General features: G+C 56.9%; 51 protein-coding genes, 1 tRNA gene and 4 pseudogenes (1 of these 56 cut by a window edge). 33 read left to right on the top strand and 23 right to left on the bottom strand.

Going from position 1 to position 57,544, the window contains the following annotated elements; genetic code table 11:
- Positions 1-867 carry the 3' portion of a bifunctional helix-turn-helix transcriptional regulator/GNAT family N-acetyltransferase gene (locus JCM25354_RS09720; protein ID WP_025885870.1) on the top strand. Its footprint begins 87 nt before the window's first position, so only the last 867 of its 954 coding nucleotides appear in the window; its start codon lies off the left edge, out of view; its stop codon occupies positions 865-867.
- Positions 868-874: 7 nt separating this feature from the next.
- On the opposite strand, the gene JCM25354_RS09715 is transcribed toward JCM25354_RS09720, so the two are convergent.
- From JCM25354_RS09715 to JCM25354_RS09690, 7 genes and pseudogenes are all read right to left on the bottom strand, one after another.
- Positions 875-1,672: an N-acetylmuramoyl-L-alanine amidase-like domain-containing protein gene (locus JCM25354_RS09715; RefSeq protein ID WP_025885869.1), complete on the bottom strand. Its 798-nt coding sequence runs from the start codon at positions 1,670-1,672 to the stop codon at positions 875-877.
- 118 nt (positions 1,673-1,790) lie between these two features.
- Positions 1,791-2,573 carry an L-iditol 2-dehydrogenase gene (locus tag JCM25354_RS09710; protein WP_035447338.1) on the bottom strand — a complete coding sequence of 261 codons (783 nt, stop codon included), beginning with the start codon at positions 2,571-2,573 and terminating at the stop codon, positions 1,791-1,793.
- Positions 2,574-2,599: 26 nt separating this feature from the next.
- Positions 2,600-3,847, bottom strand: a pseudogene (locus tag JCM25354_RS18045) (class II D-tagatose-bisphosphate aldolase non-catalytic subunit).
- Complete coding sequence (locus JCM25354_RS23435) at positions 3,844-4,149, bottom strand: PfkB family carbohydrate kinase (RefSeq protein WP_408734991.1); 306 nt, start codon at positions 4,147-4,149, stop codon at positions 3,844-3,846. Before JCM25354_RS23435 ends, JCM25354_RS18045 begins: the two are co-directional and overlap by 4 nt.
- Positions 4,125-4,838, bottom strand: a complete 714-nt coding sequence (locus JCM25354_RS23430) for a sugar kinase (protein WP_369345757.1) — start codon at positions 4,836-4,838, stop codon at positions 4,125-4,127. Before JCM25354_RS23430 ends, JCM25354_RS23435 begins: the two co-directional genes overlap by 25 nt.
- A gap of 13 nt (positions 4,839-4,851) precedes the next feature.
- Positions 4,852-5,661 (bottom strand): DeoR/GlpR family DNA-binding transcription regulator, encoded by an 810-nt coding sequence (locus JCM25354_RS09695; RefSeq protein WP_084294716.1) that lies wholly within the window; start codon positions 5,659-5,661, stop codon positions 4,852-4,854.
- Between the two features lie 144 nt (positions 5,662-5,805).
- Positions 5,806-6,423 (bottom strand): NUDIX domain-containing protein, encoded by a 618-nt coding sequence (locus JCM25354_RS09690; protein ID WP_025885866.1) that lies wholly within the window; start codon positions 6,421-6,423, stop codon positions 5,806-5,808.
- Positions 6,424-6,568: 145 nt separating this feature from the next.
- Here JCM25354_RS09690 and JCM25354_RS18035 point away from each other — a divergent pair, with 145 nt between their 5' ends.
- The 4 genes from JCM25354_RS18035 to JCM25354_RS09675 all read left to right on the top strand — a co-directional run bounded on the left by JCM25354_RS18035 (position 6,569) and on the right by JCM25354_RS09675 (position 9,965).
- Complete coding sequence (locus JCM25354_RS18035; RefSeq protein WP_035447335.1) at positions 6,569-7,531, top strand: bile acid:sodium symporter family protein; 963 nt, start codon at positions 6,569-6,571, stop codon at positions 7,529-7,531.
- Between the two features lie 132 nt (positions 7,532-7,663).
- Entirely contained in the window at positions 7,664-7,855 is a 192-nt protein-coding gene (locus JCM25354_RS22565; protein WP_243444012.1) for a hypothetical protein, read from the top strand.
- A 32-nt stretch (positions 7,856-7,887) separates the two neighbouring features.
- Entirely contained in the window at positions 7,888-8,868 is a 981-nt protein-coding gene (locus JCM25354_RS18030) for a mechanosensitive ion channel family protein (protein WP_243444011.1), read from the top strand.
- 170 nt (positions 8,869-9,038) lie between these two features.
- A complete protein-coding gene (locus JCM25354_RS09675) occupies positions 9,039-9,965 on the top strand; it encodes a sugar phosphate isomerase/epimerase family protein (RefSeq protein WP_199899938.1) in 927 nt (308 codons plus the stop codon).
- A gap of 26 nt (positions 9,966-9,991) precedes the next feature.
- Here the strand turns inward: JCM25354_RS09675 and JCM25354_RS09670 are convergent, their stop codons facing one another.
- Entirely contained in the window at positions 9,992-11,674 is a 1,683-nt protein-coding gene (locus tag JCM25354_RS09670) for a Na+/H+ antiporter (RefSeq protein WP_025885864.1), read from the bottom strand.
- Between the two features lie 95 nt (positions 11,675-11,769).
- Here JCM25354_RS09670 and JCM25354_RS09665 point away from each other — a divergent pair, with 95 nt between their 5' ends.
- The 10 genes and pseudogenes from JCM25354_RS09665 to JCM25354_RS23835 all read left to right on the top strand — a co-directional run bounded on the left by JCM25354_RS09665 (position 11,770) and on the right by JCM25354_RS23835 (position 25,652).
- Positions 11,770-13,038 carry a metallophosphoesterase family protein gene (locus JCM25354_RS09665; RefSeq protein ID WP_025885863.1) on the top strand — a complete coding sequence of 423 codons (1,269 nt, stop codon included), beginning with the start codon at positions 11,770-11,772 and terminating at the stop codon, positions 13,036-13,038.
- A complete protein-coding gene (locus JCM25354_RS09660; RefSeq protein WP_025885862.1) occupies positions 13,035-15,632 on the top strand; it encodes an AAA family ATPase in 2,598 nt (865 codons plus the stop codon). The genes JCM25354_RS09665 and JCM25354_RS09660 overlap by 4 nt, the downstream gene beginning before the upstream one ends.
- Positions 15,590-16,423: an ATP-binding protein gene (locus JCM25354_RS09655; protein WP_025885861.1), complete on the top strand. Its 834-nt coding sequence runs from the start codon at positions 15,590-15,592 to the stop codon at positions 16,421-16,423. Before JCM25354_RS09660 ends, JCM25354_RS09655 begins: the two co-directional genes overlap by 43 nt.
- A gap of 10 nt (positions 16,424-16,433) precedes the next feature.
- On the top strand, positions 16,434-17,264 hold the full coding sequence (locus tag JCM25354_RS09650; protein WP_025885860.1) for an SDR family NAD(P)-dependent oxidoreductase: 831 nt from the start codon (positions 16,434-16,436) through the stop codon (positions 17,262-17,264).
- A gap of 80 nt (positions 17,265-17,344) precedes the next feature.
- A pseudogene (locus JCM25354_RS18025) lies at positions 17,345-20,652 on the top strand (efflux RND transporter permease subunit).
- Positions 20,653-20,661: 9 nt separating this feature from the next.
- The gene (locus JCM25354_RS09640) at positions 20,662-22,647 is read left to right on the top strand and encodes a S9 family peptidase (protein ID WP_025885859.1); all 1,986 of its coding nucleotides are present in this window, start codon (positions 20,662-20,664) and stop codon (positions 22,645-22,647) included.
- A 42-nt stretch (positions 22,648-22,689) separates the two neighbouring features.
- Positions 22,690-22,827: a hypothetical protein gene (locus tag JCM25354_RS22560; protein WP_243444009.1), complete on the top strand. Its 138-nt coding sequence runs from the start codon at positions 22,690-22,692 to the stop codon at positions 22,825-22,827.
- A 74-nt stretch (positions 22,828-22,901) separates the two neighbouring features.
- On the top strand, positions 22,902-23,678 hold the full coding sequence (locus JCM25354_RS22555; protein WP_408734990.1) for a L,D-transpeptidase: 777 nt from the start codon (positions 22,902-22,904) through the stop codon (positions 23,676-23,678).
- A gap of 565 nt (positions 23,679-24,243) precedes the next feature.
- Positions 24,244-25,211: pseudogene (locus JCM25354_RS18015) on the top strand (aspartate ammonia-lyase); the annotation flags it as partial.
- Positions 25,185-25,652 (top strand): lyase family protein, encoded by a 468-nt coding sequence (locus tag JCM25354_RS23835; protein ID WP_456303685.1) that lies wholly within the window; start codon positions 25,185-25,187, stop codon positions 25,650-25,652. The pseudogene JCM25354_RS18015 and the gene JCM25354_RS23835, both read left to right, overlap by 27 nt.
- Before the next feature lie 90 nt (positions 25,653-25,742).
- On the opposite strand, the gene JCM25354_RS09620 is transcribed toward JCM25354_RS23835, so the two are convergent.
- Entirely contained in the window at positions 25,743-26,462 is a 720-nt protein-coding gene (locus tag JCM25354_RS09620; RefSeq protein ID WP_025885857.1) for an MgtC/SapB family protein, read from the bottom strand.
- Between the two features lie 124 nt (positions 26,463-26,586).
- Between JCM25354_RS09620 and JCM25354_RS09615 the strand changes: the two genes are divergently transcribed.
- Entirely contained in the window at positions 26,587-28,086 is a 1,500-nt protein-coding gene (locus JCM25354_RS09615) for a replicative DNA helicase (protein WP_035447331.1), read from the top strand.
- 9 nt (positions 28,087-28,095) lie between these two features.
- On the opposite strand, the gene JCM25354_RS22550 is transcribed toward JCM25354_RS09615, so the two are convergent.
- Together JCM25354_RS22550 and JCM25354_RS09605 are read right to left on the bottom strand one after the other, a co-directional pair.
- Positions 28,096-28,569, bottom strand: a complete 474-nt coding sequence (locus JCM25354_RS22550) for a hypothetical protein (protein ID WP_148301467.1) — start codon at positions 28,567-28,569, stop codon at positions 28,096-28,098.
- 63 nt (positions 28,570-28,632) lie between these two features.
- Positions 28,633-29,502, bottom strand: coding sequence for an aldo/keto reductase (locus tag JCM25354_RS09605; RefSeq protein WP_025885854.1), 870 nt, complete (start codon positions 29,500-29,502; stop codon positions 28,633-28,635).
- 194 nt (positions 29,503-29,696) lie between these two features.
- Here JCM25354_RS09605 and hisG point away from each other — a divergent pair, with 194 nt between their 5' ends.
- The 9 genes and pseudogenes from hisG (at position 29,697) to JCM25354_RS09570 (ending at position 34,045) form a co-directional block, all read left to right on the top strand.
- Positions 29,697-30,404 carry an ATP phosphoribosyltransferase gene (hisG, locus tag JCM25354_RS18010; RefSeq protein WP_035447328.1) on the top strand — a complete coding sequence of 236 codons (708 nt, stop codon included), beginning with the start codon at positions 29,697-29,699 and terminating at the stop codon, positions 30,402-30,404.
- Positions 30,401-31,707, top strand: a pseudogene (gene hisD / locus JCM25354_RS18005) (histidinol dehydrogenase). The gene hisG and the pseudogene hisD overlap by 4 nt, the downstream one beginning before the upstream one ends.
- Positions 31,708-31,850: 143 nt before the next feature.
- Positions 31,851-32,069 (top strand): translation initiation factor IF-1, encoded by a 219-nt coding sequence (gene infA / locus JCM25354_RS09590; RefSeq protein ID WP_023979930.1) that lies wholly within the window; start codon positions 31,851-31,853, stop codon positions 32,067-32,069.
- Positions 32,070-32,079: 10 nt separating this feature from the next.
- Positions 32,080-32,688, top strand: a complete 609-nt coding sequence (locus JCM25354_RS09585; protein ID WP_025885853.1) for a Maf family protein — start codon at positions 32,080-32,082, stop codon at positions 32,686-32,688.
- Positions 32,685-33,113, top strand: a complete 429-nt coding sequence (locus JCM25354_RS22545) for a S1 domain-containing protein (protein ID WP_243444008.1) — start codon at positions 32,685-32,687, stop codon at positions 33,111-33,113. The genes JCM25354_RS09585 and JCM25354_RS22545 overlap by 4 nt, the downstream gene beginning before the upstream one ends.
- Complete coding sequence (locus JCM25354_RS22540) at positions 33,089-33,568, top strand: ribonuclease E/G (protein WP_243444007.1); 480 nt, start codon at positions 33,089-33,091, stop codon at positions 33,566-33,568. The genes JCM25354_RS22545 and JCM25354_RS22540 overlap by 25 nt, the downstream gene beginning before the upstream one ends.
- Positions 33,569-33,597: 29 nt before the next feature.
- On the top strand, positions 33,598-33,759 hold the full coding sequence (locus JCM25354_RS22535; RefSeq protein ID WP_243444006.1) for a hypothetical protein: 162 nt from the start codon (positions 33,598-33,600) through the stop codon (positions 33,757-33,759).
- Entirely contained in the window at positions 33,756-33,941 is a 186-nt protein-coding gene (locus JCM25354_RS09575) for a DNA gyrase inhibitor YacG (protein WP_025885852.1), read from the top strand. Before JCM25354_RS22535 ends, JCM25354_RS09575 begins: the two co-directional genes overlap by 4 nt.
- A 28-nt stretch (positions 33,942-33,969) precedes the next feature.
- A tRNA-Phe gene (locus JCM25354_RS09570) sits at positions 33,970-34,045 on the top strand.
- Between the two features lie 125 nt (positions 34,046-34,170).
- Here JCM25354_RS09570 and JCM25354_RS09565 read toward each other — a convergent pair.
- Positions 34,171-34,902 (bottom strand): SDR family NAD(P)-dependent oxidoreductase, encoded by a 732-nt coding sequence (locus JCM25354_RS09565; protein ID WP_025885851.1) that lies wholly within the window; start codon positions 34,900-34,902, stop codon positions 34,171-34,173.
- Between the two features lie 455 nt (positions 34,903-35,357).
- Here JCM25354_RS09565 and JCM25354_RS09550 point away from each other — a divergent pair, with 455 nt between their 5' ends.
- On the top strand, positions 35,358-36,281 hold the full coding sequence (locus tag JCM25354_RS09550) for an AraC family transcriptional regulator (protein ID WP_025885849.1): 924 nt from the start codon (positions 35,358-35,360) through the stop codon (positions 36,279-36,281).
- A gap of 108 nt (positions 36,282-36,389) precedes the next feature.
- Complete coding sequence (locus JCM25354_RS09545) at positions 36,390-36,593, top strand: hypothetical protein (RefSeq protein ID WP_148301466.1); 204 nt, start codon at positions 36,390-36,392, stop codon at positions 36,591-36,593.
- Between the two features lie 108 nt (positions 36,594-36,701).
- Here JCM25354_RS09545 and JCM25354_RS22530 read toward each other — a convergent pair whose 3' ends face one another.
- The 3 genes from JCM25354_RS22530 to JCM25354_RS22520 are packed head-to-tail and all read right to left on the bottom strand — an operon-like array spanning position 36,702 to position 38,856.
- Positions 36,702-37,754 carry a protein-disulfide reductase DsbD family protein gene (locus JCM25354_RS22530; protein ID WP_243444020.1) on the bottom strand — a complete coding sequence of 351 codons (1,053 nt, stop codon included), beginning with the start codon at positions 37,752-37,754 and terminating at the stop codon, positions 36,702-36,704.
- Positions 37,754-38,158 carry a hypothetical protein gene (locus JCM25354_RS22525; RefSeq protein ID WP_243444005.1) on the bottom strand — a complete coding sequence of 135 codons (405 nt, stop codon included), beginning with the start codon at positions 38,156-38,158 and terminating at the stop codon, positions 37,754-37,756. Before JCM25354_RS22525 ends, JCM25354_RS22530 begins: the two co-directional genes overlap by 1 nt.
- 44 nt (positions 38,159-38,202) lie before the next feature.
- The gene (locus tag JCM25354_RS22520) at positions 38,203-38,856 is read right to left on the bottom strand and encodes a protein-disulfide reductase DsbD domain-containing protein (RefSeq protein WP_243444004.1); all 654 of its coding nucleotides are present in this window, start codon (positions 38,854-38,856) and stop codon (positions 38,203-38,205) included.
- A 1-nt stretch (position 38,857) separates the two neighbouring features.
- Between JCM25354_RS22520 and hrpB the strand changes: the two genes are divergently transcribed.
- Positions 38,858-41,386 (top strand): ATP-dependent helicase HrpB, encoded by a 2,529-nt coding sequence (gene hrpB / locus JCM25354_RS09535; protein WP_025885847.1) that lies wholly within the window; start codon positions 38,858-38,860, stop codon positions 41,384-41,386.
- A gap of 210 nt (positions 41,387-41,596) precedes the next feature.
- Positions 41,597-43,030, top strand: a complete 1,434-nt coding sequence (locus JCM25354_RS09525; RefSeq protein ID WP_084294714.1) for a sugar porter family MFS transporter — start codon at positions 41,597-41,599, stop codon at positions 43,028-43,030.
- 30 nt (positions 43,031-43,060) lie between these two features.
- Here JCM25354_RS09525 and JCM25354_RS09520 read toward each other — a convergent pair whose 3' ends face one another.
- From JCM25354_RS09520 to JCM25354_RS09495, 7 genes are all read right to left on the bottom strand, one after another.
- Positions 43,061-45,250, bottom strand: a complete 2,190-nt coding sequence (locus JCM25354_RS09520) for a TonB-dependent siderophore receptor (protein WP_025885844.1) — start codon at positions 45,248-45,250, stop codon at positions 43,061-43,063.
- A 177-nt stretch (positions 45,251-45,427) separates the two neighbouring features.
- Positions 45,428-45,646, bottom strand: coding sequence for a hypothetical protein (locus JCM25354_RS22515; RefSeq protein ID WP_243444003.1), 219 nt, complete (start codon positions 45,644-45,646; stop codon positions 45,428-45,430).
- 32 nt (positions 45,647-45,678) lie between these two features.
- Positions 45,679-48,483: an FAD-binding and (Fe-S)-binding domain-containing protein gene (locus tag JCM25354_RS17990; RefSeq protein WP_243444002.1), complete on the bottom strand. Its 2,805-nt coding sequence runs from the start codon at positions 48,481-48,483 to the stop codon at positions 45,679-45,681.
- A gap of 118 nt (positions 48,484-48,601) precedes the next feature.
- The gene (locus JCM25354_RS17985) at positions 48,602-48,931 is read right to left on the bottom strand and encodes a hypothetical protein (RefSeq protein ID WP_148301465.1); all 330 of its coding nucleotides are present in this window, start codon (positions 48,929-48,931) and stop codon (positions 48,602-48,604) included.
- Between the two features lie 87 nt (positions 48,932-49,018).
- Positions 49,019-50,431: a HAMP domain-containing sensor histidine kinase gene (locus JCM25354_RS09505; RefSeq protein ID WP_084294713.1), complete on the bottom strand. Its 1,413-nt coding sequence runs from the start codon at positions 50,429-50,431 to the stop codon at positions 49,019-49,021.
- An 18-nt stretch (positions 50,432-50,449) separates the two neighbouring features.
- On the bottom strand, positions 50,450-51,130 hold the full coding sequence (locus JCM25354_RS09500) for a winged helix-turn-helix domain-containing protein (RefSeq protein ID WP_025885841.1): 681 nt from the start codon (positions 51,128-51,130) through the stop codon (positions 50,450-50,452).
- A gap of 119 nt (positions 51,131-51,249) precedes the next feature.
- A complete protein-coding gene (locus JCM25354_RS09495; protein ID WP_025885840.1) occupies positions 51,250-52,431 on the bottom strand; it encodes a S1C family serine protease in 1,182 nt (393 codons plus the stop codon).
- 257 nt (positions 52,432-52,688) lie between these two features.
- On the opposite strand from JCM25354_RS09495, the gene JCM25354_RS23755 reads away from it, so the two are divergent.
- From JCM25354_RS23755 to JCM25354_RS09475, 4 genes are all read left to right on the top strand, one after another.
- Positions 52,689-53,066 carry a PfkB family carbohydrate kinase gene (locus JCM25354_RS23755; protein WP_408734989.1) on the top strand — a complete coding sequence of 126 codons (378 nt, stop codon included), beginning with the start codon at positions 52,689-52,691 and terminating at the stop codon, positions 53,064-53,066.
- Between the two features lie 35 nt (positions 53,067-53,101).
- Positions 53,102-54,154 (top strand): D-glycero-beta-D-manno-heptose 1-phosphate adenylyltransferase, encoded by a 1,053-nt coding sequence (gene rfaE2, locus JCM25354_RS17980; protein ID WP_408734988.1) that lies wholly within the window; start codon positions 53,102-53,104, stop codon positions 54,152-54,154.
- A gap of 12 nt (positions 54,155-54,166) precedes the next feature.
- On the top strand, positions 54,167-55,321 hold the full coding sequence (locus tag JCM25354_RS17975) for an AGE family epimerase/isomerase (protein ID WP_243444001.1): 1,155 nt from the start codon (positions 54,167-54,169) through the stop codon (positions 55,319-55,321).
- Positions 55,322-55,430: 109 nt separating this feature from the next.
- Entirely contained in the window at positions 55,431-56,831 is a 1,401-nt protein-coding gene (locus JCM25354_RS09475; protein WP_159103475.1) for a retropepsin-like aspartic protease, read from the top strand.
- A 62-nt stretch (positions 56,832-56,893) separates the two neighbouring features.
- On the opposite strand, the gene JCM25354_RS17970 is transcribed toward JCM25354_RS09475, so the two are convergent.
- Entirely contained in the window at positions 56,894-57,424 is a 531-nt protein-coding gene (locus JCM25354_RS17970) for a hypothetical protein (RefSeq protein WP_025885838.1), read from the bottom strand.
- Positions 57,425-57,544 lie beyond the last annotated feature (120 nt).

Genomic DNA, 57,544 nt, shown 5'->3' with positions numbered 1-57,544 from the left:
GATATGAGTTCATCCGAGGCCGGACTGCTCTTCGAAATTGCGCAGCGTACACCAGTACACGTAGCGACCTTGCAAGACGTCATGCATATGGATCGCGACTGTCTCTGCCGCCTGATCACCCAATTCGAGCGTGAAAACCTTATCTCGACAGATCAGTCAGAACAGGACCGTTATGCCTGTCTGATCCGGCTAACAGAGCAGGGTCGCGTCAGGCTCGCCAGAATTGATGCACAAATCAGGAAGGCTGTCAGGGACAGTCTTGCTGGCATCTCCCCGAGCGAGCAACAGGATCTCGTACGCGCATTGTCCCATGCGCGGCGACTTCTGGCCCCTCAGAGCGAGGCCAGTTTCACACTTCGCGCAGCACGCCCCGGTGAGCCCAGCCTGATCGCCGCCCGGCAATCTGCGCTTTATGCAGAAAGCCATGGATGGGGACATGATCTCGAATGCCTGATTGCCGATAGTGTCGCGACGTTTCTGCGTCATTTCAAACCGGAACGCGAGGGATGCTGGATTGCCGAACTGGACGGTGTGATGGCCGGTGGGGTATTTCTGACCGATGAAGGCAATGGCGCTGCCCGGCTACGCCTTCTGCATGTCGAGCCCTTTGCCCGCAGGCGTGGCATCGGCGATGCGCTGGTACAGCATTGTCTTTCTTTCGCGCGTGCGCATCACTATGAACGCGCGGTTCTCTGGACCAGCGCCATCCTTGAGCCTGCGCGCCGTCTTTATGCCCGAAACGGCTTCACCTGCATTGCAAGTGCCGTGCATACCCGTTTTGGTACGCCGGTTCTCGGAGAAGACTGGGAATGCCCCCTCTCCTCCCAGTCCACGGCAGCCGCGGCAAAAAACCGTACCCCGGAATGAAAACCGCTCAGCCTGCCTCAACCATACGCAGCACAAGAAAACCCGGTTTGCCCGCAAGATAGGCGGACAGCGGTGTATCAACCACCTTCATATTGGCTTTCAGGGATGATGCGTTGCGGAAATACAGAATTCCGTTTTTCCAGATCGCCAGACCGGTATGGGTCACATCAAGACCCTCAAGCCTGGTGTAAATGCCAATCACATCACCCGTATGGATTTTTGCTGCGACAGCGGGAGTCAGAAACTCGGGTGAAAGATGGGCGATATTGCGCGAACGTACAGGAAGCCCCTTGATATAGACACCGCCATCAGCCCGGCGATTGAGCGCCTTGGGTGTCACCTCGACATGAGATGACAGGCTGCGTGTAATATCACGGGCGTTCTGCGGCGTTATCTCCGCCCAGTCTGTCAGAAAATGGCGACGCTCCAGATAGGTGACCTGGCCATTGTGATAGCGCGTTGCCGCCAGCGTGCTGATCAGGGTTTTCTCGTTCCCTGACAAAGCCAGGGCGCGAACCAGATCAACGAACGTATAGCAGTCCACGCCATCAAACCGGATCACAAGCACCTCCGGAACATCTGCCCCGCCAATCAGCGTATTGGCTATATACGGCGTCCCCAGGAAACCGGCTGAGACAGCAGCGACACGTGCGGCAAAATCGCTGATGGATGCCGTTTGCTGCTCGATCTGCGCGGCATGGACACGGTCATCAGGCATAAAACGGATTTCTGCGGCCTGTGCCGCAAAAGGCGCAAGACCAATCAGCAGAAAACCCAAAGCGTAACGATACAAAAATCCCAGCATGGCTTTCTCCCCCAGCGTCGAACAATATGGGAGCAGAGTTGCAAGAAACAGTCGCCAGATAAAGGACGACCGGCCCGGCACCGGTCGCCTGCGCCCGCTTTATGCCAGACGGGGACTATCAGCTCATCCAGTTACCACCATCGATATTATAGGTCTGGGAAACAATATAATCAGCATCCTTCGACGCCAGGAATACGGCCAGACCGCCTATTTCCTCGGGTTTTGCCATACGTCCGAACGGAACCGAAGCGCCAACGATACGCTTTTTCTCACCGAGCGGCAGATTCTCATATTGTGCAAAGCGACGATCAACATCATCCCAGTGCTCATTATCGACCACACCCGGCGCAATCGCATTGACATTGATGCCGTATTTGATGAGGTCGAGCCCCGTGCTTTGCGTCAGCGAAATAACCGCCGCTTTCGAAGCACAATAAATACCGACTAGCGGTTCGCCCCGTCGCCCCGCCTGGGAGGCGAAATTGATAATCTTGCCGCCCTCTCCCTGTGCGATCATCTGACGGGCCACAGCCTGGAGTGTAAAAAGCAGGCCTTCGACATTAACCGCAAAAACGCGGTGATAGCTCTCGCGCGTGATTTCGACCGTCGGGGCAAGATCGAATAATCCGGCGTTATTGACGAGAATATCAATACGACCATAACGCGCGATAATGGCAGCAAGAGCTGCGTCAATCGACTCCTGCTGTGTCACATCCAGCCTTACGCCAAGATGCCCCTCGCCCAGAGCCGCGGCTGCATTGACTGCGCCTGCCTCATTCAGATCCCCGATCACCACTTTCGCACCTTCCTGCGCGTAGCGTTCGGCAAGAGCGCGGCCAATGCCGCGCGCAGCGCCGGTGATAAAAGCAACACGATCCTGCAACGTCTTGTTGGTGCTCATGTCTTTGGTTCCTGTCGCTGTGCCAGTCACAGCGTTTCGTAGCGATCCAGAACATCCCGGACCGATTGAAGCTGAAGTTTCTCGGGCTCGGCAGGCAGCGCGCCGGCTTTCACACGATCGAAAAAGCGCGGCAGATACTGGCTGATCAACGTCTCCGGCACGGCACTTCCGCCCAGTGACTGCATCAGATCCTGAACAGCCTTTGCGGCCTCGGGTACCGGCCAGTAATAGCGAATACGGTCACTATAGCTGAAATGCCGCAGGACGCGCTGCATGCTGCGTCGCCATGATAATGACTCTGCCAGTTTGCAGGTGATGCCAGCATCACCTGCTCCATGACCGAAACAAGCGATATTGTTTGCGGCTCCCTGAAGTTTCTTATGGCATCAAGACCATAAAGCGCCTCGCGCAAGGCAAAGCTTAATTCAGGCCCCACCTTGAGAATGCTGAAACCATCACGCTTGAGCTGCGCCAGAGAGGTGCCGCTGATAATCGGTAGAATGTGCCTCGAAAACCAGCCCCGGCAAGTCGGCAAGGCTCGTAACCAGCGCGCGCGCCGCATCAGGCTGATAAATGGCAACATCCTCATGACCAAACTCCACGCCCGGCTGCACCACAATGCCGATGACACGGGGCCAGGCCGCAGGAAGCGCATCACGAAAAGCCGCCTCATGCACATGATATGTGGCCCGCACAGCATCCGGCGTCGTGGGGACGACATGATCGAACGCCTCTGTTGCACCACCCGGTGTCGGAATTTCGGTACCGATCACATAGACAGCCTGTCCGGGCGCAACGCTTTCGGCCCGGCTGGCCAGCATGACGGCACGTTCGGCTACAACAGCGTCCGGCAGATGCTCCTTCTCGCCCTTGCACCCCATGCTGGCATCAAGATGCAGCTTGGTAAACCCGGCCTGTGCATAAGCCGCGATCATGTCGGAGGCTTTCTGCAACGCCTCGCCTGGAGGCAGGCTTTTCCATGGATTCGGGCCCAGATGATCACCGCCCAGAATGATCTGATCACGCGGAAAGCTGATGCGATCTGCAATGCCAAAAACAAAATCCCGAAAACCGGCAGGGGTCATGCCCGTATAACCACCCTCCTGATTGACCTGATTGCAGGTCGCCTCGATCAGAGCGGGCTGTTTGCGCGACGCTGCATGAAGCAGGGCGGCCTCGATAACGACAGGATGCGCCGAACAGACCGAAATGAGGGCCCGCGTTTCTCCTTTGTCGTAAGCAATACGCAGCCCCCTGAGCAGAGAATTACTCATGATGCGACGCCTTTCATAGCTGCTCCGGCAATCACTTGATCAAGTTCCGCAAAACCCGAAGTACCCTCCATCGGCCCGAAAACCGAAACAGCACGAGAGCCCGATGCACAGGCGTAGCGCAGGGAATCCTCACGTGTCTTTCCCGAGAGGCGGCAGGTCACATAGGTCGCACCGAAACAGTCACCTGCCCCGGTCGGGTCGATCTCCTGCACGGCAAAACCGGGATTGTGAATCGTTTTATCAGCGCTGAAACAGGTTGCGCCTTCATGACCCTGTTTCAGTACGATTTCCGACACACCCATATCGAGGATTTCGCTGATAGCCTCTTCCTGCGTCGTACCCTGGCAGAACAACAGCAACTCTGGCCCACTGGCAGAAAGATATCGCATTCCTGCAACATCAGTTCGAGAGCGGCACGCATATCGGGAATATCGAGCATTTCCTTGCGGATGTTCGGATCAAAGGAGATCGTGCCGCCCTGCGCCTTGACCTGATGAACTGCCGTGGTCACCGCATCGATAATCGGGAAAGAGAAAAGGGACGAACCCATGACATGAAAATGCGTGGCGCGTTTGAGCAGAGTACGTGCTGCTTCATGCAAGCCGATCTGGGCGCAGGCAGAATGCCGGATATTATACACGAAATCACGGCTGCCATCAGGACGATATCGTACGAAAGCACTCCCGGTAGAATAGGAATCAGCCCGCAGGATTGCCGAAACATCCACCCCGTCACGCTTGAGGCGCTCGATATTGAGCGTACCGAAATCATCATGGCCGACGGCAGAAATCATTCCACAATCACCACCGAGTTTGGCTACCTGATCAATGAAGATCGCAGGTGCTCCGGAGGGGTAAGGCCCTCTGAGGGCAAGCGGTTCCAGAAAACCGACCCCCTGGGTTTCAGCCATGATCTCCACCACGATCTCGCCAATTGTAACGATACAACGGGGTGTGTCGGCGGTCTGATCCATCAGAAAACTGGATGCCATGCTTGGATATCCGTCAAATGAGAAAAGAAAAACAGCAAAACCCGGCCCCGCCCTTATTCGGAGCCTGTTGTATCCCCGCCAAAAGCGCTCCAGTCCTCGCACAGCACCGCACCATCAGGTGGCTGCCACCATGAAGAACAGACATGGTATTGCGCCATTCCAGCAAGGGTGCATCCGCCTCTGTCCGGTCCAGACGATCAGTCAGCAAAAAGACCTGCCTGGCACGCTCTATGGCCGCCTCAAGACAATTGCCCGTCTGGTCCAGAAGGGAAAAACCGGCCTTGCTAATCTGGGAGACTGAAATCACTGCCAGATCGAGATCATAGAAAGAAAGTGCATGACTGGCTGCGGGGCTGACCAGCGGATAGCCGAGCCGGTCATATTCGCCACCCAGAAGCGATACGGCTCCATCACAGCAGCGACTGGCGAGATGATAGGTCTCGAAACTGTTCACGACGAAGCGCAGATTGGCCACTGTCGCATGAACAGGCACGAAAGAGGCGGCCAGGGAATTATCGAGAAAGACGCACTGCCCCGGTTGCAATCTGAACGCCACCGCTCGGGCAAGAGCCCGCGCCTCGGAAAGGGTGGGACTCTCGTCCAGTGGCGCATTGACTGCATAACCATAGGCAGGCTGTGCGCCGCCATTCGTCCTGATGACAAGATTCTGACTTTGAAGGTAGGCAAGATCGGATCTTATTGTGACCATCGAAACGGAGAACTGATCAGCCAGAGCTTCCGTGCGCACAAATCCGGCCCGCCTGACGGCATCAACAATGCCGAGACGACGCTTTAACGTCGCACTGTTAACCCCCATCGACATTCTGGAACTATCTTTCGAAACGAAAACCTTACTTTCGAAAGATAAGACATTTTCAGTTTTCTGTAAGCTTCATCAGTCAGGTCTCACACCATTGTGTTGTGAGACCTGTTTCCGGTGCCGTCTCCGGCGTCAGGGGCCAGCCGCTTACACGGAAGGTAAAAATGTACAGAGCCCTTTCAGGGCGACCTGTTGCAGCAGAATGATCGTCTTGGCATCAGCAATGCGACCATCAGGAATCATGCTCATGGCTTCCGGAAAAGGCAGTTCGAGCACGGTGATTTCCTCACCTTCCTGAGCCAGGCCGCCTCCAGCGCCAATGCGCATGGCACCCGTATAGGCACCGATGAAGAGATGCAGACGTTCCGTCACCGCACCAGGGCTCATATAAACCGCGGCAACCTCCTCGATATCTTTGACAGCGATGCCTGTTTCTTCCTCTGCTTCGCGTCTGATCGCCACTTCCGGATCTTCACCGTCCAGCATGCCGGCACAGCATTCGATCAGATCACCCTGGCCATCCCTGAGAAAAACGGGGAACCGCATTTGCCGCGTCAGAATGACCGTGTTCTGCGTCTTGTTATACAGCAGAATTGCCGCACCATCGCCGCGATCATAAACCTCGCGTGTCAGATGCTGAAGCGTGCCGTCCCTTCGACTATACTCAAAACTGTAACGTGAAAGCGTTCCCCAATGATCTGACAGGACCTCTTTTTTTCCCAGTGTTATGCGTCTGGCATCCATTTCCGCATCCTTCCGACTCATGACACCTCCTGACTGAAAGTCCTGTACGACGCTAGCGCGGAAAGACCTTCAGGGATTGCAGATCTGTCTTTTGCGTCCGAACTCTGACATCACGTTTGAAACAGCTCCTTGCCAAAGTCCCCCCGGGCGGAGGAAACCACTCCCCATGCGCAAACTAGACCCGTTTCTTCTGAGCCTGATCGCCGCCATTATCCTCGCGACCTTTATTCCCTGTTACGGGATGGGTGCAGAGCTGCTTACCCACCTGACGACACTTTGCATTGCCGTCATGTTCTTTCTGCAGGGCGCCCGGCTCGAACCCAGAGCCGTGCTGGAAAGCGTACGCGACTGGCGGTTACAGGGAAGCGTACTGGGCTGCACCTTTCTGCTTTTTCCCGTTCTTGGCATCCTGTTGCATGCGCTCATACCAGGCCTGCTCAAACCGGATATGTGGCGCGGCGTACTGTTTCTGTGCTGCCTGCCTTCAACGGTTCAGAGCTCGATCGCCCTGACCTCGATTGCTCGCGGCAATGTTCCCGCCTCGATCTGCGCGGCGACGCTTTCCAATCTGGCCGGCATCGTAGCCACGCCCGTTCTGGTTGCCCTCATCGTCCAGCGTGGCAATGTCTGGTCGGGTCAGGCGATCATTGATATCGCAACCCAGCTTCTTCTTCCTTTCGGGCTGGGTCAGCTTCTGCATACCCGTCTGGGCGAATGGGCCAGACGTAACAAGAAACTGCTATCCCTCAGCGATCGTGGTTCGATCATTCTTGTTGTCTATACGGCCTTCAGCCACGCTGTCATTGAAGGGATCTGGCATCGCGTTTCTCTTCGGGATCTGCTGATTACTGCGCTGTTCGACACCCTGTTGCTGGCTCTGGTCCTGTTTCTCTCCCGTGGTCTGGGGCGTGTTGCGAGGTTCAGTGACGCGAGCAGTATCTCACTCATGTTCTGCGGGTCGAAAAAATCCCTCGCAACCGGTGTGCCGATGGCCAATATCCTTTTTCCGGCGGCCACGGTTGGTACGATCGTACTGCCCTTGATGATGTATCATCAGATACAGCTCTTCCTTTGCACCTTGCTCGCTCGTCGCTTTGCGGCACGGCATTCTGCCGGGGCAGAGGACTGAAGCCTCTTTCCTTACATCTCTTTTAGGGGAAACGCCTGACAGGTGAGTGGTTAACACCACGAAGCGGAGCGTCAGAGACAGCACGATGATATGATACCCTGACGCTCTCCCCATCAGATGTCAGGAGAGCCTGTGATCAAGCAAGACTATGTACACTCCATGTCGAGAATTCTCGTCTGGTTCGACTGGCTGCCGCCTTCACTCGCCTCGACCCTGCTTCTCTGCGCTGCCGCCCTGTTTGCGCTGCTTTTCAGTCGCCTGATTACAGAAGCTCTGCCTCGTCTCCCTGGATTACGGCGCATTGCTTCATTCACGAGACCATAGGCCGTCTGCAGAACCATGTCCGACTGCTGCTGATGATCGTGGCTGCCAGCGCAGCCCTGCCAGCCACAACCGGCTTCGCGCCGACCACCATCCAGTTTCTGGCGCATTTCTTCGCGTTTGCATTTATCATCACGATCGGATTTGGCCTTATCAAGGCATTCCGTTTCGGCACGGATAAATATCTAGACCGTATCGCCAATCGTGCCCAGGTCGATGATATTACTGTACGCGCTCATCAGACCCAGATCCGTATTCTGCGCCGCCTGATTGAAATCACCTGTGGTGTCATCACTGTAGGAGCAGCGCTGATGGTCTTTGAGTCCGTCCGCCAGTATGGCGTCTCCTTATTCGCTTCCGCAGGTGCTGCCTCCCTTGTAGTCGGTCTTTCCGCCAGGCCTGCACTGTCGAATCTGATTGCCGGTATCCAGATCGCCATCACCCAGCCCATCCGTATGGAAGATATGCTGATCCTCAATGGCGACTGGGCCTATGTGGAAGAAATCAACGCCACCTATGTCGTGCTGCGTACCTGGGATCGCAGACGCTATATTGTGCCGATTGCCTATTTCCTCGAGAACCCGTTCCAGAACTGGACACATAGTTCCCCTTCGCTCATCGGCTCTGTCTTTCTCTGGCTCGACTACCAGACGCCTGTGGATGACGTGCGTCGCCTCTTCCATGAGGAGCTCAAAGCTTGCCCGAACTGGGACCATGATATGAGTTCTGTCGGCTGTCAGATCGCAGACAGCAATGCCCAGGTTATCTCGATCCGCCTCATCGCTGGCGCCAGCGATGCCAATGGCATGTGGAATCTCTGCTGTGATCTGCGCGAACGCATGCTGAAACGCCTGCGCGAAGAACTTCCGCAATCACTCCCACGGGGACGTACCGCCATCGTGCCGGGTGCTGCCAATGAACCCGCCTGGCCAGACACACTGGTTTCTCCTCCCGTCAATCGCCCGATGAGCGGTGGTCAGTATAACGGTCCGGATATGCGCCCGGCAGCCCGCTGATACCGGACTTCGGCCATTGCACCCTGGGCAGGCAGGCGGGAGAGACCAGTGCCGGAACAACCATGCAAAGCCATTACTGATGGCTTTAGATCAACTTTGCACATAACAGCGCATGGCTGACGCTCTAGACATTGAAAAGACCGGACCGGGTCAAGGAATTCTGGTCCGGAATGACCTCTGTCAAAGGGAATTACCCGGTGAAACTGGTTCTCGACCCCTATATGCAACGCCATCTTTCCTTGCCCGAGATTGCCAGAACGGTATCGGGCTATGGTTTTGATGGCATCGAACTGTCACCCCGCGCCGATTTTCTGGACTGGTGGGTCATGCCGCGCGCGACATCACAACGCATACGCGACTTCAAGGCGGCCCTGCGTGACAACGGTACCGAGCTTTCCACCCTGCAGCCCATGTATCGCTGGTCGAGCCCGATCGAGGAGGAACGTCAGGTCGCGATACGCTACTGGAAACGGGCCATCGAGATCGCATCGGAAATGGAATGCCCCCTGATGGTTTCGGAGTTCGGACGTGGCACCTCGCCCGAGCGCTCATCGGGTCTGCCACCCGGTGTCGCCACTCCCGAAACCTGCGAGGCGGCCTTCTGGCGATCGATGGATGATCTGGTGCCCGTTCTGGAGCGTTCAGGCATCACCCTCTCTCTCGAGCCCCATCCGGAAGACTGGGTGGAAACCTTCCATCCTGCTGTTGATATCATCCGCAATATCGGCTCTGACGCGGTCAGAATGTCCTACATCGTGCCTCACACCTTTTTCTATGGCGAGGACATGGCGTCGATGCTGCGCGAGGCAGCCGATATTCTCGTGCATATTCGTGTGGCCGATACGTTCGATCACCGCAAATCATCGGAGCTGCGCTACATCGTCAACCCGCCGGGCTCGAAAGTGCGCGTGCATCAGCATCTCGATATCGGTCAGGGCGAAATCGACTGGACGGCGTTTTTCGATACACTCGCCGAAATCCGCTTTGATGGCGTTCTCTCTTCCTGCGTCTTTGCCTGGGAAGAACGTGCAGAGGGCTCCTCACGCTTCATGCTCGACACCATGCGACGCGAGCTCAGCAAACGCAGCATGATCTGAATGATCGAGCCACGCTCCGGCGTGGCTCATATATCTTTCGGAAGGCGCAGGACACGTGATCGAAGGAGCTGCTCCTCAAAATCCAGCTCCTTCTGCAATTCCCACTCCGTCTGATCATTGATGGCACGCTCGACGAAAAGCCGGTGCAGGGTCTGCCTCTGGGCGCGCAACACCAGAAGACGAATAGCCAGTTCCAGTCTCTCACGGCGCAGAGCGCGCTGACGATCCATCAATGATGCCTGATGAGACTCATCAATCTGACTCAGGCGATTTTCATAACTTCTCTCCAGACGATCAATCACATCCTGTTTCAGCTCCTGATCCTGCACCGTACTCTCTGGCAGATCGGCACTGTGCGTCTCTCGGTCACGGAGCTTCTCAATAGCGCTGCGCAGTAGGCTCTGGCGCGCCATTGTTTCTTCGACAGCATGCCGGTCCATCCCTGAAGCTGGCAGGAAGCGGATACAGAGTGGCATGAAAATACCAGCGCCAATCAGCGAGACGACGATCACACCGGCAGCTATTGTGATCAGCAGGTCACGGGAGGGAAATGCGCCAAGCGCGCTACCCGCAACAGGCAGCGACAGGACGGCAGCCAGCGTCACCGCACCACGCGCACCGGCAAAAGTCAGCAGGAGTGAAGCGAGAAAACCTGGCCAGGCAAAAGGTTTTTTAGTCCACCGCGCTACCCCCCATCGGCGCAGTATCGAGAACCAGATGCCTATGAAACGAAGGCCGGTCATAATGAGATAAACAGCGCAAACCAGAGCTACGAGCTGCAGAAGGGAAACCTGTCGTTCATGCGCCATGTCGATGCCGCTATGCAGCAGATCGGGAAGCTGCAGGCCAAGAAGCAGGAAGATCAGCGCATTGAAGATATAATTCACCATGCCCCAGACCGTCGTCGCCTGCAGTCTGGTTGCCGTATTCGTCTCTTCGATCATCCCCATCATCTTGATGACCATGCAGGCCGCAACGGAAGCCAGAATACCTGAGCAATGCGCCGCCTCGGCCACGATATAGGTCACGAAGGGCAGCAGAATCATCAGCGTGATCTGCAAGGGCGGATCATCGTAACCGCGGCGCAGCAGAAACCGGTTGAGACGTGCCGAGATATACGCAATGACCGACCCAATCGCCATACCGCCAAACGCCACAAGCAGGAAAGCATCAAAGGCCTGACGGTACGAAAACTCACCGGTCAGTGCGGCTGCCATCGCAAAGCGAAAACAGACAAGCCCTGACGCGTCGTTGAACAGGGCCTCGCCGGACAGTACGTGAATCATGCGCTCTGGCACATGACGCCCGGCCAGAAGGCTTGAAACGGCAACCGTGTCAGTGGGTGACAGGGCCGCGGCCAGTGCAAAACAGCAAGGGAGCGCCAAAGTCGGGATCAGCCAGTGAATGGCATAGCCACAGAAAATCGTACTGAACAACACCAGCCCGAAAGCCAGAAAGAAAATCGTCCCCCGTAATTCGTGAAACTCACGCAGTGGCATGCGAAAGGCATCGGCAAACAGCAATGGTGGCAGGAAAACCAGCATAAAGAGATCGGGACGCAGCCCGATCCTGACACCGACCAATGCCGCACAGATCCCCAGAACGATCTGGATAAGAGGCAGTGGTATACGGCTTTTGAGCAGGCGCGTAAGCAGGCTGCTCAGTGCTGCAAGTACGAGAAGGAGAAGGATATTATCTGCTGGTATCATGACTCTCTGGCCATTTTTTAGCGCGAGATGACAATGGGAGGATCCTCCGGTTTTCGTCGGCGCATAATGACGCAGAATACTATAGAAAGGCGCGTATGAGCTCCTTTCGCTTTCTGCACGCGGCCGATCTTCATCTTGATAGCCCACTCAAAGGGCTGGAGCGGCATGACGATTTGTCTATCGACCGCATTCGCTCTGCATCGCGTCGTGCACTCGACAATATGGTTCGCGTCGCTATCGAGCATGAAGTCGCGTTCGTTATTATTGCAGGCGATCTCTATGATGGCAGCTGGAAAACGATCAGTACCGGCCACTACATGGCCAGCGCGCTTGGTCGCCTGATCGCCCATGGCATCAGGGTCTTCCTGCTACAAGGTAATCATGATGCCGCATCGGTTCTGACGCGTGATCTGCCACTGCCTGCGGGTATCGACCGGTTCCCGTCATCAAACCCCGGAAGTTTCCTGATCGATCATCTTGGCGTGGCCCTGCATGGCCAGAGTTTTGCGAACAGGCACATTCCCCATGACATGACGCCCGCCTATCCGACATCCGTTCAGGACTATTTCAATATCGGTGTACTGCATACCTCTCTGTCCGGCCATGGCCAGCACGAAACCTATGCTCCCTGCACCCCTGAAGCCCTTCGCGCCAAGAACTATGATTACTGGGCTCTTGGCCATGTGCATGAACGGATGATCCTGACAGATGGCACGCCGATCGTCTTTCCGGGCGTTCTGCAGGGCCGCCATATCCGCGAAACAGGTGAAAAGGGTGTTGTGCTCGTGACGGTGACGGATCACCGCATCGAGTCCATTACCCCCATCACCTGCGATGTCGTGAGATGGCATGTCGCCCATTTCGATTGCACCGGGCTGGAGAGCATGGCGTCTCTTGAAGAGCGTCTGGGAGATTTTCTTCGTGATATGGCCCGGGATCATGCAAGCCATCTCACTGTGGTGCGTCTGATCGTGGAAGGGACAACACAGCTTCATGACGCGCTGAGGCGTCAGGGTCCTGCCCTGCGTGAAACCGCCCAGCATCTGGCCGCAATGAGTGGTGGAGAAATCGAACTCGAAAAGCTGGTTCTCAAAACCTCACCTCTCGTTACCCAGAGCCTGACCAGACCAACTGAAGACGAGATTTTTGCTCTTTCCGGTCTCATCCATGACGCGGCCGGTGACGAGGCGCTTCTGAAATCGCTTGGCGATGAACTCGACCCGTTTCTCAACACGCTCAATCTCGGCGATATTGCCCCGGACTCCCTTCTGGCCCGCATCAGGCAGCACGACTGGGGCTCAATCCTCCCCGAGCTGAACGAGGCTCTGTGCGACAGTCTCTCCGGCATGGGAGATGCGCCGTGAGAATTGTCCGTCTCGACCTCATCCGCTACGGCAATTTTGCTGACCGGCATTACGATTTCCCGGCCAGCCCTGCAGATTTTCAGGTTTTGTATGGCGCCAATGAAGCAGGCAAGTCGACAACACTTTCTGCCATAAGCGACCTGCTTTTCGGCTTTCCCAATCTCAAATCGCAGGACTGGCTTTTCGACGCGTCCCTGCTGCGCGTGGGGGCCACGCTTGAGCAGGACAACACACGGCTTGCGATCATTCGCAAGCGAGGCCGTGCACAGACGCTACTGGCACCTGACGACACCACACCGCTCGATGAAAACGCTCTGATAAGCTGGCTGGGCAGCGTGGATCGGGCAGCGTTCGAACGCATGTGGAGCCTCGATCATCAGCGCCTGCGCGCCGGTGGCGATGCCATGGCACGCTTTGAGGGCGATCTCGGCCAGCAGCTTCTGGCAGCAGGTTTCGGGCTCGAAAACGTGCAAAGCGTGCTTGATGCGCTCGATACCAAAGCCGGTGCCATCTGGAAGAAAGGCGGCCGCGGCACGAAGCTCGGCGAATTGAAAAAAGCTTTTGATACTGCACGCTCCGACCTCCTCGCCGCAGAACGAGCCCGCGACACCTGGACCGCCCTGAATAATGAAGCCCGCGCGATCGAGGCCAGCCGAAAGGATCTGGAAGAGGCCATTACGGCTCTGCGGCATGAACGCGCCCGTCTCGAAAGACTGAAACGCCTTCGGACAGAGTTGATAGAGCTCGACGGGCTCAACGCCTTTCTTCAGGCTGCCCCTGCACCACTTTTTACTCCGCAGGAACACGAGCAGTTTGATCACCTTCTGCATCGCTGGACTGACGCGGTGCAAAAAAGAAACGACCTTCAGCAAAAGCTTGATGGTCTGACTGAAACCCGTGCCGGCTATCAGCCGGATCTCGACCTTCTGTCTCATGAGACCGAAATCCGGGCCTTCAGAACCAGATTCGAAGCACTTGGCCATCGCCAGACCGATCATGAGGAAGAAACACAACTGAACGGGATGGAAGCTGCGCTTCAGGCCGGAGGCTATACCGGCACGGCGGAAGAAATCCTGTCTCACCTTCCCGGTGAAGAATTGCTTGCCCAGCTCCGCCCTCTGGCAAGGTCGTATGATGCACTGGGTCTGCGTGAGGAAAACTGGCGTCGGAACTACAATGCCGCACGGGAAAATCTGGCCCGGGCCGAAGCCAGTCTGGGCGCGGACATCCCTCCTGCCCTGCGTCCGTTACAGAACGCATTGGAGCAAGCGGCAGCGGTTCGTGATATCGACACCACCATAAACACGCTCGAACGGACTCTGCGTGAAACCAGAACGCAGATGGATCAGTCTCTGCGTAACCTTCTGCCATGGCAAGACGATCCGCAGATGCTGGATACAATGGCCGTTCCCGAGCCCGGCTTTCTGGAAACGCAACGCGATAACTGGCGTGAGAGAGAAAAAACCATTGCCTTGCTCAGAGAGGCAATACGCACGCTGGATGATGAGAGGGAGCGCCATCTGCTCGAAAAGGCCCAGATTGAACAGCGTGATATTGTCTCGCTTGCCACACTCAATCAGGAGCGCGCCCAACGGAACGGGCTTTTCGACGCTCTGATGACAGCGCCCTACGATACGCAAAAACGCGATGCCTATCTGGCCTCACGCCTCCTAGCCGATCAGTCTGCCGATCGCCGCTTTGATAATGCCGAAATACTGGCCAGACTGAGCCAGACTGACCATGCTGTCGAACGCTGCATTCTGGAACGCAAGCAGCAGGCTTCACGGCTCGACGCCCTGATTGAGGCGCATGATGAGGCTGAACGCGAATGGCGGGAAGTGCTCACAGAGCGGGGCCTTCCCCTCCTGCCACCGGATCATCTGCCGGGCTGGCTGGCATTGAGACAGAAGGCCCTCGAGACACGCACACGTTTTGAGACCCTCAAGACAGAGCATGAAGCCGCGACCCGGACCCGAAAGACCATACTGTCGACTTTACGCGCGCTTCTGCCCGATCTGGCGCCTTATGACACGCTGTCAGACACGCTGATTGACGCCAGAAAGCAAAGTCTCGATCGCGAGAAAGAGGCTGCCCGTTTCTCGGAACGCGAGAAGGAGCATGATATTGCCAGGGCCACCTTGCAGGCTAGGCAGTACGAGGGAGAGGCTATTGCCCAGGACCGAAAAAATCTGGAGACACGCTGGCACGAAGTCCTGCCGGACACCCCCGTCTGGTCCCTCGATGAGGTGCAGAAACTGACTGACCTGCGACAAAAGGCCAATACTCTTGCATACCGACGCGCAGCCCTGACAGCATACAGGACTGAGATTGCTACCCTTGAGGAAGAATTCCGTCTCTTCATGGTCAGTCTCGACCGGGAAAATGATCTTGTTCTGACAACACCCATGGCGCAGTATCAGCCTTATATGAAGCGCTGCTCAGTTCAAGGCAGGACCAGGAACACGCTGACCGTCAGGACGTCCAGATCAGGGAAAAAACCGAAGCCTGCGCCACCGCTGACACGGCTCTGGAAAGGCTACGCGATGAATTCATGCCTTTCCTGCAGCGCCTTGAGACGACCAGTATCGAAATGATCCGCCCGGTTCTTAAAGAAGAAAGCCGCTATTATCGCGCCCAGGATAACAGGAAGCAGCGCGAACACCGGATTTCCGAACAGTCGGACGGGCTTGATCTGGCTCAGCTGCAATCCCAGGCCAGAGAAACCGACCCTGACCTGATTGCTACCCGGCTCGACGCACTCGACAGCGAACAGAATGAGCTCGAGCAGCAGCGCAACGCAGCTTTCTCTCGCAGTGGTGCAATCCGGGAATCCCTGCGCAAAATCGAAAACGACGAAGCCGCCCTCAAGGCGGCCGCCGAAATCGAATCCTGCCGGGCTGAAATGGCCCATGCCGCCGAAGAATGGGCGCAAGCCCGTATCCAGACACTTGTTCTCACCCATGTGGCCAAACGTCAGCGGCTGGAGAGCAGCAATCCTCTTCTCAGGGCGGCAGAGCGCCTCTTCAGCTCCCTTACCTGCGGGCGATATCAGAAGCTCGTCATTGATGACGAAGGCAAGACCCCGAAACTTTCAGGCATGTTGCAAAACGAAAAAATGGTTTGCGCCTCGGCCATGAGTGAAGGCACACGTGATCAGCTTTATCTCAGCCTGCGTCTCGCAGCGCTTGAACAGGCCCGTATGCGTGGTTTCACCCTGCCATTCATTGCCGATGACCTGTTCATCACATTTGATGAGGCCCGCGCAGAAGCTGGTTTTGCAACACTGAACAGCATTGCCCGGCACCAGCAGATCCTGTTCATGACCCATCATACGCATCTGGCCGAAATGGCCGGACAATTTGGTGCTACAAGACACAGCGTGTAAGGCCAGAGGCATGACTTACGGGACGATCTTCATCACAGGTGCGGCTTCCGGAATCGGGCGCGCTCTGGCTGTTGCCCTTTCTGCCCCTGGCCGGCAGCTTCATCTCGCCGACTGTCAACAACGCGGACTCGACGAGACCGCTGCAACCTGCAAGGCGAAAGGCGCCGAAACCCATCTGACCTGTCTGGATGTGACCGATCAGAACGCCATGACACAATGGTGCACTCAGGCAGCAGATCGACCGATCGATCTACTGCTGGTCTGTGCAGGCGTCACGGGTGGGGTCGATGCCTGTGAAAAGGATGGAGCGGCGTTCGAGACTCTTGAACAGATCCGCCGCATGATGGCTGTGAATCTCGACGGCGCTCTCAATGCAATCCTGCCAATGATGACGCGCATGCGCGCCCAGCCCCTGCGCAAAACGGGCCACCTCACACGCCAGCGTGGGCAGATCTGCGCCATTGCCTCGGTTGCTGGACTTGTTTCCTATCCCGGGACTCCCTCCTACTCCGCCTCGAAAGCAGCTCTTGACCGCTTTCTGGTGGCAAGCGGTGCTTATAGCCGCAAGGCAGGAATTCATCTCTCCAGTGTCTGCTGCAGCTTTGTTGACACTCCGATGGTCGCACAAAACTGCTTCCCCATGCCCGGTCTTTCGAGTGTCGAGCGTGCAGTTACGCATATCCTGCGAGGCCTGAAACGACGCAGGAGACGGATCATTTTCCCTGCATGGCTTGTCCTGGGATCACGTTTTATGGACGTTCTGCCGATATGGCTGGCAGAAGCCTATTATATCCACCAGCCAACCGGACGCCCCGGTTCAATGCCGAGACTCGACCAGTAGCGATAAAAGAAATGAGAAAAGAATAAGAAAGAAGCGGCCCGGGCTACGTATTCAGGCCGGAATTTTGCTATGGAGACGAAATGAATTTCTGTCGTCTCTTCATCATGCGTCCCGTGGCGACGATATTGCTCGCTCTTTCGCTCCTTGCAGCAGGCGCCATCTGCTATCCGCTGATGCCTGTGGCGAGCCTGCCTGATATCGGCTCTTCAACAATCAATGTTGAAATCGAGCAGCCTGGCGCAAGCCCCGAACAGATGGTCAGCTCGGTCACAACGCCTCTGGAGCGCTATCTCGCCAGATTGCCGGGGTGAAACTGATCGAATCAGACAGTGAAAACAGCTTTGCCTATATCCGCATCGATTTTGTAGAATCCCGCAATATCGATGGCGCTCTGCGCGATGTTCAGGCCGCCCTCAGGGCAGCACGGGCCGACCTGCCCCAGGGCACACTCGATCGCGATCCCTATGCCTATAAAGATGATCCGACCTCACAGCCGGTCTATCTGCTGTCCCTGACCTCGGACGTCATGACGCTGCCAAAGCTGTTCGACCTTGCCCAGATCAGGGTCAAACCGCTTCTGGCGCAGATCAAGGGCGTAGGTCACGTTCAGGCTGTGGGTTCGTCAGCACCTGCGGTGCGCGTGGATGTGAACCCCTACGCATTGTACAAGTGGGGCATCGGTTTTGAAGACGTACGTCAGGCCCTGGCCTCGGCCAATGCCAACACACCCAAGGGCTTTCTCGATTCAGGCGGCCAGCGCCTCATGCTCGAGACCAACGATCAGGCCGAGAATGCCGCTCAGTATCGCGACCTGATCATCGGGTATCGCAACAACATCAACCCCATCAAACTCTCCTCTGTCGCCGAGGTGAACGACAGCGTTCAGGATCTGTACCAAGCTGGATACTTCAACAACAAACCGGCCATCACCCTGATCGTGCGCGGGCAGCCGAAAGCCAATACGGTCAAGATCGTCGATGCCGTGAAAGAGCGCATGGCTACCCTGCGCGCGGTTCTGCCACCCGGTGTAGAGATGGATACGGCCATTGATCTTTCCTCCAGTATACGCGCCTCACTCGACGATACGCAGCTGACACTCGGCATCTCGATCATTCTCGTGATCGGTGTCATTCTGGTGTTTCTGCGCCGCCTACGCTCGACCATCATTCCTGCCGTCACGGTGCCCATCGCGCTGATCGGCACACTGGCCGTGATGAAATGGCAGCATTTCACCCTCGACATCATGTCGCTCATGGCGCTCACCATTTCGGTGGGTTTCGTAGTCGACGACGCCATCGTGGTTCTGGAAAATATCGCCCGCCACATGGAAGCCGGTATGGACCGCATGAGTGCGAGCCTGAAAGGCTCCTCCGAGATAGGCTTCACAGTGCTTTCGATCACCGCTTCGCTTGTGGCGGTCTTCATTCCCCTTCTGTTCATTCCGGGACAGGTAGGCGCAATCTTCTACGAATTCTCGATGACCATCGTGTCGGCGCTGCTCATCTCGCTTGTCCTGTCCCTCACCCTTACCCCCATGATGTGCGCTTACTGGCTGGATGTGGAACATGAAGAGCCGACCGGGCCGGGGTTGCGCAACCGTGTCCTGCGCACGATTGATTTCCTGCTTGATGGTCTCATTGCCATTTACGGGCGCACCCTGCGTGTTGCGCTGCGCCACCATATCCTGACCGCGCTCACCTTGCCGATCAGCTTTATCGTACTTGTCGGCTCGATTGTACTCATGCCCAAAACCGGCATTCCGGGACAGGATATCTCTCTTGTTGGCGGATCGATCAGCGGTGACGACACGATGTCGTTTTCTGAAATCACCAGGCGCATTCATTATGTCGGCAAGGTAATGAAAGCCGACCCGGACATATTATCAGTCACAAGCTGGAACAACAGCAGCAGCGACGGCCAGCTTTTCGCAAGGTTGTCGGACAAACATACCCGTACACGCACCGATCTTCAGATTGTCGACAGCATTCGCAAGAAACTCGGTGACATGCCGGGATTGCGCACATCGTTCTTTTCTGCCGGCGATCCCAATGGTGGCGGTGGCCAGCATCGTAATGGAGCCTATCGCTATGTGCTGCGCGATCAGGACCCCGTCGAACTCAAGCTCTGGGTACAACGTCTCGCGGCGAGGTTGCGCAAAGACAAGATGATGACTTCGGTCACGACCAATGTCGAAGGCCACGGTGCTTCGGTACATGTCAAATTGCGCCGGGACACCGAGGCACGCTATCTGGTTACACCGCAGCTGGTCGGGAATGTATTGTACGATGCCTACGGCCAGACCGTGGCCTCACGTATTCACACCGATATCACAACCCATTCTGTTGTGATGGAAGTCGCCCGTGCCTACCGTGAATCCCCGGAACAGTTGCGCAGTGCCTGGATCTCGACCGCCTCAGGCACACCGGCAGGCGCTGTACGCTCCAACCAGATCCGCGTCAAAACAACGAGCGACAGCTCGGCTTCGACTGCCACACAGCTCAGTGAGGCGTCACTGCGCAATGCCATTGCCAACCAGATTACAGGCAATAACTCCAACGGTTCAGCTGTTGCGTCTTCGGTCGAAACAATGATTCCGCTCATCAACGTAGCCGATCTGGTCATGGAACCGACCCCGATGGAGATAGACCATCAGCAGGGCATGACCTCGACCGCTGTCAGTTTTGATCTGGTTGCTGACAAGACCTACGAAGACGCGCGCAAACTGATCGAACAGACCTTGCAGGACATGGGTGCACCACCTGGTCTGACAGGGGAGTTTTCCGGTCTTGCAGGCGAGACCAGGGACATGCTGGTCAATGAGCTGCTGGCCTTCGTGGCTGCGCTCTTTGCCATGTATATTGTTCTGGGCGTGCTTTACGAGAGTCTGATCCACCCCTTCACCATTTTGTCTACCCTGCCTTCTGCCGGGATAGGGGCCATTCTCGGTCTGTGGATCGGAGGGGAATCCTTCAGCCTCATCGCGATGATCGGGATGATCCTACTCACCGGAATTGTGAAGAAAAACGCGATCCTGATGATCGATTTCGCGCTCTATGCCGAGAAAGAGCTGGGCCATACGCCCCGTGAGGCAATCTACGAAGCGTGTCTGACCCGCTTCAGGCCTATTCTCATGACCACACTCGCGGCGGCACTCGGCGCCGTGCCGCTTATGGTTGGTCATGGTTATGGTTCTGAAATGCGCCGTCCCCTGGGCATCGCCATCGTTGGTGGCATGCTCATCAGCCAGCTGCTCACACTCTATACGACCCCGGTCATCTATCTTTACATGGATGCCATCGGCCGTTTTGGCACAAGACTGTGGAACCGCCTGTTTCCCAGGCGCACCCCGCCAAATCCACTCGCAGAACCATTTACTTCGAAAAGCTGAAAATCCGTCATGTCTCTCAAAACACTCAGCCCGGCCTTTCTGCTTTGTGCCAGTCTGCTCACGCCGCCCCTGCTTGCGCCGGCTTTGGGAGCGACTGCAACGCCTCTGCATCTGTTCAGCGCACCGGCGCTTTCTCCCGATGGTCGCACCCTTGCGACACTCGACACACTCGAGCAGGCCGACTCAGACGAAACCCCTGTTCCTTCCCTTGTTCTGCGCAGCCTGCCTGACGGCAAGACCATGACCATTCCCATGCCCTGCAGCGACTGCATTCCGTCCAGCCCGAGCTGGAGCCCGGACGGATCCCATCTCGCCTTTATCGTCAGACAAAAAAATACGCAGAACCGTCAGATCCTGCGCGTCGGGAGGGAAGGAAAAAATCCGGAAACCCTGCTGAAATTCACCGGTTCGCTTCAGGATCTCCGCTACGGCCCGAGAGGGGGGCTGGCTGTTCTTGCGATTGCCAATGCGCGGCGTGACCCCGGTGCCCTGCAGGCAGGCGCACCTGAAACAGGCGAGATCGACGCCAAAGAAGACGAACAGCGTATTGCCATGGTCGAGAAGAACGGCCTGCACTGGCAATCACCCGACGGGCTCTATGTCTATGAATATGACTGGCAGAGCGGCCCCGCTCCGGCGTTTATCGGCACGGCCGCAAAAGGAAATGGCGACGCGCATTGGTGGCAGGCCCATCTCTCGCGCTTTGCGGACGGGCAGGAGAAGATACTTTATACCCATGGTCTGTCCCAACAGATCGGCCTGCCTCTTGTGGCCCCTGATGGAAAAACTGTCAGCTTCGTCGCCGGACTGATGAGCGATTTCGGTTTTTTCGGCGGTGATGCCCTGCAACTGGACCTGACCAGACCAGACGCGACACCCATCATACTGACGAAAAACAGCAAAGCCACGGTCACAGGATTGAGCTGGTGCCAGGGTCGTCTTATTGCCTCATCCGTTGCCAGTCCGAAAACAACCATACAGGCGCTTGATGACAAGGCACCGCTGATGGTGAATTCTGATGATCTGCTGTCGGATGGCGGGGGCGAACCCCGGATTATCTGCGCGGGCGACCAGAGCATTGTCATTCGTCAGAATTTCACAAAAGCGCCGGAAGTCTGGGCAGGACGCATTGGTGACTGGCAGCAGGTCACCCATCTCAACCAGGGGCTTTCAGCCCCGGTAAAAGCCGAAAGCATCAGCTGGACGAGTGACGGTTTCTCGGTACAGGGCTGGCATCTCGCCCCGCTCTCGCGCCCGGCCTCCATGACCCGTAATGGCAAGGTGCCGATGATTACCGAGATTCATGGCGGACCCTCTTCAGCCGTGACACCGCGCTTTCTGAGAGCCAACAGCGACGCAGCCGTGCTGCTGAAAGCGGGCTACGACCTGTTCATGCCCAATCCGCGCGGCAGCTACGGTCAGGGTGAGGCCTTTACCATGGCAAACAGACGCGATTTTGGCCATGGCGATCTGCGTGACGTGCAACGCGGCATTGATGCGCTCGAAAAGACAGCCGCTATCGATGAAAACCGCCTTGGCATTACCGGCTATTCCTATGGCGGGTACATGACCATGTGGATCGTGACACAGACAAATCGTTTCAAGGCGGCAGCAGCGGGTGGTGGCATTGCCAACTGGCAGTCCTATTACGGTCAGAACGGAATTGATGCCTGGATGCCGCCTTTCTTCGGGGCCACAGTCTATGATGATCCGGCTATCTATGCCCATTCCTCGCCGATCACATTCATCAAACAGGTCAGAACTCCGACCTTTATCTATGTCGGCGCCAATGATGTCGAATGCCCGCCCGCACAAAGTCTTGAATTCTATCATGCCTTGCGCGCGCTCGGGATTCCGACCAGCCTAGTAATCTATCCCGGTGAAGGACACGGCATGAGAGGGCGTGACCATGCAATCGACGCCCAGAAGCGTATGCTGGTATGGTTCGACCGCTATCTGAATGCCCGAGGCGCAAGCCCCGAACCGGCAAACTGAGCGCGTTCCGAAACGTTTGGCCTGTGGAGCTTTGGAGTCGAGATGAAGAACAAGAATCGGGCATCATTCACAGGCCTGCAAACCCCGGTCAGACTGGTTGTTCCCGGGCTGATTCTCGGCTGTGTACTCTCGGCCTGCGCCAAGGCACAGACGGTCGAAGCGCCCCCGCACCTCCGGTAATCGCCCAGACACAGCCCGCCCCACCCAAGGATCAGCCTGCTCCAGCACCGGTTATCATTCCGCCTTTGCCGGTTTTGTCCGAAGCTGCTGCGCGTGTTGAGGCAAGTCGTCTCACGATACAGATGAAGAAATCAGTCTCACGTTTCACAACCTACACGCCGGAAATACGCCAGCGCTTTATCCGTCTTGCACGGGCCGCCATCGCCAGCTCCAAAACCCCCATCGACCGTCCACAACTCCTGATGGTGGTTGATCGCAACCCCAAGGTGCAACGCCTGTGCTTCGTACTTGCCATGCCAGGCAATGCAGACTGGGAGACCCTGGGTGGTACACCGGTTTCCACCGGTCAGGCCGGACGCAAATTCTATTACATCACGCCTACAGGCGTATTCATCAACACACCTGACCGACTGGGATATCGAGCTCTCGGAACAAAGAACGAGAATGGTATTCGCGGCATTGGTGCAAAGGGAATGCGTGTCTGGGATATGGGCTGGCATAATGCCGTCAAAGGCTGGCGCGCCGATCACGAGACAGGCGATATACGCCTCGAGATTCACGCAACCGACCCCGATTTCCTGGAACAGCGTCTCGGACACACAGCCTCGGAAGGATGTATCCGTATTCCTGCTACCATGAACGTCTTCATGGACAAGAACGGCCTGCTTGATGTCCAGTATGAGCAGGCGGCAAGCTATGATGGACGCTTCCGGGCTCTTCTACCCAAGGATCGGACACCAAGTCCGATTGCAGGCGATGCGCTTGTGGTGGTCGACTCAGCCGAAGCCGTACAGGCCATTTCCTCCGCCACTGTCGGCGCGCAGCCGCTGGCCAGCCATCACGAAGGATGAAAGGTACTCCTCTTACCCTTTAGCAGCCGAGCAATAACCACGAGCCTGGTCGCGAGGACCTGCGTTGCACTGTGCGCTGCTACAGGCGAAGAGAGTACCTGGTCGATACCGAAACAGAATGCGAGCAGCCCTGTTCTCGGTTGGCAAAGGGCACGAATGCCGGAGGAGTGCCTCTGGCCTTCCGCAATATACAGACTGAACTCAGTGTACTGTTTCCAGCCCCGTCTCTGACTGGAGATCTGATTACCTCAGTATGGTCCGACCTGCACATGGGACAGGCTTCCTGACCTGTCTCGATTTAAGTCATGCAGCGCGACAGTCATGAAATCATGCGCAGAACACAAAAAAAGAATGTGAAGAGCACTTCTGCGACTTGTAGCAAAAAGACCTGCGCTGTCAGGGATCAGGGTCTTTTTTCATTTCGCAAAATATACTTTTCTGAAATGCATCTGCAAAGAACACATGGCTCCTACAGTGAAAAGACATAACCTATGGAGCTTACCGGTCTTGCCTCAAACCTTTCAGTAGCTTCCTCTACGGCGAAAGAAAGGGAGCACCTTGAATTATGGTCTCTAGCAGAACCGAGCACGATCTTCTTGGCACTCGTGAAGTCCCGAGCGCTGTCTATTACGGCATTCACACGCTGCGTGCCGTCGAGAATTTTCCCATTACAGGACGCAGGATCAGCGGTTACCCCGAGCTCATCAATGCGCTTGCTGCCATCAAGCAAGCCGCAGCTCTGAGCAATAGGGATCTCGGGCTTCTCGACGCTACAAAGGCAAGCGCCATCATCGCTGCCTGCGAAGATATACGGAGCGGACAACTGCACGACCAGTTCGTCGTGGATGTCATTCAGGGTGGCGCCGGTACCTCGACCAACATGAATGCCAATGAGGTAATCGCCAATCGCGCGCTTGAGCATCTGGGTCGGCAACGCGGCGAATACACTGCGCTCCACCCCATTGATCACGTCAATATGGGGCAGAGCACCAATGACGTGTATCCAACCGCCCTGCGCATTGCAGCCATTCATGGTGTCAACCATCTGACAGATGCCATGAGCGTGCTGCAAAAGGCCTTTGTCGCCAAGCGCGGGAATTTCATGACATCCTGAAAATGGGCCGTACCCAGCTGCAGGATGCCGTCCCCATGACTCTGGGTCAGGAGTTCCAGACCTATGCTGTCATGCTTGACGAGGATCAGAAGCGCCTCAACGAGGCCATTCTTCTGATCAAGGAAATCAATCTGGGCGGTACAGCCATCGGCACACGGATTGCCAGCCACCCTGATTTTGCCAATACGGTCTGTGCACATCTCAACCAGATCACGAATCTGCATCTCCTGACCGCCAGCGATCTCATCGAGGCGACACAGGATTGCGGTGCTTTTGTTCAGATGTCGGGCGTTCTCAAACGCTTTGCTGTCAAACTGTCGAAAATCTGCAATGACCTGCGTCTGCTTTCCTCAGGTCCACGCGCCGGGCTGAACGAGATCAACCTGCCTCCAATGCAATCCGGCTCGTCAATCATGCCGGGCAAGATCAACCCCGTCATTCCCGAAGTCGTCAATCAGGTGGCTTTCGAGGTAATCGGCAATGATCTTACCGTGACCATGGCAGCCGAAGCAGGTCAGCTGCAGCTCAACGCCTTTGAACCGATCATTGCTCACAGCCTGTTCAAGAGCCTGACCCATCTTCACGCAGCTTGCCTTACCCTTGAATCGCGCTGCATTCGTGGCATCACCGCCAACAAGGCCCAGCTGGAAGCCATCGTGACGCACTCGATCGGGCTTGTGACAGTGCTTAACCCGTATATCGGCTACGAGACCGCTACTGCCATCGCTCTGGAGGCGCATCACTCAGGGCGAGGCGTGATCGAGATCGTACGTGAGCGCAAGCTCGTACCGGAAGAGACACTCGTCAAGATTCTTTCTCCCGAAGGGCTTTGCCATCTGCACAAGGCAGAACCGGTCTGACGTCCATCAGAGCATCATCACGCTCCACATCACCCATGAAAGGAATGCGTTTCTTTCATGGGACAGGACAGCATCTTCGCAAAATCTGTCTCAATCGAGCGATTCATCTGATTTCTCGCTCCAGGCAGCCTGGACCCCGGGAAGACGCATCAGGGCCGTGACAACCTCCTCCGGGGCTTTCGTGCCGTGCACATGGACCGTAAACAACAATGCTTCGCTGTCGTTCTGGCGCTCCTGGGAAACATGACCAAGTGTAAAGCCAAGTCTCGTCAGAACAGTACAGGCATGATCAACAAAATTACTTCTGGCATCACCTTTCGCACTGATCTTGAAGCCCTCCCGCGAGGCACGCGGCATGCGTCGCAGCCAGCCAGGAGTAAGAAACATGATGGCGAGATAGCCAAGCGTCGTCAGTAAGGCCACGATGGTCATGCCTGCACCGCATGCCATTCCGATCGCTGCTGTAAGCCACACCGAAGCCGCTGTTGTCAGTCCACGCACGGTATCGCGCCGCATGAAAATAACGCCGCCACCGATAAAACCGAGACCCGACACGATCTGCGCCGCGACGCGAGAAGGATCAACGACGACGCGCCCTGCTGAAAGCACATCATCAAAACCGTATTTCGAAATCAGCATGAACAAGGCCGCTGAAACACCAACCAGCGTATAGGTACGAAACCCGGCAGCCTTCTGTCTGTATTCCCGCTCGAGCCCGACCAGAGCAGAGAGGAAGAAAGCGAGTCCCAGCTCCTGCAGCTGAAGCAACCCCTCACCGGGAATATGTGAGAACAGACCCGCTGTCTGCATGATATGCCACCCCTCCGAAAACAACGTCCTGCAAGAGCATCAGGAGTATTCCCCACTCACACCTGCTGCAACTGCCTCTTGCTTGCTCGAATCGCCCGCGCCCATGATAGAGGACGCTGTGACCATGACCGATATATCCAAATCCTCCGCGGCCGATGATGGCCTGACCGCATTGCTGCGTCGCTCTCCTCCGGCCAATCCTGAAGCCGAACGCGCGCTGCTTGGCGCACTCCTGACTAATAACAAGGCCTACGAACGCGTCTCGGACTTCCTGGTAGCCGCTCATTTTGCCGATCCACTCCATGGGCGCATCTTCGAGGCCATCGCGCGTCGCATCGATCGCGGCATGCTGGCCGACCCCATCACCATGCGCGCGGAATTCGAACATTCGGGTCTGCTGGATGAAGTCGGGGGACCGCAATATTTGGGCCAACTGCTTATGGCCATGGTGGGCATCGTCAATGCCGGGGATTACGGCCGCGCCATTCATGATGCATGGATCAGGCGTCAGCTGATCGAAATCGGTGAGACGGTCGTCAACAATGCCTATGGCGCCCGTGCCGACCTGGAAGGTGGCGACCAGATTGCAGCAGCCGAGGAAACGCTTTTCAAACTGGCTACGGATAAAGGCCAGGATGGCGGTTTCGTCACGTTCGAACGCGCCCTGACCGGTGCCTTGCAAGTGGCAGAGCAGGCATTCCAGCGCACTGGGGATGTCAGCGGTCTGACATCGGGCCTGCGCGACTTCGACAAGAAAACAGGTGGGTTGCATCCGTCAGATCTGCTGATCCTTGCCGGACGCCCAGCCATGGGTAAAACCGCACTTGCCACCAAGATCGCATTCTCTGCGGCTCAGGCACTGATGCGCGAGGCAGAGGACAAGGGCACGAAGCCTCGTGGCGCTGTAGCGATCTTTTCACTCGAAATGTCAGCCGAACAACTCGCCACTCGAATCCTGTCGGAACAATCGGAAGTCTCAGGTGAAAAAATCCGTCGTGGCGATATCGGCCAGCGCGAATTCGACCGTTTCGTCCGTGTATCGCGCGAGTTGTCAGAACTGCCGCTTCATATTGACGACACGCCTGCCATCTCGCTCTCGGCCATGCGTACACGCTGCCGCCGTCTGGCCCGCACCAAGGGACTGAGCCTTGTGGTGGTCGATTACCTTCAGCTCATGCGTCCTGCCATCGGCACCAAGCCGGAAAGTCGCGTGCTGGAAATCTCGATGATTACACAGGGGCTCAAAGCCATCGCCAAGGAACTTTCAGTACCGGTGATCGCGCTCTCCCAGCTCTCCCGTCAGGTGGAATCACGCGAAGACAAACGCCCCATGCTTTCGGATCTGCGTGAATCCGGCTCGATCGAGCAGGACGCCGACGCCGTGATGTTCGTCTATCGTGACGAGTATTACCTGCAACAGCGCATGCCCAAGGACAGCGCCTATGAAAGCATGGACAAATATCAGGTCGCCATGGAGGAGTGGCAACGCAAGATGGCACTCGTACATAACAAGGCCGAGCTGATTCTGGAAAAGCAGCGTCACGGACCAACCGGCACCATCTCGCTTTTCTTCGAAGGCGAATTCACCCGCTTCGGCGATCTGGACACGGTGCACGACGTCTGAGCGTGTTCTTTACCAGCGCCATCTGATGCCACCGGTTACCGCAGCCGATCCAGGAGGAGCACCCAGACGCGTATCCCGATGACCGGCGAAAAAACTGGCAGTGAGATCGAGACCGGGAATGCCTGTCACCGGAAGGGCAAAAACGGTTGTGATGCCGTGTTCCATGGCAACAGGTGAAGACTGGCTCCGCTCAACCGATATTGGGCCCAATCGGCGTAACACGGATTGCATGGAGGGCTCGGCAAACGCCTTGGGCGGGGCCTTGGCGGCGATACTCAGATCGATGCCTTTGCCGCCGGGCAGAAGGGGAGCCGTAGTCAGAGGACGGCTTTTTCCAGTCTCGCCAGCGGGCGATCTGGAGATAGAGGGCCGGGAGTGCAGCAGGAAATACCCTGCTTCGGCAGCAAGACAGGAATGTCTTGCTGCCGGAAAGCACAGCAGAAGACAAAACAATACTTTTCTGTCTATTGTTTTTTCAAGCATAGAAAATACTCTATACCTGAAAAATCATGGAGGGGCGTCAATTTTCATGACGCCCTGTTACCATCAGAAATCAGCGGTATAAGGATCCGGCCCGGTACGTCCGTCTTTACGTTCGAGGGTCGCAATGCGTTTCATGTCGTCGTCATCAAGGTGAAAGTCGAATACACCGAGATTCTCATCAATCCGCTTTGGATTGGCTGATTTCGGAATGACGATATTGCCCTGTTCGAGATGCCAGCGGATAACGATCTGACCCGGTGTCTTGCCATGTTTGTCGGCGATACCGGCAATGATCTCGCCGCCCAGACCACCGCCTTGTCCGAGCGGGCTCCAGGCCTCGGTGCGGATATCGAGAGAGTCGTTGAAGGCGCGCAACTCTCTCTGCTGGAATGCCGGATGCAGCTCGATCTGGTTGAGGACCGGCTTTACCCCGGTTTCCTCAATGAGCTGCGTCAGATGTTCCTGCTGGAAATTACAGACACCGATTGAGCGGATACGACCGTCATTCTTGAGCTTGATCAGAGCTTTCCAGCTTTCCACTGCCAGCCCCGATTTCGGCATGGGCCAGTGGATCAGATACAGATCGATGACTTCACGACGCAGCTTGCGTGCACTTTCGTCAAACGCACGCATGGCCTTGTCATAGCCCATGTCCTGCGTCCAGAGTTTGGTAACGGCGTAGAGGTCGGGAAAATCCTGCAGCGCATCGCCAACGCCACTTTCATTGCCATAAAACGCGGCCGTATCGACCATCTGATAGCCGGCCTTGGCCGCATAGCGCACAATTTCCGCCGTCTCATCGGCAGGCGTCTTGTAAACGCCGAGACCGAGTTGCGGTATCCGCGTGCCGTCGTTCAGCGCAATATGAAGTTGCTGCTCATCTGCGCGTGATGTGGCGGATTCCAGATCTGGTGTGAATGTGCTGCGAGACATGCCTCAGTTCTCCTGTCACCTGCATGGGGCTTGATAATCAATCAAGCGGTCTCACCCGCACCGGGTTGCAATAAAAGACCGAAAACAGCTCTTCACCCTAACGAGACCGACACGTCACGCGGCAGACATTCATGCAAAAACTCTTTGCGCCCATGGTTCTTGGGCGGGAAACTCTGTGTTAGGAACAGAGCGTCATGATCGCTGCAGCCGAATCCCTGTCCCGCTCCCCGTCCGAACCTGTGGACGCGCCCCTTATTCTGGCGCTGCCGAAAGGCCGTATCCTGAAGGCCCTTGGCCCCGTTCTGGAACGTACCGGCCTGTTCGAGGACGGGAGTGCGATCGGCGAAGGCACGCGCAGCCTGCGTTTCCCTACCCTCGACCCTAATATCGATGTGGTGCGCGTCCGCTCTTTCGATGTCGCGACCTTCGTGGCCCATGGCGGCGCACAGATCGGTGTCTGCGGTGCCGATGTGCTCATGGAATTCGATTATCCCGATATCTATGCCCCACTCGATCTGGGCATAGGTGGCTGCCGCATTTCCATCGCCCGACCCGTTGGCGAAGGCACCCATGACACCACGGCTGCGAGCTCGCATATTCGCGTCGCCACCAAATATCCGACAATCACGCGGCGTCATTTTGCTGCCAGGGGGGTCAACGCCGAGATCGTCCATCTGCATGGTGCCATGGAACTGGCACCAACACTTGATATGGCCAGCGTGATTGTGGATCTCGTTGATACCGGCTCGACACTCAAGGCCAATGGCCTGCGCGAGACTGATGTGATCGCCCATGTCACGAGCCGCCTGATTGTCAATCGTGTTGCCCTGAAGACCCGACCTGAGGCCATTCGCGCCCTGATCGAACGCTTCCGCAACGCCCTGCAGGAGAATGCCGCATGAAATGGCTCCAGAGCAGTGACGATGATTTTGAAACCCGCCTCGGCAGCCTGCTTGCCGATCGCAGTGCGGTCGAAACCAGTGTCAGTACACCCGTACGCGACATTATTGCTGCCATACGCAGCCAGGGCGACACCGCGCTTTGTAACTATACATCGCGTTTCGACAGACTGGATCTGACAGCAGACACCCTTCGTATTTCCGAAGCCGAGATTGCCCGTGAAGCCGACAGGGTCGATGCGGACCTCATGGAAGCGCTCACCCTCGCCGCCACACGTATCGAGGCCTTTCACCGGGCACAGCTGCCTTCCAACCTTTCCTATACTGACGATGCCGGGCTGACGCTTGGTATGCGCTGGACATCACTTGATGCTGTCGGACTCTATGTGCCGGGCGGCAAGGCGGCTATCCCTCGTCCGTACTGATGAACGCCCTGCCCGCGCGCGTGGCAGGTGTCGAGCGTATCGCCATGTGCGTGCCCTGCCCCGATGGCGTCCTCAACCCACTGGTTCTTGCGGCCGCACGGGTCTGTGGCGTGAACGAAATCTATCGTGTCGGTGGTGCCCAGGCCGTGGCCGCCCTCGCCTATGGCACGGCAAGCATCCCGCCGGTCGATCGTATTGTCGGGCCGGGCAATGCCTATGTAGCCGAAGCCAAGCGTCAGGTCTTCGGCCATGTCGGCATCGACTCGATTGCAGGCCCATCCGAAGTCGTCGTCGTAGCTGACAATCGCAATGAGCCACGCTTTGTCGCGCTTGATCTTCTGGCTCAGGCCGAGCATGACGAGCTTGCACAGGCCGTACTGATCACGGATGATCCCGCCTTTGCTAGGACTGTGGTCAAGGCGCTCGAAAACGAGCTTCTGACCCTGCCGCGTGCCGCTATCGCGGGCAAATCCTGGGCCGATCATGGCGCAGTCGTGATTGTACGTGACTGGGAGGAAGCCGCGCGGATCGCCAATCGTTTTGCCTCGGAACATCTGGAAGTAATGCTCGACGACCCGGAAACCTTTGCGACGAAGATTCGCCACGCAGGGGCCATGTTCCTCGGGCGCAACTGTCCGGAAGCCGTGGGCGATTATGTTGGCGGGCCGAACCACGTTCTGCCTACCAGCCGCACGGCGCGGTTCGCATCGGGGCTGTCAGTTTTTGACTTCCTCAAACGGACGACCTCGATCGCCACAGATGAAAACGGTTTGCGCGCGGTTGGCCCTGCCGGGGTCGCCCTTGCCCGGGCCGAAGGACTTGGAGCCCACGCGCTCAGCCTTTCGGCCCGACTCGATGCATTGGGGTGGAATCAGGGGTGATCTGGCCCTTTTCACCCCAATAAATCAGCAAGAAACTTGACGTAACGGCCTGCAGCCAGCACATACGCGGCAGAATTTTCTGCCGGGGGCTTGTGTGGCCCCTCCTCCTGCGTGTTTCAGCTTCAATCCCGACAAGGACCCCAATGTCAAAAGAAGACATGATCGAATTCAGTGGCACTGTTACTGAGCTGCTGCCCAATGCCATGTTCCGCGTGACCCTCGACAACGAACACACGATTCTCGCTCATACAAGCGGCAAGATGCGCAAGAACCGTATTCGCGTTCTGGCAGGTGACCGCGTCAACGTTGAAATGACCCCATACGACCTGTCAAAGGGCCGCATTACCTTCCGCTTCAAGTAAGAGCGTTTTCATGACGGACGGCATCAGGCCGGAACTGATCCTCGCTTCGGCATCGCCCCGGCGGATCGATCTCCTGCGCCAGATCGGGCTCGTTCCCGATCGTATCGACGCTGCCGATCTGGATGAATCACCGCGCCAGAATGAAACGCCACGACTTTGCGTGGCGCGTCTGGCCCGGATGAAGGCCAAAGCGATCGCCGCCCGGACAACAGGGTCCGCTCTGGTTCTGGCAGCTGACACACTCGTTGCTGTCGGTAGGCGAATCCTGCCCAAGGCTGAAGACCGCGCAACGGCAGAACGCTGCCTGCGTCTGCTTTCCGGGCGACGCCATACTGTCCTCACTGCGGTCTGCGTTACGCCAAGCCCTGCCTGGGCAGAAGGGCGCCATGTCGAGCGTCTGGTCGAAACCGACGTAACCTTCTCACGTCTGACCGACTGTCAGATTACCGCCCTGCTCGACCAGGGTGACTGGCAAGGCAAGGCAGGCGGCTATGCGCTTCAGGGCGCGGCAGCCTCGGTCATACGGTATGTAGGCGGCAGTCCCTCAGCCGTAATCGGCTTGCCGCTGTTCGAGACCGCCCAGATGCTGCGCGGTCAGTCCTTCCGCTTTCTGGCATGAAAGAGTGCCGTATCGCCTGGTCACCGGGCGAGGCGCGTATTGCTGTCTGCGACGGTGATGATCTGCTCGACTTCGGCCTCTGGCGCCCCGGTATGCCCGATGGCTATGGCGACATTCATCTGGTCAGGGTGCAAAAGGCCGCCCCGGCACTTGGTGGTGCTTTTGTCACACTCTTTGATCATAGCACCGGCTTTCTGACCGGCACACATCAGGAGGGCGCTCTGGTCGCCGCCCGTGTAACGCGCAGTGCACAGAACGGCAAAGGATTACGCCTCAAACCGCTTACCGGCCATTCACCCGAAGGCAATATCCCACAACTTGTCTCGCGTGGTCCTACGCCACTTGAGGAAATTGCAGCACGTTACCCGGATCTTGCCCTGTGCTGTGACGATCCTGCCTCATGGCGCAGATTCCAGCGGCGCTAAGGCCTCGTATCGAGCGTGTCAGCCAGGCTTTCGATACCGTTCTCGAAGCCTTATGCGACGAGCTTTCCACCCCACAGGCCTCTCTGCCGAACGGATTACGCGCCACCATCACACCGACACCGGCCCTGACCGCCATTGACCTGGACGACCCTTCTCCGGACCAGCGTCGCCAGATGGACGGGTTCGCGGCCAATCGCCATGGTTTTGTAGCTCTGTCACGTGAGATCCGTCTGCGTAATCTGAGCGGTGCCATTCTCATAGACCCAGCGGGGGTGCCCCTGCGCAAGCGCCCTGCACTTGGCGCCTTTCTGGCAACGGCCCTGGCCGATGACCCGATGCAGCCAGAATGCTCGGAGCGACGGCCCTGGGTCTGCTGGAAGTCGTCCGCACCAGAGGACGTGCACCTTTGCATGAAGCACTTTCCAGCCCCGGCGGGCGCGGGCTTTCTGCTTTGAGACAGATCCTGCGCGACAAAGGTAGTGTAATGGCAGGCGGAAATCCCGTACTCCGCGCCTCTTTGGCCGTTGTAAGGGCGCTGGAAACTGAGCGCGAGGCACTGTCGCACTTCGCGCTCTGCTGGGGAGCGCCTCTTACTCTGACAATGATGCCTGACTACCCGGATGCCTATTGGAGTTTCACGCCATGAGCCTCTGCCCCATCTGCAAGCGCCCGACAGAGACAGCGTTTCGCCCGTTCTGCAGCAAGCGTTGCGCTGATATCGATCTCGGCCGCTGGTTCAATGAGAGCTACAGCATTCCGGCCTCGACCGGGGATGATGAGGAAAAAATCGTCTTTCCCCCGCTTGATCAGCGTGACGGGTTAGAGTAAACCCCCTCTCACACCGCTTGGTGACGGTGCCCAAGTAGCTCAGTTGGTAGAGCATGCGACTGAAAATCGCAGTGTCACTGGTTCGATCCCGGTCTTGGGCACCACTTTCTCCCTGAAAATCCGTAATCTTGTATTCTGCAAGCTGACGCAGTTCGGCGTCCCAGACCCGATGAGTCTGGAACGCCGGAAAAACCAATCATTTGGTTTGATGCGATATTCTCTGCCTGTATCAGGCCAGCAGACCACCATCGACAGCCAGAGCCGAGCCGGTGATGTAGCTTGAACGCTCATTGACCAGGAACGATACCACGTTGACGATGTCTTCGATCTCGCCATAGGCGCCGGTCGCGACAAAGCTGGCAAGCACCTTCGCTGCATCAGTGTCGGACGGGTTCATGGCGGTATTCACCGGGCCCGGTTCGACAACATTGATCGTGATGCCACGATTGCCAAGATCACGCGCCACACCCTGGGCAAAACCACGCAATGCGGCCTTGGTGCTGGAATAGAGCGACAGACCCGGCAGTGGAGCACGACCTCCGAATGATGAACCCATAAGAATGATACGGCCGCCGCTCTGCATGTGCTTCACGGCACACATGGTTTCGATCATCGGGCCGCGCACATTGAGATTGAGGCCGGCTTCGATAACTTCAGGCGTGATATCGTCGATCGTCCCCTTGGGATACATCCCCGCATTGCAGACCAGCACATCAAGGCGGCCAAAAGCGCGAATTGTTTCCGCGACGATCTTCTCGTTACCTTCAACCGTGCTGCCGTCAGCCTGGACTGCCAGTGCGCGACGCCCGAGAGCCTCGACGGCACGGATCGTGTCCTGCGCACTCGCCGCGTCACGCGGGTAGGAGAAGGCAATATCATAGCCTTCGCTGGCCAGCTGGCGGGCGATACCAGCACCAATACCGCGGCTTGCGCCGGTTACGATGGCAATTTTTGCAGTCATCAATCTGTTTCCCTGTTCTGGAAAATGGCAAAAAAGGCGTTGAGCCCCAGAAATTTGATCGCGTCAGACACGAGCATGAATTCAAGCATCGCTCAGGCCTGCGGCAGGCCGCATGAGCGATCGAGAACCCTGCAGTTATTGCAGAAATCTCTCAGCATCTGACGCCTCTGCGAAACCGTGAAGCGGATCGTCCTGCCTTCGAGCCTTCCGATCTGTTCGCGCCATACACGATACAGAAGTCGGATATCTTTCTTCTGACAGCTATGGAGAACAGGCCCTCTAGTGGGTCTAACGGTAAGGTTCTGCATGGCAGGCTCCTCTTCGAGAGTGAAACTCCTGTGTCTTTCGGACAGGCACACCATGCCTACACAGCATGAAGGAGCGTTATCTCAGGATTCCTGGAAACTTGCCTTTTTTTCTCATTGTGCAATTTTATAGCCATGTTGAAACCGGAAATGACTGCTCAGCTGACAGAGGTCCAGGCGCTCGTACGTCGGCATTGCCCACGCAAAAGCACCAAAACCGCTATCGATTACCTGACGCTCTACCGCTCGGACACGACAACAGATCCTCTTCTTGTCGTGTATCAACCGCGCATTTACCTCATCATCCAGGGTGCAAAGACTATCCGGATTCACAAGCGGAGCTTCGATTACGACCAGAACCATTATCTGGTAGCCACGGTCGACCTGCCGCTTTCCGGTCATATCACCCGCGCCTCGCCGGAAGAGCCATACCTGGCCGCCTGCATTGCATTCGAACCGGCCGAAATTGCGGAAGTCATTGCACAGACCCGTGCAGATCCCGGCTTGCAGGCGCCATTGCGTGCGAGCCTTGGATTGAGCCCGGTTACGCCCGATCTGCTGGACGTGTTGCGCCGCCTGCTCTGCGCACTCGACAGCGAACAGGATCGCAAATTTCTGGCCCCCATGCTCAAGCGGGAGTTGATTTATCGTACCCTTCAGGGCGATCAGCGCCACGTCCTCCATGAAATCGCTGACCAGAAAAGCGATGCCTCACGCATCAATCGGACTCTGGCTTTCCTGCGTGCAAACTTTATGGAGGAAACCGAGATGACCCGGCTCCCGCGTCTTGCCGGGATGGGGCAATCCACTTTCTATCGCAAATTCCAGGAAGTGACCGGAATTTCTCCCGTACAATACCGCAAACGCCTTCGCCTGCAGGAAGCCAGACGCCTGATGCTGAGTGAAGACCGGCTTGCCGCCGATGCCGGTTTTGCCGTGGGCTATGAAAGCCCCTCCCAGTTCACTCGTGAATACAAGACGATTTTCGGGCTTCCCCCCCATCAGGACGTCAAACGTATCCGTACGATCGGGATAGAGCGCTATCGAGAGCTGAACGAGGATGTCTGGATCTGAGCGGTAACAGGCGCGCAGGATGCAATGCGTTACACGATCATGCGGCCCGGCTTCTTGGCCTCACCGCATTTCAGGCGCAGATTTAACGGAAAAGACCGAGGTATCATCATGCGCCTTCTCCCGCTCTGCGGCATTTTCCTGACCCTGACTGCCTGTTCACATCCTCTTCCACACGACGATGAAAGCCGCGCCGGATTGCTTCGGCCTGTTTCCTCGACAGGCAGCTCGCCTTCAAAAGACGTGCCGCCATCAGATCGCAGACCTCACGGTCATATGTATATGGGCTCGGGTATGGGTGCCTCGCATCTCTGAAGCAGCCTTTCCAGAGACGCACAACAGGCGGTCCTTTATCGTGTATTCCTTGCGCAACGCTTCAGACAAGGTACCCGAGACAGGTGATACTGCCTGACAAGGTCCTCCTCATCTGATCGCATCGAGCACGCCCGAAACCGTCAGGATCTGCGGCAGGATCTTCCCGTCCTTGTGAGGCGCATAATAAACGTAAAGCGGCACGCCATCGCGGCCATGCTCGCGCAGGAAGGCACTAATGGTTTCATCCCGGTTGGTCCAGTCGCCCTTCATATAGACGACACCCTGGGCTTTGAAGGCTTTCTGCACAGGTGCCGTTTGCAGTGCGACGCGTTCATTGACCATACAGGTGATGCACCAGGCCGCCGTCATATCCACAAAGACCGGTTTACCTTCTTCACGCAGCCCGGCGAGACGCTCTGGCGAATAGGAGACACTGCCGGCTTCTGCCTTTGTTTCCACCAATCCACCGGATGCGACACCATTATCGATCCGTGCCAGACTGGCTCCCGCGATGACCAGTACAAGCAAAGCCAGTATGCGCCCGATAATGACGCCCGGCGTTGCTCCCTTGATCATGGCCTGACGTTGTGTTGTTCCGAACAGCCAGGCCACCAGACCGAGCCCGACAGCCCCCCCCAATCCTACAGGCAGGATCATGGCACCACGCTGGACGCAGGCAACCCAGAACAGCCAGACCGCTGTCCCAAGCAGAGGAAAAGCCAGGGCCTGTTTAAGCACCGCCATCCAGGCGCCTGGCTTTGGCATATGACGAGCCAGGAATGGAATGGTGGCAATCGCTATATACGGAGATGCCAGTCCAAAACCCATGGCCAGAAACAGTACGAGTCCTGCCCAGGCCGGCCCACTCAGGGCCGCAGCAATGGCAGCGCCCATGAAAGGAGCCGTGCAGGGTGTGGCCACGATCACTGCCAGCAGACCCGTCAGCATATCGCCCCACACACCATGACGCGGCGTAACATCCTGGCCAATACGACCCAGCGTGAACTCAAAAACACCCAGAAGATTGAGTGCCATCATGATCAGTAGCCAGGCCACGCTGATGACGAAAATGGGGGACTGGAACTGGAACCCCCACCCAGCGGCAGACCCGACACTGCGCAGCAAGATCATGGCCACACCCAGCGCAGCGAAACTCCCCATCACCCTGTTGTGTAAGCCAGAGCGCTCGTAATCTGCTCGTGGCGCTTGCCCCCTCCCAGACGAACAAGAGAGAAGGCCTTCATGGCCAGAACCGGAAAGACGCATGGCATCAGATTGAGAATGAGCCCGCCCAGAAACGCAAAAAGCAGCATCTGCCAGAGCGAGGAAGGCGCAGACACCGGCGGTGTCGTGGCCGAGCTCCCGGAAGCAGCACCTGTGGCTTGTACTGTCCTGATCCAGAGCGCCGTCTGCTGGCCCGCCTTATCCTGCACCACAACAACGCCTTCAAGACTCGCGGGCTTGTGTGCGGCATCGACCCAGTTAAGGGCAAGCGTCAACTCACCCTCGCTGACATTCAGCTTCTGCGGCGCTACCTGATCGATCAATCCGGTTTCGGAAGGCATGAACCACGCCCGTTCGACGCTCTCCGGTGAGAGCCCCTTTCCCGTCAGACTGAGTAGCCCATTCGCTGCAAGAGACGCCGCAAAAGGCGACGGTATCGGGCTGGACTGGGCTGCATGGACAAAAAGCGGGGCCTGGGCAGAACTGTTTGCCTTGGCGTTGCCCGCTGGCAGATCAAGCGCGAAATCGCCTTGCTCGGGTACGCAGGTTGCCGCGCAGACAAGCCATTCGGCGTGAGCTTGAGCGTGACCGCTCCCCCCTGCCCTTCAAGCTTCAGCGCCTGTGGTAACAGCACATCGCCCGTATAAGCGTAGGACATCAGGCCGCCTTCGCTGATACGGACAGGAGTCGGAAAATCGATTCTCTCGCTTTGTCCTGTCAGGGCGCCACTCGCGGTTACCTTGAGCGTCGGCGGCTCACCGGCATCACCGGCATTGAGCCAGTAGGTATGCCAGCCGGGCTTGAGTTGCAGACGCAGCCCGACATGAAGCGTCGCTCCTGCCTCGACACTGTCGCGATCAGTGACCAGCGTTGCCGTATCGTGGCTGGAAACAACAGGATCGCTCTCGGCGGCGAAAACAGGCACATGGCCAAAAGAAGACAGGAGCAGAACAAGAAAAAACAGCTTACGCAGCATCAGACCGATCGCATCGTTAGAAGAGAATTGCCGACCGCCCCAGGGACGCGCCATAGAGGTCATTATGACCGGTCCAGTATTACCCGCCAATCTCATTTTGCTTCCCGTTCTTCCTGTCTCGGCCGCCCTGCCTGAATTACAGGACGTACTGGCTTCAGGCCGCAATGCGGTGCTGGTCGCTCCACCCGGCGCAGGGAAGACGACTTTGGTGCCGCTTCATCTTTTACAAGCCCCCTGGCGTAAAGACGACAGGCTGCTGGTGGTGGAGCCGCGTCGCGTGGCTGTGCGAGGTGCCGCCCATCGCATGGCGTCTCTGCTGGGAGAAGAAACCGGTAGAACAGTCGGGTACCGCACACGCACGGACTCTGCCGTCTGCGCCACCACCCGTATCGAGGTCGTGACGGAAGGGCTTTTGTTGCGTCGCCTGCTGACTGACCCGCTTCTTGAAGGCGTGGGCGCCATTCTGTTTGACGAAGTGCATGAGCGCTCTCTCGATCTCGATACGGCACTGGCCTTTGCACTCGATCTGCAACGCACTCTCAGGCCTGAACTGCGCCTTGTCGCCATGTCGGCCACAACAGATGGACGCGCTTTCACGACCCTGCTCGATGGTGCCCTTGTCGAAAGTGAAGGCCGGGCCTTCCCTCTCGATATTCGTCATACCAAGCGCGATCTCACCGCCTTGCGTGAATTGCCAGAGCTCGTGGCCCGGAGCATCCGCGGAATGATGGCTGAAGAAGAAGGCGATCTTCTGGCCTTTCTTCCGGGTGTTGCCGAAATCAGACGTTGTGCCGCAGCCCTTGCCGGGCTGGATGCATTGATTCTCCCGCTCTATGGCGAACTGGATACAAAAGAGCAGGACCTGGCTCTCAAACCGTCCGACAGACGCAAGGTCGTACTGGCAACTTCCATCGCCGAAACTTCACTGACGGTACCAGGCGTCCGTCTGGTTGTTGATGGCGGCTTTCGTCGTGAACCGCGTCTCGATGTCGGCTCAGGACTTTCGCGACTGGAAACAGTGAGAATCTCACGCGCCACGGCCACACAGCGCGCAGGCCGAGCGGGACGCGAGGCACCTGGCATCGCTCTGCGTTTATGGACCGAGGCCACCGGGCGCGCCATGATCCAGCATGATCTGCCGGAAATCCTGAGTAGCGATCTGGCAGGGCATTGTCTTGATACTGCCTCATGGCAGGAAATCATGGGTACACAACCCGATGCTCTTCCTCTGCTCGATGCCCCGCCCTCAGGGGCAAGACAGGCCGCCATCGCCCTATTGCAGACCCTTGGTGGACTGGACAAGGCAGGAAGGGTCACACCACTCGGTACTGCCATGGCTCGTCTGGGTGCTCAGCCGCGTCTGGCTGCCATGATGTGCGCAGCCCGCACACCCGTTGAAAAAGCCACTGCCGCCGCACTTGCTGCCCTGCTCGAAGAACGCGACCCGTTGCGGCCGCGCCCCATACCAGGACAGCGCGCGCCTGCGATCCAAGCCGATATCCAGTCGCGCCTCGCCCTGATAGAAGGAGCCGAGCATCATCCTGCAGCCGACAGGGCGAGTCTTGCGCGCATACGCCAGTCGAGCCAGCGCTATCAAAGACGTCTTGGCCTGTCGCAGCGCCTGCCTCCTGATCCGGACTGTACCGCAGCCCTTCTTGCAGCAGGTTTCCCTGATCGGGTTGCCATGGCCTCGGGTGAAACGGGCCGCTATCGTCTGGCTGGAGGCGGCTCGGCAAGGCTCAGCGCCATCGACCCGCTGGCACGTGAGAAACTGCTCGTCGCGCCATCACTGCATACGCGCACCGCTACAGAAATCTGTCTGGCCGCACCGCTCGACCTCGACACTTTGCCCCCGACCCTGCTCGCAAGAACGGAAGAACAGGTCGAAACGGCCCTCGACACGGCAACAGGTAACGTTATTGCCCGCAGAAGACTGCGCCTTGGTGGGCTGGTGCTGCGCGATCGATCAGCCCCGGCCGATCCGGAAGAAATCCGGTCCCTGCTACTTTCGCGCATCCGTGCCGATCTGTCAGGCAGCCTTAACTGGAGCGAAGCCTGTCAGCAGTTCCGCGCCCGTCTTGCTCTAGCACGCCTCCATCTCGACGAGACCCTGCCTGCGGCCGATGACGAAACCCTCGCAGCCACGCTTGAAGACTGGCTGCTGCCCTATATCGACGGCATGACCAGGATTTCGCAGATCCAGGCACTCGATCTGCTGTCGCTACTGCGCCAGAGGCTCGATTATGCCCAGCTGAAACGCCTTGATCAGGAATTACCGACAAGTCTTGCCCTGCCGGGTGCCGCGCCCTCAATCGATTATCGCGAGCCAATCCCGACCATTTCCGCTCGAGCGCAGGCTTTCTATGGTCTGAAAGAAACGCCACGCATCGCTCATGGCAAGGTAAAGCTGCAATTCGCTCTGCTTTCACCGGCAGGAAGACCACAAGCCATCACCGCCGATATCGCGACGTTCTGGCAGACAGGCTGGCCAGATATGCGACGCGACATGCGCGGCCGCTACCCCCGCCATGACTGGCCGGAAAACCCGGCGCTGGCGAGCCCGCCACCGCCAAGGCGACGCCCGGATCACTGAGCGATACGGCAAAACACACCATTGATACAAAATCACACATAAAAGTGATATTAGATGCTCTCATGATAAAATACTGATGGGACGCTCGTTTCGACGTAGATCGGTCAGACGATATCTTTCAGCACGAAAACTTGTCTTTCGAAATGCAAGACTATCTCCCACTCTTTCCAGAGCCGAACCGTAACCTTTCGACTGGGATGAGAACTCATCATGACTTTGGCCGCCCCCCTGCCTGCCTCACGCAGGACCAGCCCTGCTCTTTCGGCAACAGGACAAAGGAGGGTTTTCATTGCCTCTTGCGTGGCCGGGCTGGCTGGCGTCCTGTTCGGCTATGATCAGGGTATCATCTCGGCCGCACTCCTGACCCTCGGCGACAGTTTTACACTCGATACGTTCGGCAAGCAGGCCATTGCTGCCGGTATGGTTGGTGGGGCTCTTCTGGGCTGTATTGGTGCCGGACCACTCTCCGATCGTCTGGGTCGGCGGCCTCTGGTAGGGTTTGCAGGAGCGCTGTTCCTGCTCGGGTCCGTCGGTTCGGCCATGGCCATGTCACCAGCCGAACTGACCATCATGCGTATTATTCTGGGCCTCGCTGTTGGCGGGGCGAGCCAGATCGTACCGGTCTATATTGCCGAATTGGCTCCCGCTGCCCGACGTGGCAGGCTGGTATTGCTGTTTCAGCTCGCCATTGTCGGCGGTGTTCTGGTGTCATCGCTCATCGGTTGGGCACTCAGCGATAACCCGCTGCTGCTTCGCCTGCTCAGCCGGGGTGGCGACTGGCGCATGATGTTTCTGCTTGGTGCTGTTCCCGCGCTAATGCTTCTCATAGGCCTGATTTTTCTACCGGAAAGCCCACGTTTTCTGGCGTCAAAAGGCCGAAAAGACGAGGCTCTCGCCATTTTACGCAGCCTGCGCGGCCCGGAGGAAAACCCGGAAGCCGAAATGGCTGAAATTCATGATGCGGCCGGGCAGCGTGGAAGCTGGAAACTGCTCTTTTCAAAGCGCCTGCGCCCCGCTCTTATTGCCGGGACAGGGCTTGCGATGTTCAGCCAGGTGACGGGCACGAACGCGGTACTCACCTATGCCCCGACCATTCTGGCTGGCGCCGGGTTCGACCGTAATTCGGCCCTTCTGATTTCCATCGCCATCGGCGTAACCATCACGGTAGCCACGATTTTCGGCTTCTGGGCCGTCGACCACTGGGGGCGCCGTCGCCTCATGTTGCGGGTCCTCCCTGGCTCCGTTCTCGCCCTGATCCTGCTGGCCTTCGTCTTTTTCGGTGGCGATCCGCAAGGCATCGGCAAGAGCCTCGCTGTAGCCGGGCTGCTGCTCTATGTGCTTTGCACACTGGGCAGCATCAATGCCTCGCTCTGGCTTGTCGGCGCTGAGGTCTTTCCGCTCTCCGTACGTGGCAAGGGAATGGGGCTGGTTACGGTCTCACACTGGTCTTTCGACCTGCTGATCTCGATGCTCACGCTGTCAATCATCGAGATCATGGGAGTTTCAGGTACATTCATTCTCTTCGCCGGACTGACAAGCCTTGGCTGGCTTTTCATTCGCCGCTGCATTCCCGAAACGAAAGGCCGCTCGCTCGAGGATATCGAGCGCAGCCTTAATACGGGTGATTTCCTGTCACACTCCTGATTATCCGTCTTGCTTCCCTGTCGCAGCGCCTTACCAGCGCTGTGACAGGGTAACGAATACGGCTCGACCCGGCGCCCATGCGCAGGCAACGTCACGTGTGCACATCGCAACATATCTGCGATTGGCAATATTGGTGCCATTGAACTGGATGCGTGTGCGACCACGGTCAATATGGGCCTGAAGATCCCAGACCAGCTGCGACGGCACGGTAAAGGTCAGGGGAATGGATCCCGCTGTATTGCCCGTATAGCGCATACCCGCCCCAAGCCCAGCCTGCCACAGCGCCGAGAAAGCGATATCGCGCTTCAGAAAGAACGAGGCCATATGCGAGGGAATAGCGACAGGCCGCTGCCCGATCTGGCTTACCGTGTTCGACTTCAGAACACGCGGGTCCTGATAGGTGAAGCTTGCAATGAAATCGATCTTGTAAGGCAGACGACCCACCCCTTCAAACTCGAAACCGCGCGTTCTCTGTCGCCCGGTCTGCACGCTGAAGGACGTATTATTCGGATCGGCGGTCAGGACATTATCCTGCACCAGATTGAAGAAGTCGGCCGTGAGCATGAAATCATCAACACCACGCAACGGAGTGACGGGCTTGTATTTCAAACCGGCCTCGATCTGCTTGCCCGTCGTTGGTACGAAAGCTGCCCCGGCAAATGTCGTGCCGACCTGAGGCTGGAACGAGGTGGCGTAGGAAACATAAGGGTTCAGCCCGATGGCCGACTGGTAAACCAGCCCGACACGCCCTGTGAAGGCATTGTTGTTCTGCGGCGTGTGGACGCTGGTCAGGTTATTCACCGTCATGCTTTCGGTGAAATCACCACGGCCTGACAGGGTAAGATACCAGCGCTGCCAGTTGGCCTGTTCCTGCGCATAGATCCCCGTGTCGGTTTCGGTCTCGTTGGTACTGGTAGTGGTGGCATAGCCGGGCCAGGTAATGGCGCGATAAACCGGCGTGTAGAGATTGAGCGCGGGGGCTGCACGCTGGCCACGACGATTGGCCAGAAAATCACTGCGAAAATCGATACCCGTCAGAATTTCATGGTGGATCGGGCCGGTACGGAACACTACGTCAGAGCGCGTATCAAGCGTGACGTTGTTGTAATTACCCTGCTGGTTCAACGCCGTGCGGTTGATGCTCTTTTGGTCAGCCGAAAGAGACGAGGTAGTGACAAAGCGGTAAAGCACGTCGAGATGCGCGTAACGCATGTTCTGCGTAATCGTCCAGTTCGGCAGGATATGACGCACCAGATTATAACCCACCGCCGCCTGTCGTTTGGAATACACGTCATAATCGGCATCGCTGCTCAGAAAATTACGGGCGATCTGCCCCCATTTCGAAGGCAGGACCGTGCCGCGTGCAGGCAGGAACTGTGCCGTTGAACCGGCATCGAGCTGCTCGAAGCTGGTCAGCAGGGTGGCGATCGTCTTGTCGTCAGGACGCCAACTCAGGGATGGCGCGACGTAGATCTCGTTATTCTTAATATTCCTTGCATAGGTATCGGATTTGCGGATTAACCCGTTGAAACGCCAGAGCAGTGTCTTGCGGCTATTGAGCGCCCCACCGACATCCACCGCTCCCTGAACGCGCCCGTAAGATCCGGTCTGGAAATCGAGTTCGTTCACCTGATCCGGATGAGGACGCTTACTGACAGCATTGATGATGCCCCCCAACTGCCCTGACCCATACAGGGCGGAAGACGCGCCGCGCAGTACGTCCATTTCCTCCAGTCCCCAGGGCTCTATGCTGAAACTCTGCGAGGTACTGGCATCGGGCGCACGCGTGCCATCGAGATAGATATCGGGCGTAAAACCACGGATCGTTCCGAAATAGCCGCGAGGGTCGTCCTTCGATCCGTAATCGGACACGCCAGCCGCATAACGTACCGCCTCGGAAAGGCTGCGCGCATTGAGGACGCTCATACGCTCCTGCGTGATGACCGTGATATTCTGTGGTGTCAGTTCAAGCGGCGTAGAGGTTTTGGTTGCGCTGCTCGCTGCTGCAGGCAGAAAACCACTACGTCTGGCTGAAACGCGGATTGTTTCATGCACATTCGCCGCCTGTTTCGACACGGCCTGTTTTTGCGGGGTCAAGCCCTGAGCAGGTTTTGCAGACGCGTCCGGCCTCTGTTCTGCAGCCCAGACCGGGGCACCCCCGGACAGGGGAAACGAGACAAGCGCAGACAGGTACAGGGTAGCACGATACGTGGCGGACATAGTCTTCCCGGATAATACGACAGATATTTGGTGCAATTGATAATGTTTCTTAATTGCACCAAAGGTCGTTAGGAAATTCGGGCCTGAACTGTCAATCGATCGCTGCAGCCGTGAGGTCTGCCTGAAAATTCTGTGGTGATTATGTCACGTTATTGTCAGGGTTGAAGGCGTTGTCCCTCAGGACTGGAGAGCCTCACCTCGAAGTCTTTCGAGCAATACCACCAGAGGGTGATCAAGCTTCATCCCCCTGAAACGCTTCACCTGACTGCGGCAGGAATAGCCACTGGCCAGAAAACGCTGTCTGCTATCCCGATCGAGATGCATTCCCCAGGATTGCTCGAAAATAACGCGTGAGGTTTCGGCATTACGGGCCTCATGACCGAAGGTGCCGGACATGCCGCAACACCCTGTCTTTTCGAGCCTGAGATTCAGCCCACGCGTGCAAACAGGGCCTGCCAGTCATTGCCCGAGCCGGCGAGCGCGGTCTTTTCCGTGCAGTGGCCGAGAAACACGTGCTGCGTCTCGGAGGCCCTGCCGATATCAGGCGTATTACGCTCCGGCAAAGCCTTGAGCAGGAATTCCTGCGGCAACAATACCGCAGGCAGCGCCTCAATGCCCGCAATCTTGCGGTATTCCTGCCGGTAAATGAGCGTCATGGCCGGATCGAGCCCGACAATCGACACGCCGGATGCGCCGAGCCCACGCAGCCATGATGCATTGCGCCGTGCCTGACTGGCAAACATCCCGAGAAAGCCATGCACATGCAGAGGTTTGCCGCAGGCCAGACTCTCGGCCAGGTAGACCTGATAACCGCATCGCGACACTAGCTCGATCAAGGCGCAGATAAGAGGTGTCTCGAAATGACGCGTGAACAGATCAGGCATCAGTATCACACTGCGCGCTTTTTCTTCTGCCGAAAGCGCTGCCAGCCGTTCGGGACGGGCCGCTTCCACTTCCCAGATACGACAGATCTCAGCCAGCTCTGCCCCCTGCATGGAAGGCATATCCACCAGACCAAACAATCGTTTGCCAAGCGACCGGACAACAGGGAGCCGTGCGCCTGCATTATAGAGCCGTGCGAAACGAGCCATGAGTGGCAGCGTATATTCGATCATACCCACCACATAATCGCGTAACGGTCGCGCATAACGCTGGTGGTAGAGATTGAGAAAGCGTGCCCTGAAATCAGGGACATCTACCTTGACCGGGCATTGGCTCGTGCAGGATTTGCATGCGAGGCAGGTCGCAAGACTATCGTAGAGCTGGTGTGAAAAATCGCGTGGTGCGGCGGCCCGACGATGGAATAAAGCGCCCAGACGCTGTCCCAGAGACGGATGTGACTGCTCCAGCGCTCCAACGTCCTTGCCTGCTTCCGCCTGAAGACGCAGCCATTCACGCAGGAGCGAGGCACGGCCTTTCGGCGAGAACCGCCTGTCGCGTGTGGCCTTCCAGGACGGACACATCGGATCGTCCTGATCGTAATTGAAACAGGCGCCATTGCCGTTGCAATGCATCGCCGTGCCAAAGCCCTTCCATACCGGATCAGGAATCTGCCTGTCCTGCGCGCCGCGCATCGGTACGGAATCAACACGCAGAAGAGGACGGGCGATCGCTTCCGGTGCGGCGATCTTGCCGGGATTGAGCTGATCATGCGGATCGAAAGCCGCCTTGATCTGCTGAAGACACGGGTAAAGAGAGCCAAAAATCTCGGGAACATACTCCGAACGCACCCCTTTGCCGTGTTCTCCCCAAAGAAGCCCACCATAACGACGGGTCAGGGCAAAAACGGCATCACTGAGCGGACGAATACGGGCTGCGTCTTTGGGATGGCGCATATCAAGAAGCGGGCGCACATGCAGCACGCCAGCATCGACATGGCCAAACATGCCGTAATCAAGACCATGGGAGTCGAGCAGGGCGCGGAATTCGGCGATAAAATCAGCCAGCCGTTCCGGTGGGACCGCCGTATCCTCAACAAACGGCTGTGGACGGGCCTCACCCTGGACATTTCCCAGCAAGCCAACAGCCCGTTTGCGCATGGCGTAAACCTGCGACACAGCCTTGCGTCCTTCAGCCAGCGTATGCCCGCGACGCGACACAGTCTGATCACCCCTCAGATGGTCGAGAAAAACCTCCACCTTCTCACGCAAGGCCCTTTCATCATGCCCGGCGAATTCAACCAGATTGACCCCTCTGGCAGGACCGGTTTCATCTTCGGGAAAGTAGCTTTCAACCGAATTCCAGACGAAGTCCTGCATGGCCAGACCCAGCACCCTGGAATCGATCGTTTCGATTGATAAAGGCTTGAAACCGATCAGCGCCCGGGCATCGCGCAGCGCATCCATGAAACTGTCATAGCGGATATTGACCAATATGCTGTGCGGCGGAATGACAAGAAGATTGAGCCTTGCCTCTGCCAGAAAACCCAGTGTTCCTTCCGAACCGCAGATCAGGGAAGTAAGATCGAACCGACCTGTATCGTCACGCAGATGATACAGATCATAACCGGTAAGACACCGATTAAGTTTGGGAAAAACCTGCCCGATTGTCTCTTTTTCCCGCTCGTAAATACCAGCAACGCAGTCATGAATCTGCGCAACACGGCTGCCCCCCTGCCGCCGGGCTGCGAGTTCGGCATCATCAAGTTTTTCGCTTTGTAGTATTTCACCGCCGAGCAGAACTGTGGAAAGCGCCAGAACATGATCACGCGTCTTGCCGTAGGTGCAACTACCCTGCCCGCTTGCGTCAGTACTGATCATTCCGCCGATCGTGGCGCGATTGGAGGTCGATAATTCAGGGGCAAAGAAAAGACCATGTGGTGCAATGGCAGCGTTGAGCTGATCTTTCACGACGCCCGGTTCAACGCGCACCCATTTTTCTTCAGTATTGATCTCCAGGATACGGTTCATATGCCGGGAGAGATCAACCACAACTCCATCGGTCAGAGACTGACCATTGGTCCCCGTTCCGCCACCGCGTGGCGCCAGCACCACAGATCTCCATTCCATCTGCCCCGCCAAGCGTGCCAGACAGACCAGATCGTCCTGGTGTTTCGGAAACACAACGGCTTCGGGATGACGCTGATAAATTGAGTTGTCAGTAGCATGGACAAGACGTGTATCATGACCGATCTCGATCTCACCCGCAAAGCCAGCGCACCGAAGCGCTTCAAAGAAGGCGGCATGGTGATCCGATATGCCGGGCACCTTGTCGAGAACAGCGATCATCGTCATGGCCGGTCATCCATCGTCAAACACACGCCAGAACTGTCCGGCAATGCTGCATCAAACGCGAGACTGGATTACTCCGAACCACCGGCAAACGATAGTGAGCAGGAGATGTTTTGAATCTTCACGAGCGCATGAGAGCAACCATGGCGCGTCTCTCCTGAGTAATACCCAAGCGCAGGTGACCATGCGCACAAAGCAGCTCGCCTTCACGCTCCAGATAGATAACCTGGCTCACTACAGGAGCCGGTGCCATTACCGACTGTCTCAATCTACGGTGCACCTTGCGTGCGAGGCTTTTGCAATAATCCAGCGTATCGCTGGTAACTGCCATGGGAACAGCTTCAGGTCGGACTGATGTCACTACAGGTGACGCGCTGTTTCCAGCCTTGGCAACACCGGGCAGGCCAAGAATGCATGTCAGGCAGAATAGTGCACAAGCCATTTGGGTCATGCAATCCCTACTATTAAGGTCCATATTGCCTCATCGTGGGCGACGCATGAAACTTGTTTAAGTCGTCAACTATCAGGAGGAAGCGCCTCAGGTGAGGGTATTTTCCTCAACAGGAAGACTGAGCACCACACGTAGTCCACGCTGAAGCGGCTCAAGCACCAGACTGCCTCCATGAAGCTGGGCCACAGCCTGGACAAGCGACAGACCAAGCCCTGCTCCAGGCGTATTACGCGCCTGATCAGCACGAAAGAACCGTTCGGATGCGCGGGCAAGATCTTCCTCCGACATGCCCGGCCCCTCATCCGTCACGCTGATACGCACCAGAGTACCGGATACGCTGGCACGCAAGGTCACCGTTGTTTCAGGGGGCGAAAACTTGATGGCGTTATCAATCATGTTCGCCACAGCCTGCTGGATCAGTCTTGCATCCCCGAAAAACATAAGCCGTTGCGGCAGGTCGAGAGAAACCTGCAATCCGGCTTCTTCTGCCGTTGCGTCGTAAAGCTCAGCAATATCACGAAGAGGCGTAATGAGGTCAGTTGTCTCGAATGCAGCCCGTCTTGCCCCTGCCTCGATCTGGGCAATACGCATAAGCGCGTCAAAAACTGCGGTGACATGATCGAGATCCGCCACCGCACGATAGATTGCCTCATGCATCTCTTCTGTGGTTCTGGCGTGCAGTGCAGCATCTTCCAGACGATTGCGGGCACGCGTGATCGGCGTACGCAGATCATGGGCAATCGAGTTGGAAACCTGCTTCACCCCTTCCATCAACTTGGAAATGCGATCCAGCATCCGGTTGATCGAATGCGCCACCAGATCGACCTCGTTCCCGACGAGTGGCATGCGCTGTCGCATATCACCATTGGCCAGAGCCGTCGTAGTCCGGGCGATTGAAGTGAGAATACGGCTGAAAATACCCCGTACGACCCATGCTCCTCCGATCGCCAGCGCCGTTACCATGAGCCAGGACCAGATAAAGGTTTCTGTCAGGACGCGACGCAGGATATCGCGCCCTCTGATATCGCGCCCTACCAGCAATTGCAGCCCGTCAGGCAGCACGTAAGCGTGCATGGCAGCTGAAGTCGTGTTTCCGGCCCGGCTGATCTTCAGCGTATAGAAGCGATCGGCTCGTTGGACGGCCTCTGGCCATGAGGGCATGTTTCCGGCAAGGCGCTGCCCCCCCGGCGTGATCAGAAGATAGAGATCCTGATCCTCGACATCCTGATCAAGGCGATCCTGAATGGCCCGTTGCAGGCTGGGCAAACCACCCTGCATCCAGCGTTCAGCAAGACCATGGGCGTCGGCATCGACCGCCTGACCGACTTCCCGCTCAAGAGCACCGATTGTATGCCACCACAGGAAAGTCAGAAAAAGCGTGGCCGACAGGGCAAAGACCAGCCCGTAACCAAGCGAGAATCCAAGACCTGCCGAGCGAAAGCGCCAGGCGCGCTTCCACCACATTCGAAGCATGGGAAAGCGCGACAGGCTGAACCTCATGAAAACCGGAGATCCTGTTTAGTTGGCGCGCAGGATATAACCTGCATTACGAATCGTGTGGATCAGTGCGGTCTCGAAAGGCTTGTCAACTTTCTGACGCAGACGCGAGACATGCACGTCAATCACGTTTGTCTGCGGGTCAAAGTGATAATCCCAGACCCGCTCCAGCAGCATGGTACGGGTTACGACCTGACCGGCATGACGCATCAGAAACTCCAGCAGACGAAACTCTCGTGGCTGAAGGTCAATCCTCTCTTCGCCCCGCTTTACTGTGCGGGAGAGCAGATCCATTTCCAGATCAGCGACGACCAGCTTGGTCTGCGGTGCCTGCTCGGCACTGCCACGACGGGCCAGAGCCTCTACACGAGCCAGAAGCTCGGAGAAAGCGAAGGGCTTGGTCATGTAGTCGTCGCCACCAGCCTTGAGACCAGCAACACGCTCGTCAACATCGGCCAGAGCAGAAAGAAGCAGAACGGGGGTAGCATTGTTCTGTGCGCGTAGCGTTTCGAGAATACGCAAACCGTCAATGCCACCGGGCAACATACGGTCGAGAATTACGATATCGAAATTCTCGCTAACGGCAAGAAACAGACCATCCTTTCCATTATCAGCTTCCTCGACAAGGTGTCCCGTCTCCTTCAGTCCCTTCACGATGAAGCTTCTGACGGTTGGATCGTCCTCGACAAGCAGAATACGCATGGTCAATCCTTGGCTTCGAGGGGTGCCGGCAGGTACACATGTCGCCACCCTCACTTTACGGTGACGTCATTATCTTTCAGTTATGCGCGAGAAGAAAGAGCCAAGAGCAGGTTCTCTGCTCATTCATCCGCATCTGCCGGACGTTTTCCGATAGGCAGGGTGACCATAATTGTCTTGCCCTTGCGAACAACCCTGAATGTAACAGCATTATCAGGCTTGCCTGCTGCCACAATCCTCAGCAGGGCGCGTCCGTTCTCGACTGTCGCGTCATTGATGGCCATGATCTTGTCGCCCTTCATCAGCCCGCCTTTCTGCGCCGGACCGTTGCGATCGACATCGACCAAGACAACCGAACCGTCGCCATCATCAAGCGTCACACCAAGCCACCCATGATCGACATGACCCGTACGGCGGATTTCATCAACAATCGGCGCAACGATTTCGGACGGAATACCAAAACCAATTCCCACTGACCCTCCTGCCGGTGAAACCATTGCTGCATTCACCGCAACGACCTGACCACGCATATTGAAAGCGGGTCCCCCGGAATTACCCGGATTGATCGGTGCATCGAGCTGAAGGAAATCATCGAGTGATCCCGCCCCAAGGTCACGTCCACGCGCTGAGACGATACCGGCACTGACAGATGACCCAAATCCAAAGGGGTTACCTGCCACAAGAATCCAGTCCCCCACACTCACCTTGTGGCTGTCACCCCAGGTTACGTAAGGCAACGGCTTGGGTGATTCGACCTTGATGACGGCAATATCGGTCAGGGCATCCACCCCTATCAGCTTCGCTGGCAGCTCCTGCCCGTTCGAAAGCGAGACAGTCACATTATCCGCATCACCCACCACATGATCATTCGTTACAATGATGCCTGAAGGGTCGACGATAAATCCCGACCCGGCTCCCAGGATCTCCTCCTGATGGCGCTGCATTTTCTCGCGATAACGCTTTTCGAGAGGTGTACCCTTGATCTGGGCAGGTACTTTCCCTCCTCCTTCCGAGCTGATCTGAGTGATAGCAATATTCACGACAGCCGGAATCACACGCTGTACCAGCGGAGCAAAAGAAAGCGGCCCTGACTGCACCAGAACCGGAGGCAAGGCTGGCGTACCATCGGGCACGGCAGCCTGAGCAGGAATCTGTACCACACTGGCAGGCGGCACCGCAGGGATTACTGGATGACTGGGCGATGGCGGCGGTCGCGGCAGGAATTTCTCAAGAAAGGACGGCAAGGCATAAGCCTGTGAAACGCCAAACCCGGCAAGAAGTACGAGGGCAAGGACTGCGCGCATCAAGAAACCACAAGCAGGGAGATAAGGGGATTCATGACGGCACGATAGCGCAGAACTGAAATGATTCCAGCTCTCTCTTCATCTCTTCTTTCCCTTTTCGTTCTTGTGAAAGCGAATCCGGCAACCATTTTCGGCTGATCAGGCGAGGATTGTCATTCCGCCCCGGCTTTGGCAGGACTAGGAGGGCAGCTGATATCCGAAGGATTTATCGTGACTGAAACAATATCGGGTAGCAAACGATCTCCCGGGGAAGCCAGATGATTAACGACTTCACTTTTGGCAGGGTCTTGATCATCGGGGATCTGCTTCTCGACTGTTATGTTCACGGTTCTGTCGACCGGATCTCACCCGAAGCGCCCGTACCTGTCCTCCTGCGTGCCAAGCACAGTTCCGTACCGGGTGGCGCAGCCAATGTAGCCATGAATGCTGCTGCACTCGGTTGCGCTGTCAGCCTCGTCGGTCTTGTGGGGCAGGATCTTTCTGCCCGGGAACTCCGACACGCCATAACGCGACAGAGCACGATTTCGCTTGATTATCTGGTCGACGATGAAAACTGGGTAACCATTACCAAAACGCGCGTGCTCAGTGGCCGTCAACAGATCGTACGAATCGATGATGAACCTCTACTGTTGTAGCGCCTGTCATCCAGGAAAAACTGATTGCTTCCGCCTTGCGCGCACTTGAAAACACCGATGTCGTGGTCTGCTCGGACTATGCCAAGGGGGTTCTGAGCGACGAGGTACTTCAGGCGGTTATCCGGGCTGCCAATTTGCGGGGTATTCCCGTGGTGGTTGACCCAAAACGCAAGGATCTCTCTGTCTATAGAGGCGCGCAGCTCATTACCCCGAACCGCAAGGAGCTATCTGCCGCGACCGGACTACCTGTCGGAAGTGATACGGAAATCCATTTCGCAGCTCTCGCCGCTCAGGAGCAATTCGGCGGCGACGTACTGGTGACACGTTCCGAAGAAGGTATGACTCTGCTTGAGCGTAATGGCCGCATGACTCATGCCCACGTGCCAAGATCCGAGGTTTTCGATGTTTCCGGGGCAGGCGATACAGTTGTAGCAACCATAGCTGCCATGATCTCGGCCAAGGCAGATCTGCAGACGGCCATGGTAATAGCAACAAATGCCGCCGCAATCGTCGTCGGCAAGCTAGGCACAGCTACCGTATCACGTGGAGAACTGAATGCGGCGCTGAAACTGAAAATAGACAAGGATGGCGTCATCGCCTCTTTGGCTGAGGCTCAGAACATCATCGAAGCCTGGCGTCACCATGGCGCCAAAATCGTTTTTACCAATGGCTGCTTTGATCTGCTGCACCCTGGCCATATCGCCCTGATTCGAGCCGCAGCAGAGGAAGGTGACAAACTGATTGTCGCTCTTAACAGTGATCAATCGGTGCGCAGGCTCAAGGGCGCAGAAAGGCCGTTACAGGACGAACGCGCCCGCGCCACGGTCATGGGTGCATTGCGCGATGTCGATCTTGTGGTGATCTTTGATGAAGATACGCCTTATGAGACGATCAACGCGCTGAGACCCGATATTCTGGTCAAAGGTGCCGATTACACTGAAGATCAGGTCATAGGAGGCGACATCGTCAAAGCCTATGGTGGTCGCGTCGTGCTGGCCGATCTGGTATCTGGTCGCTCGACTACATCGATCGTCAGAAAGATGAAGGCCGAGAAAGGCCCGGACGAGACGCTCGCCGGACAAGTTTGAAATCTGGGTGATATGACGCGCAGTATCGAAGACACGACTTCCGAAACGCAAATTCGTTGGCGTGACTGGCTTTTCGGTCAGGCCCTCCCCTTGTGGAGCGAAGCGGGCTTCGACCGCAAGCGTGGACTCTATCATGAAAGACTGGACTGGGCGGCACGCCCGATCCCTCTCGAGGCTCTGCGCCTGATGGTGCAGGCCAGACAGATTTCCACCTTCTGTCGTGCTGCACTTGATGGCGTCCATGATGCAGGGACTCAGGCTCTGGATTGTCTGGACGGGGTAGAGCGTCGCTATCACGGCGTCGATGGACAGCCCGGCTGGATTTTCTCAATAGCCGCGACAGATCGTGCAGCACAGACAAAGCGCGACCTCTACGCGCATGCCTTCATTCTCTTCGCCTATGGCTGGGCCATACGCTACGCCAACCGTCCCGAAGACAGGGCCATGGCACGCCAGATTGCGGAAGAAATCGACCAGATCTTTTCGGCCTCCAATGGGGGCTATCTTGACGCTATCCCTGACAACGGAACCATGCGGAGTCAGAACCCGCATATGCATCTGCTCGAAGCCTATCTCGTTGTTTTCGAGGCAACAGGAGACAGTTTCTTTCTCGACCGCGCGACCGCGCTCGTCGATCTCGCCAAAACCAGGCTGATCGACCCGCGCAGCGGCTTGCTGCTTGAATTCTTCGCCCCGGACTGGCGGCCTCTCAAAGACTTCGGAGACAATCAGGTTCAGCCGGGTCACCTCTTTGAGTGGTCGTGGCTTCTGCAGGAATATGCACGTCTGGGCCATTGCAGGAATGAGGACGCCTTGTGGATAGCAGACGCTTCCACCCGGTTGTTCAATGCCGGGTTCAGCCATGGCTGCGACCATGCACGCCATATGGTGCTTGAAAGCATGACCGATCACTGCATCCCGCTCGAACGTTCGGCCAGGATCTGGGCGCAGACCGAACTTCTGCGACTTCTTCATACGAATGGGCTCTTGGGCAATCATTCAGATGCGTCAGCGTCATTCGCAAATGATTTTCTGGAACAGTTTGCTCCCCCCTCCCTGAAAGGGGCTGGATCGATCACATCGATGCAGAAGGTGACAGGCTGGTCGAGTATATGCCTGCAAGCTCGCTTTATCATATTTACGGCGCGGGACGTCAGATCATCCTGACCTGAGACTACAGCGCGCGCCCGGCAGACTGTCACCCTGACAGCAAAGTGTATTGCAACAAAACCACATGGGCTCACCTGATGAACAATCCTCATCGGAGCCCATCACCATGAAAACACCCCAAAAGACCATTATGTTCTGCACCTGCCTGGCCCTGCTGCCTGGCAATGCAGCAAAGGCGGCACCTGCCGTGCAGGGCTTCGACGTCATGTATGAAGGGTTGCCACCTGTTACCGATCCCGTGATCAATCCCGTAGACAAGCCTGGCATCTTCAAGTCAATCGAAGCTGGCGACCGCCCGGGCCTGCTCACTATCCGTGCAGAAATACTGGCTAGATCACCATACTCAGCTATCGATCAATACCTGGTCGATCTGGCAGACGCCGGTCTTGCGCGCATAAACGGCGATTTTCGTGCTTCAGATGCCGCACTTGACCGAGGATTACGCGATGTCGGTCGACATGCGGATACATCTCATGAAATCAATGCGATCCTGCTGCTGGGCGAGTCGATCAGACGCGGGAATTTTCTCCTGCGCGGCGATGTTCCAGGGTGGATCAATCATGGTGCCTGGCTCGAACGGACCTATTTCGCTCCAACACGGGCGTTTTTCAAACTTCCCAATCTGAAATTCCCCAATCTCACGCTGATCACGCCTCTCGTTCCAGCGTCAAAAGTCCCGGAACAATCCATCCTGCCGTCGGATGATGAGCAATTACCGCTGCGCTCTTCGGGGAATCGCGTGGACGGGCAACGTGCGATCGATGTGGAGGTACAGGCAAACCTGTTTGGCACCTCAGAATGGGTCGTCCTTGATACAGGCAGCGCGAACGGGATGATTCCGGCTTCTTACGTCGCACGTTTTCATTTACCCGTTATCGCCAGATCATCACGCATATCAGACGGATTCAGCCAGAATATACAGGCCAATTTCGTGATCGTTCCCGAAATCAAACTTGGAAAAACAATCCTGAGAAACCAGCTTTTTTCAGTCTCCGCCTTCCCGCGGCCGGTACTCGGTCTGGCGCAACTCGGGCAACTCAGACATCTTACCATTGATAGCCAGAGAATCCGGTTCGGCACGCATGCGCCTTTTGACTGTCGCGACCCTCTGCGTGCCAGCTCAGCGATAGCCGGCGTCGAGTTTCGACTTCTTTTCCCTTATCTTCTTGATGGCACAGAGAAGATGGCCGTTCTTGATACAGGGGATAATTCTCCCTCTGTTCTGTCAATACGAACAAAAGCCCTGCCAGCCTCTCTCAATGCGTCGGCACAGAAGAAAACATTAGTAACCGTTGCCGGGCCTGTCGCGTATCGCACGGTGAGTACCACTGCCAATGTACAGTTTACGCATTTTGCAGCTCAGGCATCGATCAAATATATCCAGTCCCCCATGGAGGATATATTGATTCCATCGGGCATTCTCCGTCTGGCGCGGTTCAGCCTAGATATGAATGAACGCGTAGCGTGTCTTATGCCCGTCCAGGTTTCCAGTGCCTTGCACAACTAGGAACCTGAATTCAGCATGTCCCGAGTACAAGCCGGTACAGGAACAGCTTCTGCCTCTTTGCCCTATAGGTTTGTGAGCCACAGGCCCCGGTAAAGATAAAAGGGAATAAGCGCAAAAATCGCCCAGGCAATCAGGAAGACCAAGGGGGCCTGATGGGCGAACATTCTGCCACGCCGGGCACGATGGGTCATCGCTCGTGCATCTTCATCGCTTTTCGCAAGCGTGAATTCGGAGAGATTGGGGCATTGCCGGTGAAGGCTTTGTTCCTTCTCGTCCCATTTACCAATAGCTGCATAGCCCGCTCTGATCCCCGGTAAGGCCATGAGCGTGAGCATGAAGCCGAGGAGAGAAAGCAGTGGAGGAATGAGAATAGCCATATGGTCGCCCCAGCGCGTTGTCGATCCTGTCATGGCTGTCGCATAGGCGATCACCAAAAAGGCCTGCGAACTCAGCAAAGCCTGAACACGGCTATTGACTGTTTCCGTCTCAAACCGGATCTCTGAACGATAATAAGCAAGCAGCTCATTATCTGTCGGCTTGCCGTGAGCAATAACTTCTTCGGCATCCGGTGGGGGGAACGCAGGTATCACCATGATATCTTCTCTTCACGCAGATCGTGAAGAAGGCAGCGCGAAAGCGGCGTACAGGTTCCCGGTCTTCCTGTGCATAAGTCACGACCGGTCTGTTCAATATGTCAGGGCGATCCGGATTTT

This window comes from Asaia prunellae JCM 25354 (genome assembly GCF_000613885.1).
Lineage (GTDB): Bacteria > Pseudomonadota > Alphaproteobacteria > Acetobacterales > Acetobacteraceae > Asaia > Asaia prunellae.
This window is presented reverse-complemented; position numbering and strand designations above follow the sequence as displayed.

Bases quoted from the DNA above. Each gene is read 5' to 3' on its own strand.
- JCM25354_RS09715 (WP_025885869.1), bottom strand. From the start codon at position 1,672: ATGCTGGGATTTTTGTATCGTTACGCTTTGGGTTTTCTGCTGATTGGT.
- JCM25354_RS09710 (WP_035447338.1), bottom strand. From the start codon at position 2,573: ATGAGCACCAACAAGACGTTGCAGGATCGTGTTGCTTTTATCACCGGC.
- JCM25354_RS23435 (WP_408734991.1), bottom strand. From the start codon at position 4,149: ATGGGTGTGTCGGAAATCGTACTGAAACAGGGTCATGAAGGCGCAACC.
- JCM25354_RS23430 (WP_369345757.1), bottom strand. From the start codon at position 4,838: ATGGCATCCAGTTTTCTGATGGATCAGACCGCCGACACACCCCGTTGT.
- JCM25354_RS09695 (WP_084294716.1), bottom strand. From the start codon at position 5,661: ATGTCGATGGGGGTTAACAGTGCGACGTTAAAGCGTCGTCTCGGCATT.
- JCM25354_RS09690 (WP_025885866.1), bottom strand. From the start codon at position 6,423: ATGAGTCGGAAGGATGCGGAAATGGATGCCAGACGCATAACACTGGGA.
- JCM25354_RS18035 (WP_035447335.1), top strand. From the start codon at position 6,569: ATGCGCAAACTAGACCCGTTTCTTCTGAGCCTGATCGCCGCCATTATC.
- JCM25354_RS18030 (WP_243444011.1), top strand. From the start codon at position 7,888: ATGATCGTGGCTGCCAGCGCAGCCCTGCCAGCCACAACCGGCTTCGCG.
- JCM25354_RS09675 (WP_199899938.1), top strand. From the start codon at position 9,039: ATGACCTCTGTCAAAGGGAATTACCCGGTGAAACTGGTTCTCGACCCC.
- JCM25354_RS09670 (WP_025885864.1), bottom strand. From the start codon at position 11,674: ATGATACCAGCAGATAATATCCTTCTCCTTCTCGTACTTGCAGCACTG.
- JCM25354_RS09665 (WP_025885863.1), top strand. From the start codon at position 11,770: ATGAGCTCCTTTCGCTTTCTGCACGCGGCCGATCTTCATCTTGATAGC.
- JCM25354_RS09655 (WP_025885861.1), top strand. From the start codon at position 15,590: ATGCCTTTCCTGCAGCGCCTTGAGACGACCAGTATCGAAATGATCCGC.
- JCM25354_RS09650 (WP_025885860.1), top strand. From the start codon at position 16,434: ATGACTTACGGGACGATCTTCATCACAGGTGCGGCTTCCGGAATCGGG.
- JCM25354_RS09640 (WP_025885859.1), top strand. From the start codon at position 20,662: ATGTCTCTCAAAACACTCAGCCCGGCCTTTCTGCTTTGTGCCAGTCTG.
- JCM25354_RS22560 (WP_243444009.1), top strand. From the start codon at position 22,690: ATGAAGAACAAGAATCGGGCATCATTCACAGGCCTGCAAACCCCGGTC.
- JCM25354_RS23835 (WP_456303685.1), top strand. From the start codon at position 25,185: ATGCAATCCGGCTCGTCAATCATGCCGGGCAAGATCAACCCCGTCATT.
- JCM25354_RS09620 (WP_025885857.1), bottom strand. From the start codon at position 26,462: ATGCAGACAGCGGGTCTGTTCTCACATATTCCCGGTGAGGGGTTGCTT.
- JCM25354_RS09615 (WP_035447331.1), top strand. From the start codon at position 26,587: ATGACCGATATATCCAAATCCTCCGCGGCCGATGATGGCCTGACCGCA.
- JCM25354_RS22550 (WP_148301467.1), bottom strand. From the start codon at position 28,569: ATGCTTGAAAAAACAATAGACAGAAAAGTATTGTTTTGTCTTCTGCTG.
- JCM25354_RS09605 (WP_025885854.1), bottom strand. From the start codon at position 29,502: ATGTCTCGCAGCACATTCACACCAGATCTGGAATCCGCCACATCACGC.
- hisG (WP_035447328.1), top strand. From the start codon at position 29,697: ATGATCGCTGCAGCCGAATCCCTGTCCCGCTCCCCGTCCGAACCTGTG.
- infA (WP_023979930.1), top strand. From the start codon at position 31,851: ATGTCAAAAGAAGACATGATCGAATTCAGTGGCACTGTTACTGAGCTG.
- JCM25354_RS09585 (WP_025885853.1), top strand. From the start codon at position 32,080: ATGACGGACGGCATCAGGCCGGAACTGATCCTCGCTTCGGCATCGCCC.
- JCM25354_RS22545 (WP_243444008.1), top strand. From the start codon at position 32,685: ATGAAAGAGTGCCGTATCGCCTGGTCACCGGGCGAGGCGCGTATTGCT.
- JCM25354_RS22540 (WP_243444007.1), top strand. From the start codon at position 33,089: ATGGCGCAGATTCCAGCGGCGCTAAGGCCTCGTATCGAGCGTGTCAGC.
- JCM25354_RS22535 (WP_243444006.1), top strand. From the start codon at position 33,598: ATGGCAGGCGGAAATCCCGTACTCCGCGCCTCTTTGGCCGTTGTAAGG.
- JCM25354_RS09575 (WP_025885852.1), top strand. From the start codon at position 33,756: ATGAGCCTCTGCCCCATCTGCAAGCGCCCGACAGAGACAGCGTTTCGC.
- JCM25354_RS09565 (WP_025885851.1), bottom strand. From the start codon at position 34,902: ATGACTGCAAAAATTGCCATCGTAACCGGCGCAAGCCGCGGTATTGGT.
- JCM25354_RS09550 (WP_025885849.1), top strand. From the start codon at position 35,358: ATGACTGCTCAGCTGACAGAGGTCCAGGCGCTCGTACGTCGGCATTGC.
- JCM25354_RS09545 (WP_148301466.1), top strand. From the start codon at position 36,390: ATGCGCCTTCTCCCGCTCTGCGGCATTTTCCTGACCCTGACTGCCTGT.
- JCM25354_RS22530 (WP_243444020.1), bottom strand. From the start codon at position 37,754: ATGGGGAGTTTCGCTGCGCTGGGTGTGGCCATGATCTTGCTGCGCAGT.
- JCM25354_RS22525 (WP_243444005.1), bottom strand. From the start codon at position 38,158: ATGCCTTCCGAAACCGGATTGATCGATCAGGTAGCGCCGCAGAAGCTG.
- JCM25354_RS22520 (WP_243444004.1), bottom strand. From the start codon at position 38,856: ATGACCTCTATGGCGCGTCCCTGGGGCGGTCGGCAATTCTCTTCTAAC.
- hrpB (WP_025885847.1), top strand. From the start codon at position 38,858: ATGACCGGTCCAGTATTACCCGCCAATCTCATTTTGCTTCCCGTTCTT.
- JCM25354_RS09525 (WP_084294714.1), top strand. From the start codon at position 41,597: ATGACTTTGGCCGCCCCCCTGCCTGCCTCACGCAGGACCAGCCCTGCT.
- JCM25354_RS09520 (WP_025885844.1), bottom strand. From the start codon at position 45,250: ATGTCCGCCACGTATCGTGCTACCCTGTACCTGTCTGCGCTTGTCTCG.
- JCM25354_RS22515 (WP_243444003.1), bottom strand. From the start codon at position 45,646: ATGTCCGGCACCTTCGGTCATGAGGCCCGTAATGCCGAAACCTCACGC.
- JCM25354_RS17990 (WP_243444002.1), bottom strand. From the start codon at position 48,483: ATGACGATGATCGCTGTTCTCGACAAGGTGCCCGGCATATCGGATCAC.
- JCM25354_RS17985 (WP_148301465.1), bottom strand. From the start codon at position 48,931: ATGACCCAAATGGCTTGTGCACTATTCTGCCTGACATGCATTCTTGGC.
- JCM25354_RS09505 (WP_084294713.1), bottom strand. From the start codon at position 50,431: ATGAGGTTCAGCCTGTCGCGCTTTCCCATGCTTCGAATGTGGTGGAAG.
- JCM25354_RS09500 (WP_025885841.1), bottom strand. From the start codon at position 51,130: ATGCGTATTCTGCTTGTCGAGGACGATCCAACCGTCAGAAGCTTCATC.
- JCM25354_RS09495 (WP_025885840.1), bottom strand. From the start codon at position 52,431: ATGCGCGCAGTCCTTGCCCTCGTACTTCTTGCCGGGTTTGGCGTTTCA.
- JCM25354_RS23755 (WP_408734989.1), top strand. From the start codon at position 52,689: ATGATTAACGACTTCACTTTTGGCAGGGTCTTGATCATCGGGGATCTG.
- JCM25354_RS17975 (WP_243444001.1), top strand. From the start codon at position 54,167: ATGACGCGCAGTATCGAAGACACGACTTCCGAAACGCAAATTCGTTGG.
- JCM25354_RS09475 (WP_159103475.1), top strand. From the start codon at position 55,431: ATGAAAACACCCCAAAAGACCATTATGTTCTGCACCTGCCTGGCCCTG.
- JCM25354_RS17970 (WP_025885838.1), bottom strand. From the start codon at position 57,424: ATGGTGATACCTGCGTTCCCCCCACCGGATGCCGAAGAAGTTATTGCT.